53 protein-coding genes (2 of these 53 cut by a window edge) are annotated in these 56,574 nt (G+C 64.7%); 34 read left to right on the top strand and 19 right to left on the bottom strand.

Features of this window, described 5'->3' with window-relative positions:
- The 4 genes from AC1DKY_RS14710 to rph all read right to left on the bottom strand — a co-directional run.
- Positions 1 to 738: the 5' portion of a DUF1631 family protein gene (locus tag AC1DKY_RS14710; RefSeq protein WP_441604512.1), read on the bottom strand. It extends 1,548 nt beyond the left edge of the window; the window shows 738 of its 2,286 coding nt (coding positions 1-738); it begins with the start codon at positions 736 to 738; its stop codon lies beyond the left edge, outside the window.
- Between the two features lie 81 nt (positions 739 to 819).
- Positions 820 to 1,986 (bottom strand): radical SAM family heme chaperone HemW, encoded by a 1,167-nt coding sequence (gene hemW / locus AC1DKY_RS14705; RefSeq protein WP_441604511.1) that lies wholly within the window; start codon positions 1,984 to 1,986, stop codon positions 820 to 822.
- 3 nt (positions 1,987 to 1,989) lie between these two features.
- Positions 1,990 to 2,589, bottom strand: coding sequence for an RdgB/HAM1 family non-canonical purine NTP pyrophosphatase (rdgB, locus tag AC1DKY_RS14700; RefSeq protein WP_441604510.1), 600 nt, complete (start codon positions 2,587 to 2,589; stop codon positions 1,990 to 1,992).
- Positions 2,590 to 2,600: 11 nt separating this feature from the next.
- On the bottom strand, positions 2,601 to 3,332 hold the full coding sequence (gene rph / locus AC1DKY_RS14695; protein WP_121883282.1) for a ribonuclease PH: 732 nt from the start codon (positions 3,330 to 3,332) through the stop codon (positions 2,601 to 2,603).
- Positions 3,333 to 3,409: 77 nt separating this feature from the next.
- Here rph and AC1DKY_RS14690 point away from each other — a divergent pair, with 77 nt between their 5' ends.
- From AC1DKY_RS14690 to AC1DKY_RS14660, 7 genes are all read left to right on the top strand, one after another.
- Positions 3,410 to 4,270: a YicC/YloC family endoribonuclease gene (locus AC1DKY_RS14690; protein WP_441604509.1), complete on the top strand. Its 861-nt coding sequence runs from the start codon at positions 3,410 to 3,412 to the stop codon at positions 4,268 to 4,270.
- Complete coding sequence (gmk, locus tag AC1DKY_RS14685) at positions 4,267 to 4,908, top strand: guanylate kinase (RefSeq protein ID WP_441604508.1); 642 nt, start codon at positions 4,267 to 4,269, stop codon at positions 4,906 to 4,908. Before AC1DKY_RS14690 ends, gmk begins: the two co-directional genes overlap by 4 nt.
- Positions 4,909 to 5,164: 256 nt before the next feature.
- Positions 5,165 to 6,001: an ABC transporter ATP-binding protein gene (locus AC1DKY_RS14680; RefSeq protein ID WP_441604507.1), complete on the top strand. Its 837-nt coding sequence runs from the start codon at positions 5,165 to 5,167 to the stop codon at positions 5,999 to 6,001.
- Complete coding sequence (gene mlaE / locus AC1DKY_RS14675) at positions 5,998 to 6,768, top strand: lipid asymmetry maintenance ABC transporter permease subunit MlaE (protein ID WP_441604506.1); 771 nt, start codon at positions 5,998 to 6,000, stop codon at positions 6,766 to 6,768. Before AC1DKY_RS14680 ends, mlaE begins: the two co-directional genes overlap by 4 nt.
- A gap of 58 nt (positions 6,769 to 6,826) precedes the next feature.
- Positions 6,827 to 7,687 carry an outer membrane lipid asymmetry maintenance protein MlaD gene (gene mlaD / locus AC1DKY_RS14670; protein ID WP_441604505.1) on the top strand — a complete coding sequence of 287 codons (861 nt, stop codon included), beginning with the start codon at positions 6,827 to 6,829 and terminating at the stop codon, positions 7,685 to 7,687.
- 53 nt (positions 7,688 to 7,740) lie between these two features.
- Entirely contained in the window at positions 7,741 to 8,427 is a 687-nt protein-coding gene (locus AC1DKY_RS14665) for an MlaC/ttg2D family ABC transporter substrate-binding protein (protein ID WP_441604504.1), read from the top strand.
- 53 nt (positions 8,428 to 8,480) lie between these two features.
- On the top strand, positions 8,481 to 8,729 hold the full coding sequence (locus AC1DKY_RS14660) for an STAS domain-containing protein (RefSeq protein ID WP_441604503.1): 249 nt from the start codon (positions 8,481 to 8,483) through the stop codon (positions 8,727 to 8,729).
- A gap of 74 nt (positions 8,730 to 8,803) precedes the next feature.
- Here the strand turns inward: AC1DKY_RS14660 and AC1DKY_RS14655 are convergent, their stop codons facing one another.
- On the bottom strand, positions 8,804 to 9,652 hold the full coding sequence (locus AC1DKY_RS14655) for an MlaA family lipoprotein (protein WP_441604502.1): 849 nt from the start codon (positions 9,650 to 9,652) through the stop codon (positions 8,804 to 8,806).
- A gap of 202 nt (positions 9,653 to 9,854) precedes the next feature.
- Here AC1DKY_RS14655 and rpoZ point away from each other — a divergent pair, with 202 nt between their 5' ends.
- The 7 genes from rpoZ (at position 9,855) to AC1DKY_RS14620 (ending at position 18,172) form a co-directional block, all read left to right on the top strand.
- Positions 9,855 to 10,145 carry a DNA-directed RNA polymerase subunit omega gene (rpoZ, locus tag AC1DKY_RS14650; RefSeq protein WP_046972139.1) on the top strand — a complete coding sequence of 97 codons (291 nt, stop codon included), beginning with the start codon at positions 9,855 to 9,857 and terminating at the stop codon, positions 10,143 to 10,145.
- A 130-nt stretch (positions 10,146 to 10,275) separates the two neighbouring features.
- Positions 10,276 to 12,438: a RelA/SpoT family protein gene (locus AC1DKY_RS14645; protein WP_441604501.1), complete on the top strand. Its 2,163-nt coding sequence runs from the start codon at positions 10,276 to 10,278 to the stop codon at positions 12,436 to 12,438.
- 145 nt (positions 12,439 to 12,583) lie between these two features.
- Positions 12,584 to 12,967, top strand: a complete 384-nt coding sequence (locus AC1DKY_RS14640; RefSeq protein WP_441604500.1) for a RidA family protein — start codon at positions 12,584 to 12,586, stop codon at positions 12,965 to 12,967.
- Positions 12,968 to 13,047: 80 nt separating this feature from the next.
- Positions 13,048 to 15,165, top strand: coding sequence for an ATP-dependent DNA helicase RecG (recG, locus tag AC1DKY_RS14635; RefSeq protein WP_441604499.1), 2,118 nt, complete (start codon positions 13,048 to 13,050; stop codon positions 15,163 to 15,165).
- A 176-nt stretch (positions 15,166 to 15,341) separates the two neighbouring features.
- Positions 15,342 to 16,268, top strand: coding sequence for a nucleoside hydrolase (locus AC1DKY_RS14630; RefSeq protein WP_441604498.1), 927 nt, complete (start codon positions 15,342 to 15,344; stop codon positions 16,266 to 16,268).
- Positions 16,269 to 16,374: 106 nt separating this feature from the next.
- Positions 16,375 to 16,620 (top strand): type B 50S ribosomal protein L31, encoded by a 246-nt coding sequence (locus AC1DKY_RS14625; protein WP_046972144.1) that lies wholly within the window; start codon positions 16,375 to 16,377, stop codon positions 16,618 to 16,620.
- A 256-nt stretch (positions 16,621 to 16,876) separates the two neighbouring features.
- Entirely contained in the window at positions 16,877 to 18,172 is a 1,296-nt protein-coding gene (locus tag AC1DKY_RS14620) for a citrate synthase (RefSeq protein ID WP_441604497.1), read from the top strand.
- A gap of 140 nt (positions 18,173 to 18,312) precedes the next feature.
- Here the strand turns inward: AC1DKY_RS14620 and AC1DKY_RS14615 are convergent, their stop codons facing one another.
- Both AC1DKY_RS14615 and AC1DKY_RS14610 read right to left on the bottom strand, forming a co-directional pair.
- On the bottom strand, positions 18,313 to 18,987 hold the full coding sequence (locus AC1DKY_RS14615; RefSeq protein WP_441604496.1) for a hypothetical protein: 675 nt from the start codon (positions 18,985 to 18,987) through the stop codon (positions 18,313 to 18,315).
- 85 nt (positions 18,988 to 19,072) lie between these two features.
- A complete protein-coding gene (locus AC1DKY_RS14610; RefSeq protein ID WP_441604495.1) occupies positions 19,073 to 21,601 on the bottom strand; it encodes a penicillin-binding protein 1A in 2,529 nt (842 codons plus the stop codon).
- Between the two features lie 249 nt (positions 21,602 to 21,850).
- Between AC1DKY_RS14610 and AC1DKY_RS14605 the strand changes: the two genes are divergently transcribed.
- The 11 genes from AC1DKY_RS14605 to AC1DKY_RS14555 all read left to right on the top strand — a co-directional run bounded on the left by AC1DKY_RS14605 (position 21,851) and on the right by AC1DKY_RS14555 (position 34,219).
- The gene (locus tag AC1DKY_RS14605) at positions 21,851 to 22,909 is read left to right on the top strand and encodes a pilus assembly protein PilM (RefSeq protein ID WP_046972148.1); all 1,059 of its coding nucleotides are present in this window, start codon (positions 21,851 to 21,853) and stop codon (positions 22,907 to 22,909) included.
- Positions 22,909 to 23,631 carry a PilN domain-containing protein gene (locus AC1DKY_RS14600; RefSeq protein ID WP_441604494.1) on the top strand — a complete coding sequence of 241 codons (723 nt, stop codon included), beginning with the start codon at positions 22,909 to 22,911 and terminating at the stop codon, positions 23,629 to 23,631. The genes AC1DKY_RS14605 and AC1DKY_RS14600 overlap by 1 nt, the downstream gene beginning before the upstream one ends.
- Complete coding sequence (locus tag AC1DKY_RS14595) at positions 23,631 to 24,314, top strand: type IV pilus inner membrane component PilO (protein ID WP_441604493.1); 684 nt, start codon at positions 23,631 to 23,633, stop codon at positions 24,312 to 24,314. The genes AC1DKY_RS14600 and AC1DKY_RS14595 overlap by 1 nt, the downstream gene beginning before the upstream one ends.
- Positions 24,311 to 24,847: a pilus assembly protein PilP gene (locus AC1DKY_RS14590; RefSeq protein WP_441604492.1), complete on the top strand. Its 537-nt coding sequence runs from the start codon at positions 24,311 to 24,313 to the stop codon at positions 24,845 to 24,847. Before AC1DKY_RS14595 ends, AC1DKY_RS14590 begins: the two co-directional genes overlap by 4 nt.
- A gap of 54 nt (positions 24,848 to 24,901) precedes the next feature.
- Positions 24,902 to 27,025, top strand: a complete 2,124-nt coding sequence (locus tag AC1DKY_RS14585) for a type IV pilus secretin PilQ (RefSeq protein WP_441604491.1) — start codon at positions 24,902 to 24,904, stop codon at positions 27,023 to 27,025.
- Positions 27,026 to 27,180: 155 nt separating this feature from the next.
- Entirely contained in the window at positions 27,181 to 28,176 is a 996-nt protein-coding gene (locus AC1DKY_RS14580; RefSeq protein ID WP_441604490.1) for an AAA family ATPase, read from the top strand.
- The gene (locus AC1DKY_RS14575; RefSeq protein ID WP_441604489.1) at positions 28,173 to 29,105 is read left to right on the top strand and encodes a DUF58 domain-containing protein; all 933 of its coding nucleotides are present in this window, start codon (positions 28,173 to 28,175) and stop codon (positions 29,103 to 29,105) included. The genes AC1DKY_RS14580 and AC1DKY_RS14575 overlap by 4 nt, the downstream gene beginning before the upstream one ends.
- A complete protein-coding gene (locus AC1DKY_RS14570) occupies positions 29,102 to 29,635 on the top strand; it encodes a DUF4381 family protein (protein WP_441604488.1) in 534 nt (177 codons plus the stop codon). Before AC1DKY_RS14575 ends, AC1DKY_RS14570 begins: the two co-directional genes overlap by 4 nt.
- Positions 29,632 to 30,612, top strand: coding sequence for a VWA domain-containing protein (locus AC1DKY_RS14565; protein ID WP_441604487.1), 981 nt, complete (start codon positions 29,632 to 29,634; stop codon positions 30,610 to 30,612). Before AC1DKY_RS14570 ends, AC1DKY_RS14565 begins: the two co-directional genes overlap by 4 nt.
- Entirely contained in the window at positions 30,609 to 32,525 is a 1,917-nt protein-coding gene (locus AC1DKY_RS14560; RefSeq protein WP_441604486.1) for a VWA domain-containing protein, read from the top strand. The genes AC1DKY_RS14565 and AC1DKY_RS14560 overlap by 4 nt, the downstream gene beginning before the upstream one ends.
- Positions 32,522 to 34,219, top strand: a complete 1,698-nt coding sequence (locus tag AC1DKY_RS14555; RefSeq protein ID WP_441604485.1) for a BatD family protein — start codon at positions 32,522 to 32,524, stop codon at positions 34,217 to 34,219. The genes AC1DKY_RS14560 and AC1DKY_RS14555 overlap by 4 nt, the downstream gene beginning before the upstream one ends.
- Here AC1DKY_RS14555 and AC1DKY_RS14550 read toward each other — a convergent pair.
- Positions 34,203 to 34,724, bottom strand: a complete 522-nt coding sequence (locus AC1DKY_RS14550) for an O-acetyl-ADP-ribose deacetylase (RefSeq protein WP_441604484.1) — start codon at positions 34,722 to 34,724, stop codon at positions 34,203 to 34,205. The genes AC1DKY_RS14555 and AC1DKY_RS14550 overlap by 17 nt on opposite strands.
- Positions 34,725 to 34,798: 74 nt before the next feature.
- On the opposite strand from AC1DKY_RS14550, the gene AC1DKY_RS14545 reads away from it, so the two are divergent.
- The 3 genes from AC1DKY_RS14545 (at position 34,799) to AC1DKY_RS14535 (ending at position 39,813) form a co-directional block, all read left to right on the top strand.
- Entirely contained in the window at positions 34,799 to 35,263 is a 465-nt protein-coding gene (locus AC1DKY_RS14545) for a MarR family winged helix-turn-helix transcriptional regulator (protein WP_441604483.1), read from the top strand.
- Between the two features lie 309 nt (positions 35,264 to 35,572).
- Positions 35,573 to 36,703 (top strand): efflux RND transporter periplasmic adaptor subunit, encoded by a 1,131-nt coding sequence (locus AC1DKY_RS14540; protein WP_441604482.1) that lies wholly within the window; start codon positions 35,573 to 35,575, stop codon positions 36,701 to 36,703.
- An 8-nt stretch (positions 36,704 to 36,711) separates the two neighbouring features.
- On the top strand, positions 36,712 to 39,813 hold the full coding sequence (locus tag AC1DKY_RS14535; RefSeq protein WP_441604481.1) for an efflux RND transporter permease subunit: 3,102 nt from the start codon (positions 36,712 to 36,714) through the stop codon (positions 39,811 to 39,813).
- A gap of 167 nt (positions 39,814 to 39,980) precedes the next feature.
- Here AC1DKY_RS14535 and AC1DKY_RS14530 read toward each other — a convergent pair whose 3' ends face one another.
- The 3 genes from AC1DKY_RS14530 to AC1DKY_RS14520 form a co-directional block, all read right to left on the bottom strand.
- Entirely contained in the window at positions 39,981 to 41,420 is a 1,440-nt protein-coding gene (locus AC1DKY_RS14530) for a M20/M25/M40 family metallo-hydrolase (protein WP_441604480.1), read from the bottom strand.
- Positions 41,421 to 41,561: 141 nt separating this feature from the next.
- Positions 41,562 to 41,978 (bottom strand): large-conductance mechanosensitive channel protein MscL, encoded by a 417-nt coding sequence (gene mscL / locus AC1DKY_RS14525; protein ID WP_441604479.1) that lies wholly within the window; start codon positions 41,976 to 41,978, stop codon positions 41,562 to 41,564.
- 79 nt (positions 41,979 to 42,057) lie between these two features.
- Positions 42,058 to 42,744 carry a fumarylacetoacetate hydrolase family protein gene (locus AC1DKY_RS14520; protein WP_441604478.1) on the bottom strand — a complete coding sequence of 229 codons (687 nt, stop codon included), beginning with the start codon at positions 42,742 to 42,744 and terminating at the stop codon, positions 42,058 to 42,060.
- Between the two features lie 226 nt (positions 42,745 to 42,970).
- On the opposite strand from AC1DKY_RS14520, the gene AC1DKY_RS14515 reads away from it, so the two are divergent.
- From AC1DKY_RS14515 to AC1DKY_RS14495, 5 genes are all read left to right on the top strand, one after another.
- A complete protein-coding gene (locus AC1DKY_RS14515; protein WP_441604477.1) occupies positions 42,971 to 44,218 on the top strand; it encodes an efflux RND transporter periplasmic adaptor subunit in 1,248 nt (415 codons plus the stop codon).
- 72 nt (positions 44,219 to 44,290) lie between these two features.
- Positions 44,291 to 44,977 (top strand): ABC transporter ATP-binding protein, encoded by a 687-nt coding sequence (locus AC1DKY_RS14510; RefSeq protein WP_441604476.1) that lies wholly within the window; start codon positions 44,291 to 44,293, stop codon positions 44,975 to 44,977.
- Positions 44,978 to 44,987: 10 nt separating this feature from the next.
- Complete coding sequence (locus AC1DKY_RS14505; protein WP_441604475.1) at positions 44,988 to 46,154, top strand: ABC transporter permease; 1,167 nt, start codon at positions 44,988 to 44,990, stop codon at positions 46,152 to 46,154.
- A 10-nt stretch (positions 46,155 to 46,164) separates the two neighbouring features.
- On the top strand, positions 46,165 to 47,484 hold the full coding sequence (locus tag AC1DKY_RS14500; RefSeq protein ID WP_441604474.1) for an ABC transporter permease: 1,320 nt from the start codon (positions 46,165 to 46,167) through the stop codon (positions 47,482 to 47,484).
- 94 nt (positions 47,485 to 47,578) lie between these two features.
- Positions 47,579 to 48,664, top strand: coding sequence for an alpha/beta hydrolase (locus AC1DKY_RS14495; RefSeq protein WP_441604473.1), 1,086 nt, complete (start codon positions 47,579 to 47,581; stop codon positions 48,662 to 48,664).
- Here AC1DKY_RS14495 and yedA read toward each other — a convergent pair.
- The 3 genes from yedA to AC1DKY_RS14480 form a co-directional block, all read right to left on the bottom strand.
- Complete coding sequence (gene yedA, locus AC1DKY_RS14490) at positions 48,639 to 49,553, bottom strand: drug/metabolite exporter YedA (protein WP_441604472.1); 915 nt, start codon at positions 49,551 to 49,553, stop codon at positions 48,639 to 48,641. The genes AC1DKY_RS14495 and yedA overlap by 26 nt on opposite strands.
- Positions 49,554 to 49,679: 126 nt before the next feature.
- Positions 49,680 to 50,558, bottom strand: coding sequence for a methylated-DNA--[protein]-cysteine S-methyltransferase (locus AC1DKY_RS14485; protein WP_441604471.1), 879 nt, complete (start codon positions 50,556 to 50,558; stop codon positions 49,680 to 49,682).
- A 164-nt stretch (positions 50,559 to 50,722) separates the two neighbouring features.
- Complete coding sequence (locus AC1DKY_RS14480; RefSeq protein WP_441604470.1) at positions 50,723 to 50,995, bottom strand: DUF1129 domain-containing protein; 273 nt, start codon at positions 50,993 to 50,995, stop codon at positions 50,723 to 50,725.
- 78 nt (positions 50,996 to 51,073) lie between these two features.
- Between AC1DKY_RS14480 and AC1DKY_RS14475 the strand changes: the two genes are divergently transcribed.
- Complete coding sequence (locus AC1DKY_RS14475; protein ID WP_441604469.1) at positions 51,074 to 51,418, top strand: Rieske (2Fe-2S) protein; 345 nt, start codon at positions 51,074 to 51,076, stop codon at positions 51,416 to 51,418.
- 55 nt (positions 51,419 to 51,473) lie between these two features.
- Here the strand turns inward: AC1DKY_RS14475 and AC1DKY_RS14470 are convergent, their stop codons facing one another.
- From AC1DKY_RS14470 to AC1DKY_RS14450, 5 genes are all read right to left on the bottom strand, one after another.
- Entirely contained in the window at positions 51,474 to 53,633 is a 2,160-nt protein-coding gene (locus AC1DKY_RS14470; protein ID WP_441604468.1) for a YjbH domain-containing protein, read from the bottom strand.
- Entirely contained in the window at positions 53,633 to 54,400 is a 768-nt protein-coding gene (locus tag AC1DKY_RS14465; RefSeq protein ID WP_441604467.1) for a capsule biosynthesis GfcC family protein, read from the bottom strand. Before AC1DKY_RS14465 ends, AC1DKY_RS14470 begins: the two co-directional genes overlap by 1 nt.
- The gene (locus AC1DKY_RS14460) at positions 54,400 to 55,041 is read right to left on the bottom strand and encodes a YjbF family lipoprotein (RefSeq protein WP_441604466.1); all 642 of its coding nucleotides are present in this window, start codon (positions 55,039 to 55,041) and stop codon (positions 54,400 to 54,402) included. Before AC1DKY_RS14460 ends, AC1DKY_RS14465 begins: the two co-directional genes overlap by 1 nt.
- Positions 55,042 to 55,151: 110 nt before the next feature.
- On the bottom strand, positions 55,152 to 56,252 hold the full coding sequence (locus AC1DKY_RS14455; protein WP_441604465.1) for a polysaccharide biosynthesis/export family protein: 1,101 nt from the start codon (positions 56,250 to 56,252) through the stop codon (positions 55,152 to 55,154).
- Between the two features lie 82 nt (positions 56,253 to 56,334).
- Positions 56,335 to 56,574, bottom strand: partial view of a hypothetical protein gene (locus AC1DKY_RS14450; RefSeq protein ID WP_441604464.1) — the 3' portion only. Its footprint extends 90 nt past the window's final position; only the last 240 of its 330 coding nucleotides appear in the window; its start codon lies beyond the right edge, outside the window; it ends in the stop codon at positions 56,335 to 56,337.

Raw genomic sequence — 56,574 nt, 5'->3', positions numbered from 1 at the left:
CGGCTGGCGCTCGATCGGCGCACGCGTCGTCGGGAAGGCGCGCAGCTGCGGCAGGATGCCGTCGGCGCGCAGGTGTTCGTTGACCGTGTCGTACAGCGTCGACAGTCCCTGCACCACGGCCATGTCGAAACACTGCAACAGCAGCAGGCGATGTTCGACCGGCAACTCCAGCGCGGTCATGCCATCGCGGAACGCATGGGCCAGCGCCTGTGGGCCCAGCGGCAGGCTTTCGCCTTCCAGCGGCGGCAGGCTGGCCAGCACGGCGAACCGATAGCCCAGTTCAAACAGCGCGGTGCCATGGCGCGCTTCGCCGCGCGCAATCAGCTTGTCGAGCGCCACGGTTTGTTCGTGTTCGGTGGGGTCAAGCAGCTCCAGCGGTCGGCGTGGCGCATCGGGGTGCACCACTTCGGGTTCGTGCACCGTGCCGACGCTGCCGAAATGCTGGCGTACGCCCTCCATGAAGCGGCGCTCCACGGGTCCGCGCTGCTGTTGAATCAGCTGGCGGGAATACAGGCACTGTTGCTGTTCGGCGGGATTGCGCGAACGCTCGGCCTGCGCGTACAGGCGCTGTTCGGCCTCAAGGAAGCACTGGCGCAGCGGTGCTTCCAGCCAGCTGGTGCAGAGGGAGTGCGTTTCTTCGATCAGGCGACGGGCACGCGGCGACCACGCGGCATTGTCAGGACGCGAGTCCCGATCAGATGCATGCGGCGGCCGTCGACCCTGCTGTTCGACTTCCATGACAGACCTTGGTTGATTCCCCCCGGATGGCACAGAGTCTAAAGCGGGTATCGGGTGCACGCCATCGGCCGGACGGTGGATTCAGTCAAGGAATCCGGAAATGACGTCATTGAGGAAGCGCTGGCCGAGCGCCGTGGTATGCAAACGACCTGGGTCGTCCGCCAGCCAGCCCCGTTGGCGGGCATGGGCGAGGGCGCCTGCGATGCGCTCGAGCGGCAGGCCGGTGCGTTCGACAAAGTCGGCCATGGGCACGCCATCGATCAGGCGCAAGGCGTTGAGCATGTATTCGAAGGGCAGTTCGTCCGGGGCTACCGGCGCGCTGCCGCCGATGCGTCCGGCGCCGGCGGGCGTCGCCAGATACGCTTTGGGAAGGCGCGTCTTCCAGCGGCGGATGATCTGCCCGCTGGCCACGTCGGTGAGCTTGCCGTGGGCGCCGGCGCCGATACCGAGGTAATCGCCGAAGCGCCAATAGTTGAGGTTGTGAGCGCAGCGGCGGTCGCTCTGGGCGTAGGCGGATATCTCGTATTGCCTATAGCCGGCGGCGGCGAGCTGTTGTTCGCAGGCCTCTTGCATCGCCCAGGCGTGATCGTCATCAGGCAGCGGCGGTGGGTTGGCGGCGAAGGCCGTGTTCGGCTCAAGGGTGAGCTGGTAGTGCGAAATATGCGTGGGCTGCAGCGCGACGGCGCGCGCCACGTCGGCCAGCGCGCCCTCCTGGGTTTGCTCGGGCAGCGCATACATCAGGTCGAGATTGAGGTTGATGTAGCCCGCGTCCTGGGCGGACTTTACCGCCGCTTCGGCCTCGCTGGCCGAGTGGATGCGACCGAGCCGGCGCAGCTTGGCATCGTCAAAGCTCTGGATGCCGAACGACAGGCGATTCACCCCAGCGGCCAGATAGCCGTCGAAACGTCCATGCTCGACCGTGCCGGGGTTGGTTTCCAGCGTGATCTCGGCGTCAGTGGCCAGCTGCAGGCGGGCGCGCACGCCGTCGAGAAAACGGTCGATCAGATCCGGGGCGAACAGGCTGGGCGTGCCGCCACCGAAAAAGATGGTCTGCACCGTGCGCCCGTGCACCGCGCCACCAAAATCAATCAGGTCGGCATCGAGGTCGGCGAGCAATGCGTCCACATAGCTTTCATACGGCGGCGTGTCGCCGCGTACGCCGTGGGAGTTGAAGTCGCAATACGGGCACTTCTTCACGCACCACGGCATGTGGACGTACAGCGACAGCGGTGGCGCGATCAGCGACATGGCTTAACCATGCGTCTCGCCGAGCTGGCTGCGCAGCAGCGCCAACGCACGGCCGCGATGGCTGATGCGATTCTTCAGGCCGGGCGGAAGCTCAGCGGCGCTGACGGTTTCGTCTTCCGGCAGGAACAACGGGTCGTAGCCGAAGCCGTGCGTGCCGCGCTGTTCGGTGAGCACATGGCCATGCCAGCGGCCTTCGGCGATCAGCGGCGCCGGATCGTCGGCGTGTTGCAGCAGCACCAGCACGCAGATGAAGAACGCGCCACGCTGCTCGGTCGGCACGCCCTCCAGTTCACGCAGCAGGCGCGCGTTGTTGGCGGCGTTGTCGCCGTGTTGGCCGCTGTAACGCGCCGAGTAGAGTCCGGGCGCGCCGCGCAGATGCCGCACGCACAGGCCCGAATCGTCGGCCAGCGCCGGCAGCCCGCTGATGCGCGAGGCATGACGCGCCTTGAGCAGCGCGTTCTCGACGAAGGTGAGGCCGGTTTCCTCGGCGTCGGGCACGTTGAACGCCGACTGCGGCTCGACGTGCAGGCCGCTGTCGGCCAGCAGGTCGTTGAACTCCGCCAGTTTGCCGGGATTGCTGCTGGCCAGGACGATGCGTGTCATCAGCGCAACCGTTACGACAGTTCGAGCGCGGCGCGCTGCGCGGCCACCAGCTCGGCGATGCCTTTCTCGGCAAGGCCCAGCAGGGCGTCCATCTCATCGCGACGGAACGCATGGCCCTCGGCCGTGCCCTGCACCTCGATGAAGCCGCCGCCGTCGTTCATGACTACGTTCATGTCGGTGTCGCAGTTGGAGTCTTCGGCGTAGTCCAGATCGAGCACGGGGACGCCCTGATAAATGCCCACCGAGACGGCGGCGATCGCACCCACCACCGGGTTGCGGCGCAGGTTCTCGCGCTTCATCAGCAGGTTCACCGCGTCAACCAGTGCCACATAGGCACCCGTGATGGCGGCGGTGCGGGTGCCGCCATCGGCCTGGATCACGTCGCAGTCGAGCGTGATCACGCGCTCGCCCAATGCCTGGCGATCCACGCAGGCACGCAGGCTGCGGCCGATCAGGCGCTGGATTTCCATGGTGCGGCCGCCCTGGCCGCCGCGCGCGGCTTCGCGCTGCATGCGGGTGTTGGTGGCGCGCGGCAGCATGCCGTATTCGGCGGTGATCCAGCCCTCGCCCTTGCCGCGCAGCCACGGTGGCACGCGGTCTTCGATGCTGGCGGTGCACAGCACGCGGGTGTCGCCGAAGCTCACCAGCACCGAACCTTCGGCGTGGCGGGTGTAGTGGCGTTCGATGGTTACGGTGCGCAGCTGGTCGCTGGCGCGGCCACTGGGGCGGCTGGGAGAGCTCATGGGAATGGAGGCCATTGGGCAAGGCAGGGCGGGAAAGTTTACCATTGCGGCCTTTACTGATATCCGCAGGCGCTCAAATGACCCGCAGCATGACGGCATATGCCTCCGCTGAGACGACCGGCCCCGCTGGCACACTCAGCTGTGAGTTGCGCACGGTCAACCACCGCTATCTGGAGCTGAGCCCGCGCCTTCCCGACGAATTGCGCGTGTTCGAGTCGGCCTTGCGCGAGCGCATCGCCGCCAAGCTGTCGCGCGGCAAGGTGGACGTCACCGTGCGCCTGCGCGGCGAGGCCCGTGCCGAATCCATGCAGGTCAACGCCACCGCGCTGGCGCGGCTGTCCGAGCTGGCGATGGACCTGGAAGCGCGCTTTCCGCGCATGAATATCGAATTCACCGAGCTGCTGCGCTTCCCGGGCGTGCTGCAACAGTCCGAGGTGGACCCTGAGGTGCTGCAGGCCTCGCTGCTGGACGTGCTGGACCGGGCGCTCGAAGCGCTCACCGCCACCCGCGAGCGCGAAGGCGCCAAGCTGGCCGAGCTGCTGACCGAGCGCCTGGATGCGATCGAGCGCATCGTGGCCGACGTGCGCAGCTTCATGCCGCAAATCCGCGAAGGCCTGCGTGCCCGCCTGGAATCGCGCCTGGCCGATCTCAAGCAGCCGGCCGATCCGGGTCGCCTGGAGCAGGAACTGGTGCTGCAGATCACCCGCAGCGACGTCGATGAAGAACTCGATCGCCTGACCACCCACATCGTCGAAACCCGCCGCGTGCTGGGCACCAGGGAGCCGGTCGGTCGCCGCCTGGATTTCCTCATGCAGGAATTCAACCGCGAAGCGAACACGCTGGGCTCCAAGGCGGTGGACGTGCGCAGCACCAATGCCGCAGTGGACCTGAAGGTGCTGATCGAGCAGATGCGCGAACAGGTGCAGAACATCGAATGAACGCGACCACGCCTCACGCGCAAGACACCCAGTGCACCCTGTTCGTGGTGGCTGCGCCCTCGGGCGCGGGCAAGTCCACCCTGGTCAACGCGCTGCTGGAGCGTGAGCCGTCGATTTCGCTGTCCATATCGCACACCACGCGTCCGCCGCGTCCGGGTGAGCAGTACGGCCGCCACTATTATTTCGTGGAACGCGAGGTGTTCGAGCAGGAGGTGGCCGACGGCATCTTCCTCGAGCACGCCGAAGTGCATGGCAATCTCTACGGCACCTCGCGCACCACGGTGGACACGCTGCTGGCAACGGGCTGCGACGTCTTGCTGGAAATCGACTGGCAGGGCGCGCGGCAGATCCGCCAGAGCAAGCCCGATTGCGTGAGCGTGTTCATCCTGCCGCCGTCGCGCCCGGAGCTGGAGCGTCGCCTGCGCGGCCGTGGTTCGGACAGCGCCGAAGTGATCGCGCGCCGCCTGCACAATTCGCGCGAGGAGATCGCCCACGCGCATGAATTCGATTACATCATCGTCAACGACAATTTCGATGCGGCGCTGGACGATTTGCAGGGCATCGTGCGGGCTACGCGCCTGCGCTCGGCGTTGCAGTTGAAGCGGCATGAGACGTTGATCCAGGAGCTGCTGGCCTGAGGTCAGCCCCCACCCCACTGTGGGAGCGCACCCTGTGCGCGACTGCGGGGCCATGGTGTTCCTCGCTGGTCGGTGGCGCCTGTCGCGCACAGGGTGCGCTCCCACAAAGGTTTGCTCCCGCAGGGTGGAGTGGAACTCTAGATCCGTGCCAAGGTCTTGTTCCGTTAGCCATTACTGACCGCTACGACGATTCGTACATGGCCTTCACGGTCCTATTCAGCTAACTTGTCGCCTTTACCCAGGCCCCTCATTGCCCATGACCGACTCCATTAGCGCCAAGCCCGAGGACAGCACCCTGGTGCGCGTCCGTGGCCTGACCACGGTGCTCAATGGCAAGAAGGTGTTCGATGCGCTGGATATCGATATACCGCGCGGCAAGATCACCGCCATCATGGGGCCCAGCGGTACCGGCAAGACCACCTTGCTCAAGCACATCACCGGGCAGATGCGCGGCGATGCGGGACAGGTGCTGGTCGATGGCAACAACGTGGCGACGATGTCGCGCGAAAAGCTATTCGAGCTGCGCGAGCGCATTGGTTACCTGTTCCAGAATTCCGCCCTGCTCACCGATTTTGACGTGTTCGAGAACGTGGCGTTCCCGCTGCGCCAGCACACTGAATTGCCGGAAGTGCTGATCCGCAACATCGTGCTCACCAAGCTGCAGGCGGTGGGTCTGCGTGGTGCTGCAGGGCTGATGCCGACGGAGCTGTCCGGCGGCATGGCGCGGCGCGTGGCGCTGGCGCGCGCGATCGTGTTCGATCCGATGCTGATCCTCTACGACGAACCGTTTGTGGGTCTCGATCCGATCGCCTTGAACCAGGTGCTCAAGCTGATCCGCACGCTCAACCAGACCTTGGGCATCACCAGCGTGCTGGTGGCGCATGAGCTCGAAGCGATCAAGCAGGTGGCCGATCACATTTACCTGATCGCCAACGGCAAGGTGGTGGCGCAGGGCGATCCCAGGACGATTGCCAACGACGGGTCGCCGTGGACGCGCCAGTTCTTCGGCGGCGACGCGGACGGCCCGGTGCCATTCCAGTATCCGGCCGGCGACCTGGGCGTATCGCTCGGTTTTCCAGGGAAGAACGCATGATCGCAACGGGTTCCGAAAACATCGTAGTGCGTTCGCTGTCGCAGATCGGCGATTGCGGACTGTTCCTGCTGCGCATGATCGCCGCGATACCGCGCAGCATGCGCCACTACCGCGAGACGATCCGCCAGCTGTGGTTCGTCGGCGCGATGAGCCTGATCATCATCATGGTCTGCGGCCTGTTCGTGGGCATGGTGCTGGGCTTGCAGCTGTACGACGTGCTGTCGATCTTCGGCGGCACCTCGGCCACCGGTACGGTGGTGGCGATCGCCATTTATCGCGAGCTCGGTCCCGTGGTGACGGCGCTGCTGTTCGCCGGTCGCGCAGGCACGTCGGTGACCGCCGAGATCGGCCTGATGCGCGCCACCGACCAGATCGCCGCGATGGAAATGATGGCGGTCGATCCGATTGCCTATGTGGCCGTGCCGCGCTTCCTCGCCGGCGTGATCGCCATGCCGCTGCTGGCCTGCGTGTTCTGCGCGCTGGGCATCTTCGGCGGACATCTGGTGGGCGTGAGCTGGCTGGGCATCGACAACGGCACCTTCTGGTCGAACATGACCGCCACCGTCGAGGTGGTGAAAGACGTCGTCAACGGCGTGATCTGGAAAAGCGTCGTATTCGGCATCGTGGTGTCGCTGATCGCCGTGTTCCAGGGCTATACCACGCCGCCGACCAGCGAAGGCGTGGCCTATGCCACCACCCGTACCGTGGTCGCTTCGTCCATCGCCATCCTGGCGCTCGATTTCGTGCTCACCGCGTTCCTGATGTGAGTGAGCCGATGAGCGCCGACCTGACCGTATCCAACCCCTATTCCATGAGGATCGTGCCGTGAGCCAGAGACAATCGTATGCCGTCGGCACCGGCCTGTTTATCGTGCTCGGCTTTGCCGCGCTCGGCTATCTCGCCACGCAGACCACCTCGGTGGCCAACTCCAGCCGCGGCCCCAGTTACACCGTCGAGGCGCACTTCGCCAACATCGGCCAGCTCAAGGAGCGTGCGCCGGTGAAGGTGGCGGGCGTGCGCGTCGGCCAGGTGCAATCGATCGTGCTCGATCCGGGCAAGGAAACGGCCGATGTGAAGCTGGCGATCGACCAGCGCTACAACCAGATTCCGGACGATTCGGTCGCCACCATCTTCACCAGCGGCCTGCTGGGCGACCAGTACGTCGGCCTGCGCTATGGCAGCTCCAAGAAGACCCTGGCCGACGGCGGCGAGCTGGCGCTCACCCGTCCGGCGCAGCAGCTGGAGGAGATGCTGGGCAAGTTCTTCGGCGCCGGCGGCGTGGCGGACAACCTGGGCGGCAGCTACGTGGTCAAGGCCCGCTTCACCAACGTGGGCGCGCTCTCGGTGGGTGCGCCGGTGAAGATGGCCGGTGTGGCCATCGGCAGCGTCCAGTCGATCAACGCCGACCCGGTCAAGCTCGACGCCCTGGTCACCCTGGCGATCGACAAGCGCTACAACCAGATCCCGGACGATTCGGCCGCCGCGGTGTTCACCAGTGGTTTGATCGGCACCCAGTACGTTGCGATCCAGCCCGGCGGCTCGCCGGACGCGCTCAAGAACGGCGATGAGATGGTGCTCACCCAGTCGGCCATGCAGATCGAAGACCTGATCGGGAAGTTCCTGGTCAGTGGCTCGTCCTCCGGCAAGCCTGCCGACGGCGGCAAGTCTGACGGCGACAAGCATTGAATCGGCCCATCGCGCACCGATATTCCAACGAGACATCTTTCAGGAGTTTCCCCATGTTGCGCAGTCTGGCCATTGCCACCGCCATCGCCTTTGGCACCGTGATCGCCGCGCCTGTCTTTGCCCAGGATGCGACGCAGGGCGCCGCCGACCAGCAGACGCCGGTGCAGGTGGTGCAGGCGGTCTCCGACGATCTGGCCAAGGCGATCGACGGCCACCAGAAGGAACTCAAGACCAATCGCGAAAAGCTGATCAGCGTGATCGACGATGCGTTCCTGCCGCATTTCGACATCGACTACGCCTCGATCCTGGTGCTCGGCCAGCATGCCCGCGAGGCCACGCCGGACCAGCGCTCGCGCTTCGCCAAGGCGTTCTACAACTCCATCACCCATCGTTATGCCGAAGGCCTGCTCGATTACACCCGCGGCCGCGTCAAGGTGCTGCCGTTCACCGGCGACATGAGCGACAAGCGCACCATCGTGCGCAGCCAGGTGGTGCTGGATGACGGCAAGACCGTCGCCGTGGACTACGCCTTCCGCAAGGACAAGAACGGCAACTGGAAGGCCTACGACGTGATCATCGAAGGCATTTCGTACATCACCAACTATCGCAACCAGGTCGACGCCGAAATCCGCAAGGTCGGCATCGACAAGCTGATCAGCAACCTGGAAACCCAGGGTGACCAGGCGCTCAAGGAAATGGAGCAGGCCGACAAGGCGCAGCAGCCGGGCTCCAAGTCTTGAGCGTGGCTGGCGCACCCGTGCGCATCGATGAAGGCTCACCGGGGAGCGTACGCGTGTCCGGTGAGCTGACTTTCAGTACGGCGGCGGCGGCGCTCAGGGCGATTGATACGGCGGTGGCGCGCGACGGCCGCTCGGAGCTGGATCTGTCCGGCGTCACACGCAGCGACAGCGCCGGCCTGGCCTGCGTGCTGGCGGTGCTGGCGCAGTCGGCCGAGCGCGGGCGCAAGCTCAAGGTGAGCCATATGCCCGAGGGCATGCACCTGCTGGCCAGCGTGTGTGAGGTCGAAGGTCTCATGGCCTGAGCGTCACTCGACGCTGGGCCGGGGACAAAAAAAGGGGCCTCGCGGCCCCTTCTTTTTGGCTGGAGAAGGACGCTTCAGTCCTTCTTCGCTGCCGGCTGCTGACTCTGTGAGGCCTGCGGCTGCTTCTTTTCCCACTTCTGCTGCTCGTCGAGCAGCTCGTCCGGGTCGAAACTCTTGTCGTGCAGGCCCTGCAGCTGCTCGATCACCTCTTCAGGCGGGTTGCCGTAGTAGATCTTGTAGATGCGCTGCTGGCGATAGGCGTCGCGGATAAAGGCATACGGATCGTAGGCGGAGTTGAGGAAACTCTCCGCATCGATGGCGCTGGAGCGGATGGTCACCAGGTACATCAGCTCAGGCAGGTACTGCTGGCCGAACTCGTAGTGGTTGTTGCGCGAGAAATAGCTGATGGGGTCGAAGAAGTAGCCGTCGACCGGCACCTGCCAGAGGTCGCGCGCCGTGGTCGGCCCGAAGAAGGGCAGCATCAGATACGGGCCATCGGGCACGCCCCAGCGGGCGAGCGTCACGCCAAAGTCGGTATCGTCCAGCGGAATGCCAAGCTGGCTGGCCGGATCGAAGAAGCCGCCGATGCCCAGGGTCAGGTTCACCAGGAAGCGGCCGCTGCCCTGCAGCGCCTGCTTCGGACGTGCCTGCAGCAGGTCGTTGGCCACAGTGATCGGCATGCGGATATTGGTGAAGAAATCGGCCATGCAGCGACGGATGGTCGGGTTGGTCACCTTGCGGTAACCCACGGCGACCGGGCGGATGATCGCCTTGTCCAGGTCGTTGTTGAAGGCGTAAACCTTGCGGTTCATGTGCTCGTACGGATCATCGGTACGAGGCTTGGCGATGCTGCAACCAGCAAGCAGGGCCACGGCGACCAGGGGCAGGCTGCGCATGGCGAGAGAACGGAAGGCGGACGGCATGGAGGCGACAGTCCTGGAGGGCCGGAGGGAGTACAATATTGTACTGTTGGGTTTTTTATTATGTACAGGCCCCCTTTAGTGTCAGGGCGCCAGGCTGCAGGCGGTGTGAACCCCGCATCATAGAGCCTTGCTGCATTGCCAGCAAAGCCGCCGCTGGCTACACTGACAGGTGATAAGTCGTTTTATTTTCTGAGGATTTCAGATGGCCCGCATTACCGTCGAAGACTGCCTGCAGGTAGTCGACAACCGCTTCGAACTGGTGCTGATGGCGACCAAGCGCGCCCGCCAGCTCTCCAAGGGTGCCGAACCGGCAGTGCATCCCGACCACGATAAGCCGACGGTGCTCGCCCTGCGCGAAATTGCCGACCGTCGCATTGACCAGGCCACGATCGACGAGATCGACAAGTCCGAGCGCGAGCGCGCCGAGCGTGAAGCGCTCGAGTGGGCTGCGGCCGAAGTGGACGACGATCTCTCCAAGGGTGGAGATGACTGATGGAGGGCGGCTGTAGCCAGCAACGCCCCGGCGCCGGCTCGTCCGGCGCTTTGCGCTGCGGGCTTCATGTCGCCACCCTCGCTTCCCTTAAACGAAGCGAGGCGGTCGCCTGAGCGGGGACCGAACAACCATGCCGGCCGTCACGGACTCCACCTTGGATACGTCGACGCTGCCGCCGTACGTGTTGGCTCTGAAAGAGCGCGTGGCCTACCTGCCCGAATCGCAGGTGGCCCGTGTGGTGCGCGCCTACGAAGTGGGCGCCGTGGCGCACGAAGGGCAGGCCCGCAAGAGCGGTGAGCCCTATATCACCCATCCCGTGGCGGTGGCCGGCATCCTGGCCGAGCTGGGCATGGACGCCGAGACCATCATCGCGGCGATCCTGCACGACACGCTGGAAGACACCTCGCTGAGCCGCACCGAGCTCGCCGGCGAATTTGGCGAGACCGTCGCCGAACTGGTCGATGGCGTCACCAAGCTGGACAAGATGAGCTTTTCCAGCCGCCAGGAAGCGGATGCGGAAAGCTTCCGCAAGATGCTGCTGGCGATGGCGCGCGACCTGCGCGTGATCCTGATCAAGCTGTCCGACCGCCTGCACAATATGCGCACGCTGGGCGCGAAAGACGCCCCATCGCGCCGCCGCATCGCTCGCGAAACGCTGGAAATCTATGCGCCCATCGCGCAGCGACTGGGCATGAACAAGTTCAAGGCGGAGCTACAGGACCTGGGCTTCCGCGCGCTCTACCCCGATCGCTACCGCGTGATCAGCGAGCGCATCCGTGCCGCGCTGGGCAATCGCCGCGAAGCGATGGGCAAGATCGAAGCGGCACTGTCCACGCGCCTTGGCGCCGACCACATCACCGCCAAGGTGGTGGGTCGCATCAAGTCGCCGTGGAGCATCTATTCGAAGATGCGCAACGAGCACAAGAGTTTCGCGCAGCTGATGGACGTCTACGGCTTCCGCGTCGTGGTGGATTCGGCCATGAGTTGCTACATGGCCCTGGGCGCCGTGCACGGGCTGTACAAGCCGGTGGACCGACGCTTCAAGGACTTCATCGCCATTCCCAAGGCCAACGGCTACCAGTCGCTGCACACCGTGCTGCTGGGGCCGTTCGGCGCGCCGATCGAAGTGCAGGTCCGCACGGCGGAAATGGATTCGGTGGCCGAGCGCGGCGTGGCAGCGCACTGGGCGTACAAGACCGATTCGGGTCCGGCCAACAGCGCCCAGGCGCGCGCCCGCGAATGGCTGTCGTCGCTGGCGGACAGCCAGGCCAACACCGTTTCCTCGTCTGAGTTCATCGAGAACGTCAAGATCGACCTGTTCCCGGACGAGGTCTATCTGTTCACGCCGCGCGGCGACATCCTCGCGCTGCCGCGCAATGCCACTGCGCTCGATTTTGCCTATGCCGTGCACACCGACGTGGGCGACCACGCGGTGGCTGCGCGCGTCGACAAAAAGCTGGTGCCACTGCGCACGCGCCTGGAATCGGGCCAGCTGGTGGAAATCATCACGGCGCCGTCCGCGCTGCCCAATCCGGCCTGGCTGGAATCGGTGGTGACGGGCAAGGCGCGCACGGCGATCCGCCAGTACCTCAAACACCTGCAGCATGAGGATGCCGTCGACTTCGGCCATCGCATGCTCGATCGCGCACTCGATGCGCTGGGCACCAGCCTTGATGCGATTCCGCCAGCCGTGCTGGATCGTTTCCTCGAAACCTCCAAGCTCAAGCGTCTGGAAGAACTGCTGTCGGACATCGCGCTGGGCAATCGCATCCCGCATCTGGTGGCCAGCCAGCTGGTGGCCGCGCGTGGCAAGAAATCCTCCGATGTGCAGCAGTCGCCGCATGTGATGGAGAAGATCCGCATCACCGGCGCCGAACGCGGCGTGCTGAGCTTCAGCAATTGCTGTCACCCGCTGCCGGGCGACGAGATCATCGGCTATCTCTCGTCGGGCAAGGGCATCGTGGTCCACCGGGTGGAATGCCCGAATGTGGTGGAACTGCGCAAGTCGCCCGAGCGCTGCGTGGCGATCGAATGGGATCGCGATGTGCAGGGCGATTACCGCGCCGAACTGCGTATCGAAGTCATCAACCGCCCGGGCGTGCTCGCCACCGTGGCGGCGGCCATCGCGGCCGCAAACTCGAACATCGAGAACGTGGAATACGTGGAGCGCGATGCGGCCGCGGCCACGCTGTTGTTCGCCCTCGAAGTGAAGAACCGCAAGCATCTGGCCGAAGTGATCCGCCGCGTGCGTCGTACCGGCGTGGTGAGCGGCGCCTACCGTTATCCGCTTTGAGAGCGGTGAATCGCAAATAGTCAGTGGTGAACAGGGCGGCGCTCGGGCGTGTCCGCTTCTTTTAGCCTGCTCGATGTCTGGCTATGATCCCCAGTCCGTGAGGCGCACAGCTTCCATCCCCGATTCCCTGTTCGGAGAACCAACCATGTCCCGCAGCATCATCACCACCGACAAGGCGCCTGCCGCCATTGGTCCGTACTCGCAGGCTGTGCGCACCGGCAACACGGTGTATTTCTCGGGCCAGATTCCGCTGGATCCGGCCACCGGTCAGATGGTGGAGGGCGACATCGCCCTGCAGGCGCGCCAGGTGTTCGTCAACCTCAAGGCGGTCGCAGAGGCTGCTGGTGGCTCGCTGGAAAAGATCGTGCGCGTTGGCATCTACGTGACCAACCTGGGTCACTTCGCCACCGTCAACGAGATCATGTCCGAGTATTTCCAGGCACCGTTCCCGGCGCGCTCGACCATCGAAGTGTCTGCGCTGCCGAAGCTGGCGGACATCGAAGTAGACGCCATCATGGTGCTCGACTGATCGAACCGCACGCCCCGCGCTGACAGGTGGCCGCGTGCGGCCGGCTGCAGCGCGAGGGTGGGCTCGGTTAGGCTTCGTCGATGCCGCCCAGTCGCGCCAATGCCGCCACGATACTTTCCGACCCCGGCGCCACGCCGGTATCGGCGTTGCCTGGTGTCGGCCCGGCGTTGGCGGAAACGCTGGCGCGTCTTGGTCTGGAGCGCGTGCAGGACCTGTGGTTCCACTTGCCCCTGCGTTACGAGGACCGTACCCACCTCACTCCCATCGCTGATCTGCGTCCCGGCGAGCGCGCACAGGTCGAGGGCGTGGTCGAGGCAGTCGAACGCGGGTTTCGCTATCGGCCACAGTTGAAGGTAGCCATTACCGACGGCTCGCAGCAGACCCTGGTGTTGCGCTTCTTCCATTTCAATCGCAGCCAGTCCGAACAGCTCAAACCCGGCACGCGCCTGTTGTGCTACGGCGAAGTGCGGCAGGCGGCGCTCGGGCTGGAGATGGTGCATCCGCAGTACCAGCGACTGAGCGGCGACGAGCCTGCGGTCGTCGATGAATTGCTGACGCCGGTGTATCCGACGACCGAAGGGTTGGGGCAGAAGCGGCTCGCCGGCGTGATCGCCAAGGCGCTGGCGCTGCTGCCGCAGGATGCGCAGCTGGAGCTGATACCCACCGAGCTCTGCGTCGCCCACGGCTTGACCTCGCTGCGCGAAGCGCTGCTCTATGTGCATCGTCCGCCGCCGGATGCCCATCTCGGCCAGCTGACTACCGGTCGTCATCCCGCGCAGCAAAGATTGGCGTTCGAAGAATTGCTCACCCAGCACCTCAGCCTCAAGCGCATGCGCGCGGCGGTGCGTCGGCGCCATGCGCCGCGCCTGCCCGGTACGGGTGAGCTGCGCGAACGGTTGCTGGCCAGTCTGCCGTTCGGACTCACTGGCGCGCAGCAACGTGTGAGCCAGGAGATTGCCAAGGACATCGCCCAGGGCAGCCCGATGTTGCGGCTGGTGCAGGGCGATGTGGGCAGCGGCAAGACCATCGTGGCCGCGCTGGCGGCCTTGGCTGCCGTCGAGTCCGGCCAGCAGGTGGCCTTGATGGCGCCGACCGAACTGCTTGCCGAGCAGCATCTGCAGCACTTCCGCCATTGGCTGACGCCGCTGGGCATCGAAGTGGCATGGCTCGCCGGCAAGGTGACGGGCAAGGCGCGCCAGCAGGCTTTGCAGCGGGTGGCATCGGGTGCTCATGTCGTGATCGGCACGCACGCCCTGATGCAAGAGGGTGTGTCCTTCTCGCAGCTTGGGTTGGTGATCGTGGACGAACAGCATCGCTTTGGCGTGCAGCAGCGCTTGTCCTTGCGCGACAAGGGCGCGGACCATGAGAGCGGCCTGGTGCCTCATCAATTGGTGCTGACCGCCACGCCGATTCCACGCACGCTGGCCATGAGCGCGTACGCGGATCTCGATGTATCGGCGATCGACGAGCTGCCGCCGGGCCGCACGCCCGTCCAGACCATCGCGATTTCCAACGCGCGCCGCTTCGATGTGATCGAACGCATTCACGCGGCCTGTCTCGAAGGGCGCCAGGCGTACTGGGTGTGTACCCTGATCGAAGAATCCGAACAGCTGCGCGCGCAGGCTGCCGAAGTGGCGCACGCGGAGTTGTCATCGGCGTTGTCCGATTGCCGCATTGGCCTTATCCACGGGCGCATGAAGCCCAAGGAAAAGCAGGCTGTGATGGATGCCTTCAAGGCAGGCGAACTTTCGGTGTTGGTCTCCACTACCGTGATCGAAGTGGGTGTGGATGTGCCCAACGCCAGTCTGATGGTGATCGAAAACAGTGAACGACTCGGGCTGTCCCAGTTGCACCAGTTGCGCGGGCGAGTGGGGCGAGGGGCGATCGCTTCGAACTGCGTGCTGCTGTATCAGCCACCGCTTGGCCAGCTGGCGCGCGAACGCCTGCAGGTCATGCGTGACACGAATGACGGTTTTCGCATCGCGGAGAAAGACCTGGAATTGCGCGGCCCCGGCGAAGTGCTGGGCACGCGGCAGACGGGCCAGCTGAGTTTCCGCATCGCCGATCTCTCGCGCGATGCGCATCTGCTGCCGGCCGTGCAGGAGGTGGGTGCGGTGCTGTTGGCGCATCATCCGCAGCAGGCCGAAGGGTTGATTGCGCGCTGGATCGGCGCTGCCGCCCGTTACGCACATGCCTAGCGAGGAGCACTCTCCCTGTGGGAGCGCACCCTGTGCGCGACAGCCTTTCGCCGGCACCTCGCAGGACGAGTCGCGCACAGGGTGCGCTCCCACAATAAATTGCGCTGCCGATTGACGCTTGCGCGCGTCCGTAGAACGCCTAAGCTAATCGGTTCGCTCCCTAACGCGAGTTCCCCATGACCCAGCTGCAACTGTTGATCGACACCGACCCGGGCGTAGACGATGCGCTCGCCATCCTGATGGCGCATGCGCATGCCGACGTACTCGGACTGACCATTGCAGCGGGCAATGTCGGCCTCGCGCATACGGTGCGCAATGCGCGCACGCTGGTGGATCTGGTGGCCAAGCCGACGCCGGTGTTCCCGGGTTGTCCGACGCCGCTGGTGCGCATGCCGGAAGAAGACGCCGTGCACGTGCATGGCACCGACGGCCTGGGCGATGTCGGCTTTCCGGAGCCGCGCAGCGTGGCTGCCGATGAGCACGCCGCGCATGCACTGATTCGTCTTACCCGCGAACATCCCGAGCTGACCCTGGTGGCTCTCGGACCGCTGACCAATCTCGCGCTGGCCGTGCGTCTCGACCCCGCCTTGCCGCAGCGGGTGAAGCGCCTGGTGATCATGGGTGGCGCGGTCACCGGGCTGGGCAACACCGGCAAAATTCCCGCCGAATTCAATATCGGTTTCGATCCCGAGGCAGCGCACGTGGTGTTCGAGGCCTTCCCGATGTTCGACCTGGTCGACTGGGAAGTGGTGCTGCGCCACGCCTTCGACGACGAGGAATTCAATGGCTGGATCGCTGCAGGCGACCAGCGCGCGACCTTCTTCGAGCAGGTGTTCGGCACGGCGCGTGCGTTCAATGCCAAGCGCGGCCGTCGCGGCGTGATCGCGGCGGACGCGCTGGCGATGGCGGTGGCGATCGATCCGGCCATGGTGACGCGAGCCGAAGAGCGCCACGTCGCCGTCGAAATGGATGGCCGCCTGACCCGTGGCGCCACCGTGGTGGACTGGACCGCCAGGCTGGGCCGCCCGGCCAATGCCCGCATCGTGATGGAGGTGGATCAGGCCCGTTTCGGCGCCATGGTGAGGCGGGCGCTGGGCGCCTGAACGGCTACAATGGGCGATCCGCCGGTCCAAGTCCCTGAGCGACTTGCCAATGGGGGCGGCTCATGGTTAAAATGCCGCTCTTTTCACCCACCGCTTTGAGTCAGTCATGAAGCCCGATATCCATCCCAATTATCGCCAGGTGGTGTTTCAGGACCTGTCGTCCGATTTCGCGTTCCTGACGCGTTCGACGATTTCCTCGAAGGACACCGTCAAGTGGGAAGACGGCAACGAGTACCCGCTGGTCAAGGTGGATATCTCGAGCCATTCCCATCCGTTCTACACCGGCAAGCAGAAGTCGCTGGACACCGGCGGCCGCGTCGACAAGTTCCGTCGTCGCTACGCGCAGAAGTAATCGCGCGAAGTCTCTGCTGTCACGCTGCGGCCACGCAGCGTACGCAAGCTGAAACGCACGGGGCGAGCTGATGCTCGCCCCGTGCGTTTTTGCGTCCGCCCATCCGACCATCCGCTAGGGCATGTTGGCGGGACGATATGCGATAATCGGCGGCGAGGTGTCGCAGCCATCCCCCCACGCGACATCAACCCTACCTCGTCGGCCATCGCCTTCGCGCGACACGTCGGCGACGACATAAGCGTGAAGGAGGTTTTCCGTGTCCGATTCCAAGATCGTCAAGTTGGTGGATGAGTCGACCAACCGCAGCAGTGAACTGCCCCTGCTCAGCGGCACGTTAGGTCCCGCATGCATCGACATCGGAACGCTGTACAAGGACACGGGACATTTCACTTACGACCCGGGTTACGGCAGCACCGCCAGCACCAAGAGCGCCATCACCTATATCGACGGCGACGAAGGCGTGCTGTTGTATCGCGGCTACCCCATCGAGCAGCTGGCCGAGAAGTCGAATTTCCTCGAGACCTCCTACCTGCTGCTCAATGGCGAGCTGCCGAACAAGGATCAGTTCTCCAAGTTCGAGCACGACATCACGCATCACACGATGATGCACGAGTCGCTGAAGGACTTCTTCAAGGGTTTCCATCACGACGCGCATCCGATGGCCATGCTGGCCGCCTCGGTGGCGTCGCTGTCGGCCTTCTACCACGACGATATCGACGTGGATAACCCCGATGACCGCAAGCTCGCTGCGATCCGTCTGATCGCCAAGATGCCGACGATTGCGGCTGCCTGCTACCGTTACTCGATCGGCTGGCCGTTCCGCTATCCGCGCAACAACCTCGAGTACGTCGACCGCTTCCTGCACATGATGTTCGAAGTGCCGAGCGAGCCGCTGGAGATGAGCCCGGTCGCCGCCAAGGCGCTGGATCTGTTGTTCATCCTGCACGCCGACCACGAGCAGAACGCCTCCACCTCGACCGTGCGTCTGGTCGGTTCCACCGGTGCCAACCCGTACGCCTCCATCGCTGCCGGCATCACCGCGCTGTGGGGTCCGGCCCATGGCGGCGCGAACGAAGCTGTGCTCAAGATGCTCGAAGAGATCGGCACCGCCGACAAGGTCGAGACCGCCGTCAAGCGCGCCAAGGACAAGAACGACAACTTCCGCCTGATGGGCTTCGGCCATCGCGTCTACAAGAACTTCGATCCGCGCGCGAAGATCATCCGCGAGATGTGCCACAAGGTGCTCAACGAGCTGGGCGTCAACGACCCGCTGCTCGACGTGGCCATGAAGCTGGAAGAAGCGGCGCTGAAGGACGACTACTTCGTCGAGCGCAAGCTCTACCCGAACGTCGACTTCTACTCGGGCATCATCTACAAGGCCCTGGGTATCCCGACCGAGATGTTCACGGTGATGTTTGCCATCGCCCGCACCTCGGGCTGGATCTCGCACTGGATCGAGCAGCATGAAACGCCGGGATCGCGTATTGGTCGTCCGCGCCAGATCTATACGGGTGCTGACGTGCGTAACTACGTGGCTAGCGACAAGCGTTGATTCGCTCGATCATTGAATGAAAAAGCCCCGGTTTTCCGGGGCTTTTTTTGTGGGTATCGGCAAGATTGTGTCGCGCACAGGGTGCGCTCCCACAACAGCCCTCATCCCTGTGGGAGCGCACCCTGTGCGCGACAGGCCTGTCAACGAAGCGCTGACGACAACATCCTCTCAAACTCATCGTCGTTGTCGGCTGTAGCCAGCAACTCCTCGACGGCAGCCAGCGACGCCCTTCGCATCGGCTTCTCATCGATGCGATCCAGCGGCGCCTGCTTCAGCGCATCGCGCGGCAACACGGTGATGTCAAAGGGCAGGCCGTCGGCGGCAAACAGCAGTACGGGATATTCCTCCTGCTCGTCACGCGTGGTGCGCAGGCGGCGCGTCTGCTGGGTGATTGGTACGCCGCGTTCCTGCAGGAACAACACGACGTTTTCCGCGGTGTCGCTGAAGACATGCAGGCAGACCGCCGAGTGGGCATCCGCCGTGCCTTCAAGTACGGCGCCGACCAGTCGCGGATCGAAGCGGTCAAGGAAGCGCATGGCTTCCACGGCGGCCTCGCGTCGTTCCTGCAGCAACTGGGGCTGGGATTCGGCGTGGAAGATGCGCTGGTGTTCCCTCAGTGCGTCTTCGATTTCGTTGTTGCGCGGCAAGGCCTGCGCGTCCAGGATGCCCAGCCGCTCGGCGGCCTTGACCTTGGCGTGATGGAAATCGCGGATGCCGTGCTCGCTCATCAAGCGCGCCGCTTCCTGGGCGACGCGAAGACGATTGCGCTGCAGGCGATCCTGCGCGTGGATGCGATGGTGCTGACCTCGTGCCATGCCTCATTCCCCCGGCAATCTGGCGCCCGTCGTTGCGGACGCCAGCGGCAGCACGGTCTGGTGACGGAACCGGCGCTGCCGACGATTAGAAGATGTCGTAGGCGTGCTGCTGATCCTGGTCCTCCTGCTGCTGGTTGGCCTGGTTACGCAGTCGATCCACGTCTTCGACCTTGAAGATCTCCGACATGATGTTCGGGTCGTCCGCGCCGGCGGGCAGGCCGCTTTGGCGGTCTATCTGTACCGTAGTGATACCGGGCGGCAACGGCAAGATGGAGGCCGGCTGGTCCTTCAGCACCGCGCCGGTATAGCTCATCCAGATCGGCAGGGCCGCCTTGGCGCCGAACTCGCCCTTGCCGAGCGAGCCGAAGTCGTCGAAGCCCACCCAGACCGAGGTCACCAGGTCGCCGTTGAAGCCGACAAACCAGGCATCGCGGTGATCATTGGTCGAACCGGTCTTGCCGGCCAGGTCGGTGCGGCCCAGGGCGGCGGCGGCCGCACCGGTACCGCGCTTGACCACGTCCTGCATCAGCGAAGTGACCAGGTAGTCGTTGCGCACCTCAATGACCTGGGGCGCCAGCACTGGCGGGTGGGCGCCGTCGCCATGGGCGTCGGCCGGGAGTACGGCATCGCCGACGCCGGCTACGCTGCCGGAAGTTGTCGGCGCACTGGCGGCAGCGGCGACTGAATTTCCTGGTGCGGCCCCCGTATTGGCCGGCGGCGGGCCGGGCGGGCGGGTATCGAGCAGGCGTTCGGCGCAGGTGCGGCAGGCGCGGGCCGGATTGGCCTGATAGACCGGCTTGCCGTCGCGGTCATCGATCTCACTGACGAAGTACGGGGTGACCAGATAGCCGCCATTGGCAAACACGGCGTAGCCACGGGCCATGCTCATCGGCGACACCGAGGCCGTGCCCAGCGCCATCGACAGGTTGCTGGGCAGCGAATCGAGCGCAAAGCCGAAGCGGGTGGCGTAATCGCGGGCGAAACGCACGCCGATGGCGTCGAGCAGTCGCACCGAGACCAGGTTCTTGGATTGCACCAGGGCCTCGCGCAGGCGGATCGGGCCATCGAACTTGTCGTCGTCGTTGGACGGCGTCCACAGGCCGCCAGGGCGCGAGGGGTCGGGCAGGGCGAGCGGTGCATCGTTGACGATGGAGGCCGGCGTGAAGCCGCGCTCGAAGGCCGCCGAGTAGATAAAGGGCTTGAAGCTCGAACCCGGCTGGCGTGCGGCCATCACGGCGCGGTTGAACTTGCTGCGCAGGAAGTTGAAGCCACCGACCAGGGCCTGCAGCGAGCCGTCCTCGGGATTGAGCGAGACCAGCGCGCCCTGTGCCGCCGGGATCTGGGTAAGCAGCCACTGGCCCTTGTCGTCGCGCGCCACGCGGATGATGTCGCCGCGCTTGAGCACGGTGGAGACGCTCTTGGGCGTGGCCCCCACGCGGGTGTCATCGATGCGCGGACGGGCCCAGCTCATCGCATCCAGGTTCAGCTGCACCTCGTCGCGGCTGGCCAGATAGACGCTGGCCGCGGTGGCCGACACCTGGGTCACGATGCCTGGCTGCATGCCGGAAATGTCGGTGTAGCCGGCCAGGGCGCGCTCCAGTTCATCCGTGCCGGCATCGGCAGCCAGCTCCTGGTGGGCCTCCGGGCCGCGCCAGCCGTGGCGGTGGTCATACTCGACCAGGCCCGAGCGCATGGCATCCACTGCGGCCTGCTGGCGCTTGCTGTCGACCGTGGTCTTGACCACATAGCCTTCGGTGAGGGCGTCGTTGCCCAGGCGGTCGAGCACCTGCAGGCGCACCATTTCGGCCAGATACGGCGCATCCACCTCGATGGCCGGCTCATGCGGCGAAGCGTTGATCGGCTCGGCGATGGACTGGTCGTACTCGGCCTTGGAGATGAAGCGGTTCTCCAGCATCTGGCCGAGCACCCAGTTGCGGCGCGCCAGCATGCGCTTGGGGCTGTTGAGCGGGTTCACCAGCGAAGGCAGCTGGAAAGTCGAGGCCAGGGTGGCGCATTCGGCCACGGTGAGCTGGTCCAGCGTCTTGCCGTAGTAATAGGAGGCCGCCGCGGCCACGCCGTAGGAGCGGTGGCCCAGGAACATCTTGTTGAGATAGAGCTCCAGGATCTGGTCCTTGGTCAGCTCGCTCTCCATGCGCAGGGCGATGAAGATCTCGGTCAGTTTGCGCGAATAGAGCTTTTCCGGGCTCAGGAAGAAGTTGCGCGCCACCTGCTGGGTGATGGTGGAGCCGCCCGAGCCCTTGTCGCCACCCGAGGCCACCACATGCCAGCTGGCGCGGGCGATGCCGTGCCAGTCCACGCCGGGGTGCTGGTAGAAGCTGGCGTCCTCGGCGGCGAGCACCGCGTGCTTGAGCCGGTCGGGCACCTGGCCCATCGCCACGGGGATGCGGCGGGTCTCGCCGAAGCTCGCAATCAGCTTGCCATCTGCCGAAAGCACCCTAAGCGGCACCTGCATGTGGTAGTCCTTAAGGACCGCCACGGAGGGGAGCCGGGGGGAAATAAGCCAGTAGGCCACGCCAACCGCCGCGACACCCAGCAGCAAACCTGTAAAAGCCAGGACGAGGATCCAGCGCAGCAACCGCTTAAGAATTTGCATGATTTGGGTGTTTGCGAGACGTGAGTCAAAACAAGTCAGAGTATAGATGTAGCAGTATCCACGGCATGAACCGAGCCCGTCACAGCAAGAAGCAGGCCAGTGGCCCAGTCGCCCAACCTGTGGATGCCGTCACGCGAATGAGTCGAGAAAAAGCTCGTAGGCCGTTGCCAATACGTTAATTTTTGGATTAAATGCCGATGCGCATCAGACCAATCTGAGTCTGGACGCACAGGGGCAAGGGGGAACATCGTGGGGCTCTTTACACCCAAGAAGCCGCCACTTGTTGGCGTCGACATCAGTTCGACGGCCGTCAAGTTGCTGCAACTCAGCCAGGCCGGCGGTCGCTATCGCGTGGAGCATTACGCGGTCGAGCCACTGCCCCCCAACGCTGTAGTTGAAAAGAATATTGTCGAGGTCGAGGCCGTGGGCGAGGCGATTCGGCGTGCGCTGGCGCGTTCGGGTTCCAAGCTCAAGCACGCGTCCGCGGCGGTGGCCGGGTCCGCCGTCATCACGCGCGTGATCCCGATGCCGAGCGAATTGTCCGAGGATGATCTGGAAGGCCAGATCCAGGTCGAGGCCAACCAGTACATCCCGTATCCGATCGAGGAAGTCAGCCTGGACTACGAGATCCTCGGTCCGGTCCGCGACAACCCCGAAATGAACAACATCCTGCTGGCCGCCTCGCGTACCGAGAATGTGGACATGCGCGTGGCCGCGCTCGATCTGGGTGGCTTGTCCGCCAAGGTGATCGACGTCGAAGCGTTCGCCATGGAAAACGCGTTTGCGATGGTGGCCGACCAGTTGAACGTCGGTCGCGACGCGCTCGTCGCCGTGGTCGACATCGGCGCCACCATGACCACGCTGTCGGTGCTGCGCAACCAGCGCACCATCTACTCGCGTGAGCAGGTGTTCGGCGGCAAGCAGCTCACCGACGAAATCATGCGCCGCTACGGCCTCTCCTACGAGGAAGCCGGTCGCGCCAAGCGCAAGGGTGGCCTGCCCGACTCTTACGAGAGCGAGGCGCTGGAGCCGTTCAAGGAATCGCTGGTGCAGCAGATCAGCCGCCTGCTCCAGTTCTTCTTCGCCGGCAGCGAATACAGCAAGGTCGACCAGGTCGTGCTTGCTGGCGGTTGCGCATCCATCGAAGGCATCGGTCCGATGCTCGAAGACCAGCTTGGCGTGCCGTGCGTGGTGGCCAACCCGCTGGCGCGCATGTCGCTGTCGCCTCGCGTGCAGGCCCAGTCGCTGGCACAGGACGCCCCCGCATTGATGATCGCGGTCGGCCTCGCGCTGAGGAGCTTTGACTGATGGCACACATCAACCTACTTCCGTGGCGCACCGAGCGCCGCAAGCAGCGCGAGCGCGAGTTCTTCATGCAGTTGGGCGCGGCTGCCGTGGCAGCGGTGCTCGCCGTGCTGGTGTGGTACGGCTGGATGGATGGCCGCATCAGCAGCCAGAACGACCGCAACGCCTATCTGCAGGGCGAGATCAAGCAGCTCGACGAGCGCATCACCAAGATCAAGGACCTTGAAAAAGTCCGCGAAAGCCTGCTCGCGCGCAAGCAGATCATCGAGCAGCTGCAGGCCAACCGTTCGCAGATGGTCCATCTGTTCGACGAGCTGGTGAAGACGATCCCGGCCAGCGCCCGCCTCAACGGTCTCAAGCAGACCGGTGATTCGATGACGCTGGATGGCGTGGCGCAATCCAACGCCAGCGTGGCCGAGTACATGCGCAACATCGAGACCTCGCAGTGGATGGGGCATGCCGATCTGCGCAAGACCGAGAACACGCATGGCGACAGCCGTCTGCCGTACGCGTTCGGGTTGGATGTGGCGTTGAGCCGGCCCAAGGGTGACGACAACGGCGATGGTTCCAGCGAAGGTCATGCACCGGCCTCCGCCAGCTCCACGGCTCAGCCGGCCGCGGCCCATGACGCGCAGCCTGCCAAGGCCGCGACCGTGGCAGCCCCGGCTACGCCGGCCGCCGCCCCTGCCGCCGCGACCCCTGCAGCCAACGGAGGAGCCAAGTAATGAAGTTCCTCAATGATCTGCAGAGCCTGGACCGCAACAACATCGGCGGCTGGCCCAAGTCGGTCAAGATGTTCTTTACCGGTTTGCTGCTCGCCCTCATCGTGCTGGGCGGCTGGTACTTCTTCGTCAGCGACCAGCAGGACCAGTTGCAGTTGGCCGTTGCCAAGGAAGACCAGCTCAAGAAAGAGTTCTCCGACAAGCAGGCCAAGGCGGTCAATCTCGAGGCTCTCCAGCAGCAGCTTGACGAGATGCAGGACATGCTGCGCCAGTTGCTGCGCCAGCTGCCCAGCAAGACCGAGATGCCCGAGTTGCTGATCGACGTTTCGCAGACGGCGCTGTCGGCCGGCCTGGAAACCGAGCTGTTCCAGCCCGGTCCGGAGTCGCCGAAAGACTTCTACGCGGAAAAGCCGATCCAGTTGCGCATGGTGGGCACCTACCACCAGTTCGGCACCTTCATCAGCGGCGTGGCTTCGCTGCCGCGCGTGGTGATCCTGACCATGCACGACGTGTCGCTCACGCCCAAGAATCCAGGCGCCAAGGGTGCCGCCAACGGGTTGCTGGTACTGCAGGGCACCGTGAAGACCTATCGCTATCTGGACGAAGACGAAAGCGCGTCCGCCAAGGCAGCCAACGCCAAGTCGACGCACGGCAAGCCGGCCGCGAACACGGGAGGGCAGAAATGAGCAAGTTCGCTGCCATCAAGCCTGCCTCCATGGGCAAAGCCGTGCTGGTATTGGGTGTCGTCCTCACGCTCGCCGGTTGTAGCGGGCAGGACGATCTCCACCAGTGGGTCGCCCAGGAAAAGCAGAAGAAGGGCGCGCCGATCCCGCCGCTGCCCGTCATCAAGACGTTCGAGACCTTCCAGTACAACGACCAGGACAAGCGTGATCCGTTCAGCCCGAGCACGGCCGAACTCCAGGGCAGCGCCAACACGGGGCCACGGCCGGATGAAAACCGCGCCAAGGAGCCGCTGGAAATGTTTGCGCTGGACAGCTTGAAGATGGTCGGCACCGTGGGGACAGGTGCCGCAACGGAAGTGCTCGTGAAGGACCCCGGTGGCGTGATCCACCGTGTCCATCGCAACGAATACATGGGCCAGAACTATGGTCGGGTCACCGCGGTAGCCGATGACCATATCGACCTGGTGGAACTGGTATCCAATGGCAACGGTGGCTGGATGGAACGTTCCGCCAGCATCGCGCTCAGCGAGAAATAAGAAACAGGGGCTGATGCAATGACCAACCAAATCAAAACCGTTCGGGGCAGTGTCATGCGCCAGGCTAGCCGTTATGTGGTTGTGGGCCTGCTGACGCTGGGCGCCGCCTGGTCGAACGCGGCGGCTGCGGCCACCAGCACCCTGAAGGACATCAGCTACGACACGCTGCCAGGTGGCCGTGTCGAGCTGCATCTGAACTTCGCCCAGGGTCCGGTGCCGGAACCGAAGATCTTCACCACCGGCAATCCACCGCGCATCGCGGTCGATTTCCCCGATACCGATAACGCGGCGGCTCGCCATCTCGATATCGGCAAGGGTGCAACGACCGGCGTCTCGGCGGTTTCCGCCGGCGGCCGCACCCGCGTCGTGGTCGAGCTGGTGCGCGACTCCACCTACCGTTCCCGCGTCGAGGGCAACAGCCTCGTGCTCACGGTGAACAACGGTACCGATGCGCAGACCACCACCACGGCATCGAACATCGATCCGTCCAAGGCGCTGCCGTCGATGGCCAGCGGCCCGGCGGTGTCCAACATCGACTTCCGCCGCGGTCCCAATGGCGAAGGCCGCATCCTGATCGACTTCAGTGCTGCCGGCGCCAGCGCCGACATGAAGCATCAGGGTGACAAGGTGATCGTGGATATCAGCCACGCCAACCTGCCGCCCAATCTGGCCCAGCGTCTGGACGTGCTTGATTTCGCCACGCCGGTGCAGTCGATCGTCACCAAGTCCAATGGTGGCGGTGCGCATATGGAAATCAGCACCAAGGGTGTGGTCGATACGTCGGCCTACCAGAGTGGCAACCAGTACGTGGTGGAAGTGGCGCCGAGGAAAAAGGACCCGAAGGCCGACGCCATCGCGGCCAAGGGCCAGGAGCCGGTCTACACGGGCAACCGCGTGACCTTCAACTTCCAGGACATCCCGGTGCGCTCGGCCTTGCAGCTGCTGGCTGATATCTCCGGTCTCAACCTGGTGGCTTCCGATACGGTGGGTGGCAGCGTTACGCTGCGCCTGGTCAATGTGCCGTGGGATCAGGCCCTCGACGTGGTGCTGCGCGCCAAGAGCCTGGACAAGCGCCGCAACGGCAACGTGATCTGGATTGCGCCGCAGGAAGAGCTGGCCAAGTACGAGCAGAGCATTGCCGATGCCCGCATGAAGGCTGAGGACAACGCCGAGCTGGTCACCGACTATGTGCCGATCAGCTATGGCAAGGCCAAGGACATTGCCAAGCTGCTGACCACGGGCAGCCAGCAGAGCACGGGCGGTGGCGGCACCAGCAGCAACGCCTCGCGCGGCTTTCTGTCCTCGCGCGGTAGCGTCTCGTTCGACGATCGTACGAACACCCTGCTGATCAACGACAACCCGCAGAAGATCCGCGAGCTGCGTGCACTCATCGCCGTGCTGGACAAGCCGGTGCAGCAGGTGCTGATCGAGTCGCGCATCGTCATCGCAACGGACAACTTCACCCGCGAGCTCGGCGCCAAGTTCGGTGTGCAGGCCAAGAAGGTGAACCCGAGCGGCCAGACGCTTTCGACGGGTGGCACATCCAATGGTGACGGCACGGCCGGTGGCATCAACGTCAATCTACCGACCACCACCCAGGCCGGCAGCTTCGCCCTGGGCATCCTCGGCAAGAACTACGCCCTGGACCTCGAACTCTCGGCCGCACAGACCGAAGGTCGTGGCGAAGTGATCTCCAGCCCACGCGTCATCACTGCCAACCAGCAGGAAGCAGTGATCCGCCAGGGTCAGGAAATCGGCTACGTGACCTACCAGAACAGCGCGACCGGCGCGTCGGGCAGCGGTACAGCGACCGTGCAGTTCAAGGACGCCGTCCTCGAGCTGAAGGTCACCCCGACCATCACCTCCGACAACCGCGTCTACCTGATGATCAACGTGAAGAAGGACGCTCTGGCGGACTTCATCACCGTGCCGGGCAGTGGCCAAGTGCCGCAGATCGACACGCGTGAGATCAACACCTCGGTGCTGGTCGACAACGGTCAGACGGTGGTACTGGGCGGCATCTACGAGATCACCAAGCAGAACAACGCCACCAAGGTGCCTGGTCTGGGCGATATCCCGGGTCTGGGCGTGCTGTTCCGCAATACAACGCGCGAAAGCGACAAGGCGGAGCTGCTGATCTTCGTGACCCCGCGCATCCTGAGCGAAAGCCTGCAATAAGCGCGGTTTCACTGAAATAAGGCAAAGGGGCGGCTTCGGCCGCCCCTTTGTTTTGGGCACGCGAGCCGCGCTCGATGGGGGCCGGAAGTCATGGGTAGTAAACTTCCGGAGCCAGTTAAGGTCTGTCGTTACGTTCAACCTTGATGGATTCCCCGATGGACATGCCCGAGGCCCCCACCTCATCCAGCCTGCAAGAGGCTTTCCTGCGTGTGCGCGATGAGCTGCAACGCAGCGTCATTGGCCAGCCGCACCTGATCGATTGCCTGCTGGTGGCCCTGTTGGCCGATGGTCACCTCCTGGTCGAAGGCGCCCCGGGCCTGGCCAAGACCACTGTCGTCAAGGCGCTGGCAGCCTGCATCGAGGCCGATTTCCACCGCGTGCAGTTCACGCCCGACCTGCTGCCGGCTGATCTCACCGGCACCGACGTGTTTCGTCCGCAAGCAGGCAGTTTCGAGTTCGAGCGAGGCCCGCTGTTTCACAACATCGTGCTGGCCGACGAAATCAATCGCGCACCGGCCAAGGTGCAATCGGCACTGCTCGAAGCGATGGCCGAGCGCCAGATCACCGTGGGGCGCAGCACCTGGCGCCTGCCGGAGCTGTTCATGGTGATGGCGACGCAGAACCCGATCGAGCAGGAAGGCACGTTTGCGTTGCCCGAGGCGCAGCTCGATCGCTTCGTGATGCACGTGACCATCGGCTACCCCGACGCGGCTGCCGAGCTGGCCATCCTGCAGCTGGCCCGCGAGCAGGCGCGCAGGAGCCTGCATCCGGTGCCGGTGGCGCGGCCGAGCCTGAGCCAGGCCGATGTATTCAGTGCGCGCGACGCGGTGCTGGATGTACACATGGCCCCGGCGCTGGAGGAATACATCACGCAACTGGTGCTGGCCACGCGCGAACCGGGCGTCTATGGCGCCGAGCTCAAGCGCTGGATCGCCTGGGGCGCCAGCCCGCGCGGGACCATCGCACTGGATCGCTGCGCTCGCGCCCACGCCTGGCTGGCGGGGCGCGATTACGTGCTGCCTGAGGACGTGCACGCCATTGTCCACGAAGTGCTGCGCCATCGCGTCCTGCTCAGCTACGAGGCGGAGGCCGAAGGCGTTCGCAGCGATCAGGTGATACGCCGCGTGCTGGATCTTGTGCCCCTGCCGTGAGTGCCGTTGCTCCCATCACACCGGACGGCGATGGCCGTACGAGCGTCCGCCTCGCCGAATTGGTGGCCTTGCGCGCACGGGTCGCCAAAGCGGCGCTGCCGAGGCTGGAAAGCCGGGCGATGCGCTCGGCCCAGCAATCCAGCCGTCTATACGGCCGCGGCATGGATTACGCCGAATCGCGTGTCTACCAGCCGGGCGACGATGTGAGACGCATGGATTGGCGGCTGACCGCGCGTAGCGGCCGCCTGCACACCAAGTTGTTCCAGGAGGAACGCGAGGGTCGCTTGCTGATCCTGCTCGACGCCCATGAGAGCATGCGCTTTGGTACCCGTGTACGCCTGAAATCCGTGCAGGCTGCGCGTGCTGCGGCGCTGGCTGCGTGGTACGCCGTGCGCGCGGGTGAGCGGGTAGGCTTGATGTCCTTTGGTAACGGTCACCGCATGCTGCGGCCTCAGTCGGGCACGCGCGGTGCGCTCGCCGTCTGCGGTGCGCTGGCGGATTGGGATGCCAGCTATGCGCCCATTCCGGGCGAGCCGCTGTCCGATGTGCTGTTGCGCGCGGGGCGGCTGATGCATGGCGCCAATCGCGTGTTGTTGATCAGCGACGGGCTCAGCTGCGACGACGGTGCGCAGGGTCACCTGCTCAAGCTGTCGCACAAGGCGGGCATCCGCGTGCTGGTGGTGGCAGATGCCCTGGAGCTGGGGCTGCCGCCCGCAGGGCGTTATCCGATGGAACACGATGGCATCCGCCGCGAAGTGGCCCTGTTTGGCGGGCGTCAGCGCCGCGAGTTCCAGCAGGCGCTCGGCGCAGGGCAGAGCCGACTCAACGCCATGGCGCAAGCGCTCGGCCTGCCGCACAGCACCATCGATACCGCCGCCGATCCGCTGGATGCCGTGATGTCGCTGCTGGCGCCCGGAGTACGTCGATGAGCGCGCCAGCCGCCGCACCGGCCAACGGCCCTTTGCTGCGCGACATCCATCTGCCGCCGCCGCCCTCATGGTGGCCGTTGGCGCCCGGATGGTGGGGCCTGATGGTGTTGGGACTGCTCGCCGTCGGCGTGTCCATCTGGTGGTGGCGTCGACAGCGCCGCCGTGCTGGCGACGAACGGCGCGTGTTGGCCGAGGTGGACCAGGTGCTGTCGTCGTGTCGCGAGCAACCGCAGGCGCTCGCCAGTGGTTTGCACCAGCTGCTGCGGCGCGGCGCGCTGCGCATCGATCCGGCTGCCGCTCAGCAGCGTGGTGATGCCTGGCGCCAGACGCTGGCGCGGATGCCCGTCGACGCCATCGCACTTGAGCAACTGCACGGCTTGGAAGCAGCCATGTATCGCCCGACGACGTCGTTGGACCCCGATGCCGCGGCAGGCGCCACGCGCCGCTGGTTGCAGCTGGCGTGGCGCCACCGCGTCCGATCGTCGGGTCAGGCGTTAGGCGGCCGCAAGGCGAGCGGGATGCTGCCATGACCGAGTTCGTCTGGCCGTGGGTCATCGTGCTGGCGCCGCTGCCGTGGCTGTTGCGTTGGTGGCTGCGTCCCGCCTCGCCGGGGCAGGCCCTGCATATTCCTCATCCGGGCGTGCATCTGGACACGCCCGAGCGACAGGGGCGCGGCGGCTGGCGCATGTGGTTGCTCGTGCTCGCATGGCTGGCCCTGCTGGGCGCGGCCGCGCGCCCTCAATGGGTGGGTCCCCCCCAGGCCCAGCAGCGCAGCGGACGTGCCCTGATGCTGGCGGTCGATCTATCCGGAAGCATGCGTACCGATGACATGCAGTTGAGCGGACAGCCGGTAAGCCGTTTTGGCGCAGTGGAAGCGATTGCCGGCGATTTCATTGGGCGTCGTAGCGGCGATGAGATGGGTTTGATCCTGTTCGGCAGCCGAGCCTTCCTGGTAACGCCGCTCACCTATGACTTGCAGGCCGTGCGCGCTCAGCTGCAGGGCGCGGCCGTGGGCCTGGCAGGTACCGAAACGGCGATTGGCGATGCCATCGGCGTGGCGGTGAAGCGGCTGGCGGGTTTGCCGGAGCAGGCGCGCGTAGTCGTGCTGCTGACTGACGGCGTCAACAACGCCGGCAATATCGCGCCGCTCGATGCCGCGCATGCGGCGAAAGCCGCGGGCGTGCGCATCTACACCATCGGCATCGGCGCCACGGAGATGAGCATTCCCGATTTGTTTGGCACGCATACGGTGAATCCGTCGGCGGACCTGGACGAAAACATGCTGCGCACCATGGCGACGCAGACCGGTGGTCGCTATTTCCGCGCTACGGATGCCAGTCAATTGGCCGATGCCTATCGCGCCATCGATGCTCTGGAGCCGATGCCGCAACAAGGCCCTTCGCTGCGGCCGCGCCATGAGTTGTTCCGCTGGCCGCTGGGCTTCGCCGTGCTGGCATGGCTGCTCGCCTTCGCACCGCATGTGCGCCGCCGGGAGGCGTTTGCATGAGCGAGGCATGGCAGCAGTTTCATTTCCTGCGGCCGTGGTGGCTGCTCGCTCTTTGCGCGCTGCCGCTGTTGATTGCGCTTGCCGCAGGGCGACACGGTGCGCGCGAACAACTGTCGCGCCTGGTCGATGCGGAGTTGTTGCCGTTCCTGTTGACAGGAAATCCCGTGCGCAGGCGCGCCACGCCATGGTTGCTGGCCTGTGGCTGGGCGCTCGTCACGCTGGCGATGGCAGGACCCACCTGGAGCCGCGTGGCGCAACCCTTGTATGCGAAACGCGCCGCCCAGGTGGTGGCCGTGTCGCTGTCGCAGCGCATGTTGGCGCGCGATGTGACACCAAGCCGGCTGGATCGCGCGCGCTACAAGGTGCGAGATCTCCTGGCCAGCAATCATGATGGGCTGAACGCGTTGATTGCGTACGCTGGCGAAGCCTTCGTGGTGGCGCCGTTGACCTCCGATGGCGCGGCGCTCAACGATCTGCTGGCGGCACTCTCGCCCGATACCATGCCTGTCGATGGCGACGATCCGGCCCAGGCCATCGAACGCGGCGTCAGCCTGATACACGACGCCAAGGTCGGCGGCGGCTCGCTGGTGCTGGTCACCGATGATGCCGATGCTGCGGCGCAGGCTGCCGCGCGCAAGGCGCTGGCCGATGGCGTGCGCGTTTCGGTGCTGGGCATCGGTACTGCGCAAGGTGGCCCGGTACCGCTGTCGGACAACAGCTTCCAGCGCGACGCGCAAGGCGGCGTGACGCTCGCGCGGCGCAACGACGATGCCTTGCGCGCACTCGCCGCCAGCGGCGGCGGGCAATACGTGCCGATGACCGATGATGATCGCGACATACGCGCGCTCGATGGCGAACTGCGCGCAGGCGGACCGGCAACACTTGCGGCCGATCTGCACGGCGACGAATGGCAGGATCGCGGGCCATGGTTGCTGCTGTTGTTGCTGCCGCTGGCGGCCACGTCGTTCCGCCGTGGTTGGCTGATGCTGTTCGCGCTGGCGTTGCTGCCCGCGATGCCCGGTGTTGCACAGGCGAGCACGTGGAGCGATTTGTGGCGTCGCCCCGATCAACAAGCCGCCATGGCGTTGCAACAGGGCGATGCCAGGCGTGCCGAGCAGTTGGCGCGCGATCCCGCCTTGCGTGGAGCGGCCGCCTATCGCGCCGGAGACTACGCCGCGGCAGGCCATCAGCTGCGCCCGCTGGCGGGCACTGACGCGCAATACAACCTTGGCAATGCGCTGGCCAGGCAGCGCGATTACCAAGGCGCCCTGGATGCCTACGATCGAGCGCTCAAGGCCGATCCCAAGAACGCCGATGCGCTGGCCAATCGCAAGGCGGTGGAAGACTGGATGCGTCATCAGCCTAAGAATCCGCAGAACGACAACGGTGCGAAGGACAACAAGGGCAAGGCAGGCTCGGGTCCCTCGACTACACCGCCCGACCATGCACAAGGCCAGGCGGGCCAGCAGCGCGACGAGAGCAAACAGGACCAGGGCCAAGGCAAGTCCTCGCAGGATGCGCACGGCGGTTCGGAAGGCCAGAGCCACGATCAGAGCGAGCAGGGGCGCAACCAGACGATGGACAAGTCGCCCGGCCAGGAAGGCGTCAATCAGCCGCAGACGCCCGAGCAACAGGCGCAGGAGCGCGCACGCCAGGCCCAGGCGCAACAGGCGCTTCAAAAGCAGATGGACGAGGCGCTGGGCAAGCAGCAAGCCAACGAGAAAGCGCGCGACGGCACCCACGAACTTGGCGCCATCGAGAAAGACGACGCCCAATCGAAACTGCCTGCCGATGTGCGACAGGCGCTGCAGCGCGTGCCTGACGATCCGGGCGCGCTGTTACGGCGCAAGTTCGAACTTGAATACCGGCAGCGCCATGGTGGCGCATCGCCGTCTGAAGGTGACTCGCAGTGAAGGCCCGCTATCTTCGTATCTTGCTGTTTTGCCTCGCGTGCCTGTGGCCGCTGGCGTCGTTCGCCGCGGACGTGCAGGCAACGCTGGATCGCAACCGCGTGGAGCTTGGTGAGACAGTCACGCTGAATCTGCGCGCCAGTGGCGGAGCCATGGCGGCCACACCGGACCTGAGCGCGTTGTCGCAGGACTTCGCCGTGCTTGGCTCTTCAAGCAACACCAGCATCAGCATCATCAACGGCCAGCGCGCCGCGCAGGTTACGGTGGGCGTGGCATTGCGTCCGCTGCGTGTGGGCACCTTGCGCATTCCAGCGCTGTCCTTTGCCGGCGGGACCACCGCACCAGTGGCGTTGGAGGTGGTGCAGCCCGATGCCAGCGCAGCAGCGGCGGGTCGCAAGGACGTCTTCGTCGAGGCGACGGTCGATCCCGCCAGCGCGTATGTCGGCCAGCAGATCGTCTATACGGTGCGCTTGTTCTACGCCACCGATCTGACCAGCGGTGCCCTGGAAGACCCGCAAGTAACCGGCATCGACTTCCGTCGCCTCGGCGATGAAATCACCTATCAGGCGGAGCGGGGCGGTCGTCGCTACAACGTGATCGAGCGCCGCTACGCGGCCACGCCACAGCGCGAAGGCCATCTGCAGATTCCAGCCGTGGCCTTCCAGGGCGAGTCGGTCAACATGGCCAACCCCGACGCCTTCTTCGGCAACGGCACGCCGATCACGGCGGCGTCGCCGTTGGTGGACATCGATGTACGGCCGGCTCCCACGCAGGCGGCGCAGGCGGCATGGTTGCCTGCGCGTTCGCTCAATCTCACGCTGGATGGCGGCCCGTCGCATGGCGATCTGCATGTGGGCGAACCATTGAACCTGGTGATGAACGTGCAGGCCGTCGGCCTGCCGTACGAGGCCTTGCCTGCGCTCAGCCTGCCCGCGCTCGACGGCGCCACTGTGTATCCGGACAAGCCGGTGAATGGCACGCGCGTGGAAGGCCCGTGGCTGGTGGGGCGTCGTCAGCAGAGCTTCGCCGTGGTGCCCAATCGCGCCGGCAAGCTGAGCATTCCGGAAACCACGCTCACCTGGTGGAACGTGGTGGAGAACCACGCCGAAACAGCGCGCATTCCGGCGCAGACGTTCAACGTGCTGGCGGCGGCAGGCGCGCCAGCGGCGTCGGCAGCGCCCACGCCGCAAAGCAACGCCATACCTGTCGAAGTCGCGCCGGCGCAGGCCACCGTCGTCGTCCAACACACCTGGTGGCGCAGTATCGCCTTCGCCAGCCTCGGCTTGTGGGTACTGACGGTGCTGGCCTGGCTGATCTGGCGTCGTCGACGCGGCGGGCTGGCGGCGAATGCGCCGCCACGGGAAACCCAGGCCACGGCATCGCATCTGCGCGCGGCCTTTCTTGCTGCTGCCCGTGGCAAGGATGCGGCAGGACAGGCGGCCTCCTTGCTCGCCTGGGCCCAGGCGGAAAGGCCTGCGCTACGCAATCTCGGTGAACTCGCCCTGGCTTTGTCTGCAGGAGCTCAACGCGAAGCCATCGATGCCTTGCAGCGCAAACGCTATGCCGGCGCGGACGATGCCGGGCTGGACGAGCGCCTCGCTGCTGCGTTCAAAAATGGATTTGCGTGGCAGCCCCTGGCGCAAGCGTCGAACGCCTCGCCGCTGCCGCCGCTCTATCCGTTCAATGTGCGTCGCTGAGCGCCTCGCGCCAGATGGCGGCCATGTCCTCGCTGAAACAGCAGACCCGCACCTCTGATGGACCGCCCTGCGGCGCATCCAGCAGGCTGCGCACGGCCACCCGCGCGGCCCGATGCGGCGGATAGCCGTAGACCCCACAGCTGATCGCGGGGAAGGCGATCGAATTGAGGTCATATTCTGTCGCCAGCACCAGGCTTTGCCGATAGCAGTTGGCCAACTGTTCAGGCTCGCCGCTCTGGCCGCCCAGCCAGATCGGGCCGACGGTATGGATGATGTAGCGTGCCTTGAGGTCGAATCCGGCGGTGATGCGCGCTTCGCCGGTAGGACAGCGCACGCCGGGGCTGAGCTCGGGTATGGCCTGGCAGGCCTCCATCAGCCTCGGGCCCGCCGCCCGGTGGATGGCGCCATCCACGCCGCCGCCGCCCAGCAGCGCGCTGTTGGCGGCGTTGACGATGGCATCCACGTCCAGTGCGGTAATGTCGCCGACAATGATGTCTATGTTCATAGGCCTTGGCTTCGTAAATAGTTGCGACGTATGCTTGGGCTACGACACCATCCCGCAGGGAATGACCCATCGCCATGACTAAGGCAGAAGACATTTCGTTTGGCTATTTGCTCAACGATGTCACCTTGCTGTTCCGCAAGCACTTCGACAGGCGAGCCGTGAAATTCGGGTTGACCCGCGCCCAGTGGCGGGCCACCAAGATGCTCTACCACCGCGAAGGTCTGCGCCAGACCGAGCTGGCCGAATCGCTGGAAATGGAGCCCATCGCGGTGGGCCGGGTGATCGATCGCCTGCAGGCTGCCGGTTTCGTGGAGCGTCGCCCCGATCCCAAGGACCGCCGCGCATGGCGGCTCTACGTCACCGACCAGGCGCGCGGCGTCATCGCCGATATGGAGCTGATCGCCAAGGGTGTACGCAAGGATGCCACCCAGGGTATCAGCGTGCCTGAGCTGGAGCAGGCGCTGGGCGTGCTCAACCGCATCAAGGAAAACCTGCAGGCGCTGGACAACGGGGCAAGCCCCGACGACGGCGAGGTCTGATCCAACGCCCCAGCTAGCCCCGGCCCAGGCCTTATGGCAGGTGTGCGTCATGCTGCCGCCATACTATTTTGCGATGAACATGTCGTCTGCCTGACGGCGGACGATTTGCCAAGTGCTGTCGGTCGTGCGGGTCACGGACGCTGGCTGCATCACAATGCCTGGTGCGACGCACCGGGAAGGTGAGGGATGCCCATGTACGAGGGCATGCTTGGTGCGGCAATCCCCTTTTTGGACAGGCAGCGCAGCCTTTTGTGGCGGCGCCCCGGCGCATGACGGGCGCGCCGGTAGCGGTGGGTGGTCGGAGACATCATGCAAGGTTCGTCCCGCAAGAAACTCGTAGTGCTGGCAGCGATCATCGTCGCCGCGATCGTGGCCGCGCAGATGTTCCGCGGCGGCGAGCGTGCCGCCGCCAAGACGCCTGCCACACCCTCATCGGTGCCGGTGAAGGTGGCCAGCGCGCATCGCGGCGATCTCGATCTCACCTTGAAGGTGATTGGTCGCGCCGAAGCCTTTTCGACGGTGAACGTGCAGGCGCGCGTCAGCGGCCAGTTGCAGGCCTTGCTGTTCAGGCCCGGCGGACAGGTGAAGCAGGGCGACACCATCATCCGCATCGATCCGAGCCTGCTGCAGGCGCAGCTCGATCAGGCGCTGGGCAATGTCGCCAAGGACCAGGCGCAGCTCGACAACGCCAACACCATCATCAAGCGTTACCAGCCCTTGCTCGGCAAGGGCTACGTCTCGCAGATGGACTACGACACGTACAAGGCCAACCAGAGCATCTATACCGCTGCGGTGAAGGCCGACCAGGCGGCCGTGGAACTGGCGCGCACGCAGCTGAGCTATACGCAGATCCAGGCGCCGTTCGACAGCATCGCCGGTGCACCGCTGGTCTATCCCGGCGCGCAGCTCACTGCCAATGACACCTCGATCGTCGTGCTCAATCAGATACGCCCGATCCACGTGACTTTCTCCGTGCCCGAGACGGGCCTGGATGGCATCAAGGCCAGCATGACGCGCGGCAAGGTGCCTGTGGCCGTGAATATCCCCGGCACCAAGTCAGCGCCGATGGCTGCCGAGTTGGACTTCATCAACAACTCGGTGGATGCCACTACCAGCACCATCCAGCTCAAGGCGCGCTACGCCAACGACGACGACCGGCTTACGCCGGGACAGTTCGTGGAAGTGGCGTTGCCTACCACGCGCCTGAGCAATGTGGTGACGGTGCCCGTGGTGGCTCTGCAGAACTCGCCGCTGGGCAGTTTCGTGTTTGTGGCCAATGCAGACGGCACGGTGCAGCAGCGCATGGTCACGGCGGGCCCCACGACGGGCGCGCAGATCGTCATCGAGAAAGGCCTGGACGGCAACGAGACCGTGGTGACGGACGGCCAGCTGCTGCTGGTCGACGGCGCCCATGTGCACGTCGTGACTGACAAGGGCTGAGGCAGCACATGAACCTGCCTGCCCTGTGCATACGACGCCCGGTGATGACCACGCTGCTGATGGTGGCGTTGCTGGTGTTTGGCGTTGTCGCGTATCCGAAGCTGCCGGTCAACGAACTGCCCAATGTCGACTTCCCCACCATCACGGTGAGCGCCAGCCTCCCGGGCGCGGCGCCGGAAACGATGGCGACGGCGGTGGCGACGCCGCTGGAAAATCAGTTGTCGACGATTGCCGGCATCCAGTCGATGACCTCGACCAGTGCCTTGGGCGCCACCTCGATCACGCTTACCTTCGAGCTCGATCGCAATATCGATGGCGCGGCGCAGGACGTGCAGGCGGCCATTTCCGCCGCACAGCGCCAGCTACCCACCAACATGCCCACGCCGCCGACCTTCCGCAAGGTGAATCCGGCGGACGCACCAATTCTCTATCTCACGTTGCGCTCACGCACGCAGCCGCTTTCCGTGGTCGATGACTACGCCGAGACCCAGTTGGCCCAGCGCCTGTCGATGATCGACGGCGTGGCGCAGGTGAGTGTGTACGGTGCCCAGAAATACGCGGTGCGCGTCAGCGTCGACCCGCAGAAGCTGGCAGCGAGCGGCATCGGCATCGATACGGTGCAGAACGCCATCGCCGCCGCCAACGTGAATCTGGCAACGGGCTCCTTGAACGGCAATCGCCAGCTGCTGCAAATCCGTTCGGACGGCCAGTTGCAGCGGGCCAATGCGTATAACAGCATCATCGTGGCCTACCGCAATGGCGCACCCGTACGGCTGTCGGACCTGGGCAAGGCCGAAGACAGTGTGCAGAACGACCAGGTCGCCAGCTGGTACAACGGCGAACGCGCCATCGTGCTCGCGATCCAGCGCCAGCCGGGCTCGAACACGGTGGCGACCATCGATCGCATTCGCGCGGTGCTACCCACGTTCGAAGCCACTTTGCCGCCATCGATCAAACTGGCGGTCTTGTACGACCGCTCGGTGTCCATCCGCGAATCGGTCAACGACGTGCAGTTCACGCTGCTGCTCGCCGGTGCGCTGGTGGTGCTGGTGATCTATCTGTTCCTTGGCAATGCATCCGCCACCTTGATTCCTGCGTTGGCGCTGCCGGTCTCCATCGTCGGTACGTTCGGCGCGATGTTTGCGCTGGGCTACAGCCTGGACAATCTTTCGCTGCTCGCCCTGACACTGGTGGTCGGATTCGTGGTGGACGATGCCATCGTGATGCTCGAGAACATCGTGCGTCACGTGGAAGAGGGCATGGACCCGTACGAGGCGTCGCTGAAAGGCGCCAGCGAAATCGGCTTCACCATCTTCTCGATGACTTTGTCGCTGGTGGCGGTGTTCCTGCCGGTGATGTTCATGGGCGGCATCGTCGGCCGCCTGTTCCATGAGTTCGCGGTGACGCTGAGCGTGGCGATCCTGATCTCCGGTTTCGTCTCGATCACGTTGACGCCGATGCTGTGCAGTCGCTTCCTGAAGCATGCCGAGCACGAGAAAAAGGCCAAAGTCGTGCTGTGGTTCGACGCGGGTTTCGAGCGCGTGCGCCGCGGCTACGTGAGTTCGCTGACCTGGGCCGTGCATCATCCGCGCAGCATCATGGGGCTGTTCGTGGCCAGTCTGGTCGCCACGGCGGTGCTTTTCGTGGTGGTCGACAAGGATTTCATCCCGGCCGGCGATTCGGGGCAGCTCAACGTCAACGTCGAAGGTCCGGACGACACCTCCGTGGCCAGCATGGCGCAACGCCAGCAGCAGCTGGCCAAGATCGTGGGCGACGATCCGAACATCCAGAGCTATATGTCGTCGGTCGGCAGCGGCGGTGCGCGCACGACCACCAACAACGGTTCCCTGTCGCTCACGCTCAAGCCCGCCGGCGAGCGTGAGCAGGGCATCAACGAAATCATCCAGGAGTTGCGCGCCAAGTTCGCCAAAGTGCCCGGCATCCGCGCCTATATCCAGAACCCGCCGCCGATCCAGGTGGGCGGACGTCAATCGAAGGCGCAATACCAGTACACCTTGCAGTCGATCGACACGCCGGCGCTGTACGACTGGTCGGGCAAGGTGATCACCGCCTTCAGCAAGCTGCCCGGTTTCCAGGACGTCACCAGCGATCTGGACCTCAATGGTCCATCCATCGTGGTGAACGTGAATCGCGACAAGCTCGCGACGCTGGGCCTGAGCATGGATCAGGTGCAGACGGCGCTGGGATCGGCGTTTGGCGCCAATCAGATTTCCACCATCTACGGCGCGTCATCGCAGTACTGGGTGATCCTGCAGGTCTATTACGCCTTGCAGAACGATCCGGATGTGCTGTCGCAGATCTACGTCACCTCGAGCAGTGGCGGATTGGTGCCGCTCAATGCGGTGGCGAGCTTCGAGCGCAAGCCGCAGGCGCTCACCGTCAATCACCAGGGCCAGATTCCCGCGGTGACGGTCTCGTTCAACCTCGCGCCGGGCGTAAGCCTCAGCGAAGCCGTCGCGAGCATCGATGGCGCGATGAAGCAGATGAACCTGCCGCCGACCATCACCGGCAGCGTGCAGGGCACGGCGCAGGCGTTCCAGGACTCGATGCAGGGCATGGGCCTGCTGTTGGTGATGGCGCTGTTCGTGATCTATCTGGTGCTCGGCATTCTGTACGAAAGCTTCATCCATCCGTTGACGATCCTCTCCGGGCTGCCGTCGGCCGGTGTGGGTGCGTTGCTGACACTGATGATCTTCCATGCGCCGCTGGACCTGTTCTCCTTCGTGGGTATCGTGATGCTGATCGGCATCGTGAAGAAGAACGCGATCATGATGATCGACTTTGCGTTGGAGAAGCAGCGCAGCGAAGGCACTGCGCCGGCGTTGGCGATCGTCGAAGCGTGCCAAGTGCGTTTCCGCCCGATCATGATGACGACCATGGCCGCGTTCGCCGGCACCTTGCCGATTGCGCTGGGACTTGGCGCGGGTGCGGACACGCGTCGCCCGCTGGGCCTGGCCGTGGTGGGTGGCCTGCTGGTGTCGCAGGTGCTCACGCTGTATCTGACGCCGGTGATCTATCTGTATCTCGATCGCCTGAATGCGCGTTTGTCGCGCAAGCGGCGTGTGGGCGAAGCCGAAGCAGCCCACTGAGCGTCACCTCACCTCACCTCCTGTGGGAGCGCACCCTGTGCGCGACTGCGGCGAGGCGTCGTCTCCGCTTCGTAGGTTTGTCGCGCACAGGGTGCGCTCCCACAGTGAATGGCTGGACAAAAAAAGGGCGGCCGTGGGCCGCCCTCTTGATCACACGTGGTGAGCGATCACTCTTCCGTCCCGTCACCCGCAAACGCCCCAGGCGCCGAACCAAAATCGCCATCAGCCTGCGCAGCCATGTACGAGAACGCGGCATACACCGCCACGTTCTGCGCCAGTTCCTTCGGATCGATCTTGTCGAGCGTGTCGTTGGCGGTGTGGTGGTAGTCGAAATAATCGGTGCCGTCCTGCACCAGCGACAGCGCGGCCATGCCCTTGCCGTGCATCTGCGACAGGTCCGAACCACCGCCGCCCGGCTTCTTGGCGTCGTAGTCCACGCCGATCGGCGCCAGCACCTTGGCGATCTGCTCGATGGCGCCGCGCGCTTCGGGCTTCACGCTGGCGGTCATCAGCCACACTTTGCGCGCGCCGAAATCCGACTCGGTGCCGAGCTGAAACTTCGAGACTTCCTTGGCATGCTTGTCGGCATACGCGCGACCGCCCCACAGGCCCATCTCTTCGTTGGCGAAGGCGATGACGCGAATGGTGCGGTCCGGACGCTGCGGCATGTCGTGGATAAGCTTGCCGGCGGCCATGGCGATGGCCACGCCGGCGCCGTCGTCGATCGCGCCAGTGCCCGGATCCCAGGAATCGAGATGACCGCCGATGGCGATGACCTGATCCGGGTGCTTCTTGCCGGTGACTTCGCCGATCACGTTGGCGCCGGTATAGCTGCCGTTGAAGCCGACATCGAGATCGAGCTTGACGCTCACCGGCTTGCCATAGCCGAGGATGCGCGTGAGCTGGTCGGCATCGGGATTGGAGAGCGCCGCGGCGGGGATGGCCTCTTTCGGATCGGTGAAGCCGGTGACGCCCGTATGCGGCGTGCGGCTATTGGCATCGGTGCCGGCCGAGCGCAGCAGGAAGCCGGCGGCGCCCATCTTGGCGGCGATCACCGGACCACCGACGCGCACGCCCGAGCCGATGGCGTAATCCGCGCCATCCTTGTGGCGCTGCATGTGCGCATCGACGTAAACGATCTTGCCCTTCACGCTGGCGGGATCGGCCTTTTTCAGTGCATCGAGGCTATCGAAGCGCACCACTTCGGCAGTGAGGCCGCCCTTGGGCGTGCCGGCCGAGTAGCCCAGTGCGATCAGGTCCAGCGGCTGCGGGAACGGAGCCACGATGGCTGCATGTTCGCTGCGGCGTTCCCACAGCGGATAGGTGACCTGCTCGGTATAGACCTTGTCGAAACCCAGTGCCTTGAACTTGGCGATCGCCCACTCGCGGCCGCGCTGATCGGCCGGACCGCCGGCAATGCGCGGGCCCACTTCCGTGGTCAGCGACTCGACGATCTGGTAGGCCGTGTTGTCGTTCATCGCCTTGTCGCGCAGCTGTTCGGCCGTCTTTACGGCTGCGGCGGGAACCGTGGTCTGGGTGGCGGCATGGGCCGAGCCGATGGCAAACATCAGGCTGGCGGCGAGCAAGGTGAGCGGCAGTTGACGCATGGGGACGTTCCTTGGGCGGAAACTTCGATTATGGCCCGCATGCCTCTGGCTGCTTAGGCCAGAAGTCACGGTGCGGGGATAAAAACATCAAAAACAAAAAAGGCGCCCTGGGCGCCTTTTCCGCGCAACGTTCCTCGTCGCTTACTTCGGGTTCTGCGCCTTCAGCAGGTCGCGGATCTCGGTGAGCAACACCACGTCGGCCGCTGGAGGCGCTGGCGCGGCTTCCTCGCGGCGGGTGAGTTTATTGATCGCCTTGACCACCAGGAAGATCGCGAAAGCAATGATGAGGAACTGGATCAGGGTATTGATGAAGTTGCCGTAGCCAATAGCCACTTCGGCAATCTTGTGCGCCGGATCGGTATTGTCGGCCGGCTTGAGCACCCACTTCATCTGCGAGAAATCGACGCCGCCGGTGAGCAGGCCGATCGGCGGCATGATGATCTGGTCCACCAGCGAGGTGACGATCTTGCCGAATGCGCCGCCGATCACAACACCGACCGCGAGGTCGATCACGTTGCCGCGCATGGCGAATTCTTTGAACTCTTTGAGCATGCTCATGCTTCTCTCCCTGGGCTTGATGGCAGCGACACTCTAGCTCAGCGCCGTGTGGACGCGGCATGTAGCCGCGCCCGCAAGTTCAGACGACCTTGCCCTCGAGCGTGGCCACACCGGCCAATTCGGCATGAAACCGGTCGCCGCGTTGCATCGCTGAAACACCGGCAGGCGTCCCGGTGAAGATCAGGTCGCCGGCCTTCAACTCGAACAGCGTCGAGAGCAGGGCAATGATCTCGTTCACGCTGTGCACCATGTCGCCGAGGCGGCCGTGCTGGCGCTGCTGGCCGTTCACGGTCAAGGTGAGTGCGGTATCGGCATCCAGCGTCACCTGGCTGGCCGGGCGCAGCGCGGAGACGGGCGCGGAATGATCGAAGCCCTTGGCCACGTCCCAGGGATGGCTCTTGGCCTTGGCCACGGCCTGCAGGTCGCGGCGGGTCAGGTCCAGACCCACGCCGTAGCCCCAGATCAGCGCGCCGGCTTGCTGTTCGGTCAGGTCACGTCCGCCCGCGCCCAGTGCCACCACCATTTCCACTTCGTGGTGCAGGTCGTGGGTGGCTTGCGGGTAGACGACGTCGGCACCGTCGGTGACCACGGCGTCGGCCGGCTTGGTGAAGAACAGCGGGGTGTCCTTGTCCACCGTCGCGCCCATTTCGCGGGCGTGCTCGGCGTAGTTGCGGCCGATGCAGAAGATGCGGCGCAGCGGGAAACGTTGGTCGCTGCCGATGATCGGCAGGCTCGGTACAGGCGGGGGAGAAATGGCGTATGACATGGGCGGAAAGGGTATCACCGCTGACCCGTCCTGCCAGTCCCCTGTCACGTCAGCTTTTTTCGATCCGGGCTTGCGAGTACAACCGGGCCGTTCTCTGCCCTCGATCAAGTCAGCCCGGGTGACAGCTGTCACCGCCTTTGGCTGATGAGGGCCTCTGGAGGCGGAAGCGTCGCTCCAGCATTGTGTATCGCATCATGGAACCGGCTCGGACCGGCAGGGAGAGCGTGTGGCGAATGCGGATCTATTGAAGGAACTGCGCATCGAGAAACACCTGCGCGAGGAGCATGGCCAGGGACCCGGTCGCTGGCCGTGGATCGTTGGCGGCGTGCTGCTCGTCCTGTTGGTCGCAGCTGGGGTGGCGTGGTTGGTGCTGGGCCGGCAGGCCATCGAAGTGCAGACGGCCCAGGCGCAGTCGCCGGTCGCCAATGCGGCGGCCGGTGCGGTGCTGCAGGCCACCGGATATGTCACCGCGCGGCGGCAGGCGACCGTGTCGGCACAGATCACCGGCACGCTGACCGACGTGCTGATTGAAGAGGGCGATCACGTGAAGCAGGGCCAGGTAGTGGCACGCCTCGATGACTCGCAGTACAAGGCCGCACTTGATGCGGCCCGTACGGCGGCCGCCGCATCGCACGCCCTGGTGTCGCAGTACCAGGTGCAGCTTGCACAGAACGAGCGCGACGCGGTGCGCAACGAAGGACTCGCCGTGAAAGGCCTGGTCGCCAAACAGGTCGCCGAGCAATCGCGCACGCTGGTGGACAGCACCCGCGCCCAGCTGCTCTCGCAGCAGCGCAGTGCGGCCTCGGCCGATGCGCAGGTCGTTGAGGCGCGGGTCAACTTCGACTATTGCGTGATCCGCGCGCCGTTCGATGGCGTGATCACCACCAAGGACGCACAGGTCGGCGAAATCGTCTCGCCGTTCTCCGCCGGCGGCGGTTTCACCCGCACGGGCGTCGGCACCGTGGTTGACATGGATTCGCTGGAAGTGGACGTCGACGTCAACGAGGCCTATATCGGCCGCGTGGAGCCGCATATGCCCGCCGAGGCCGTGCTGGACGCCTATCCGGACTGGAAGATTCCCGCCCACGTCATCGCCATCGTTCCCGCCGCCGATCGCGGCAAGGCCACGGTGAAAGTACGCGTGGCGCTGGAGAAGAAGGACGGACGCATCGTGCCGGACATGGGCGTGCGCGTGTCCTTCCTGGAAAAGAAGCAGGAAGCGCCGCAGGCACACGCACCGCAGGGCGCGCTGGTGCCGACCGCGGCCATCGCGCAGCGCGACGGTCATGGCGTGGTGTTCATCGTCAGCGGGGACACCGTGCAGCAACGCACGGTATCTGCGGCCGCCTCGAAAATCGGCGACCAGAGCCTGCTGCCGACAGGTGTGCAAGTGGGCGACATCGTGGTGGTGTCGCCGCCGGAGCCATTGAAGGACGGCGACCGGGTCAAGCTGGCGGCAAAAGCCGCCCAGTGATCCGCTTCGTCAACGCGTGATCGGATGCATCGCCTGGAACGGTGCCAAACAATTCGCATCAGGAGCTAACGCATGAGCACGTTGATCGAAACCCGCGACCTCTCCAAGGTGTACGAGCGCGGCAAGCAGAAAGTGGAAGTGCTGCACCACATCAACCTCGATATTGCCGAAGGCGATTTCCTGGCGTTGATGGGGCCGTCCGGTTCGGGCAAGACCACCTTGCTCAATCTCATCGGAGGCCTGGATACGCCCAGCGGCGGCAGCATCACGGTGGCGGGTCAGCGCCTCGACCAGCTCGGCGGTGGCCAGTTGGCGAAGTGGCGGGCGGCGCATGTGGGCTTCGTGTTCCAGTTCTACAACCTGATGCCGATGCTGTCCGCGCAACGCAACGTGGAGTTGCCGTTGCTGCTCACCAAGCTGTCAGCCGCGCAGCGACGCAAGAATGCGTCGATCGCGCTGCAGCTGGTGGGCCTGGATGAGCGCGCGACGCATAAGCCCAGCGAACTCTCCGGCGGTCAGCAACAGCGCGTGGCGATTGCCCGTGCCATCGTTTCCGATCCCACGCTGCTGGTTTGCGATGAGCCGACAGGCGACCTCGATCGCCAGTCCGCCGAGGAAGTGCTCGGGCTGCTGCGCGTGCTCAATCGCGAGCACGGCAAGACCATCGTGATGGTCACGCACGATCCGAAGGCGGCCGAATACGCGAACCACACGCTGCATTTGGACAAGGGTACGCTGGTCGAACAGGCACTGGCGTGAGGATGCGACGATGAAATATCTCCATCTCATCTGGGCGGCGCTGTTCCGGCGCAAGACCCGCACCTTGCTTACGCTCGTGTCGATCATTGCCGCGTTCCTGCTGTTCGGCATGCTCGACGCGGTGCGTACCTCGTTCAACCAGGCGGGCCAGAGCGCCAATGGCGCACAACGCCTGCAGACCGGTTCGAAACTCTCCTTCATCCAGACCTTGCCGCAATCGCTGGAAGCCCAGATTGCGCAGGTGCCCGGCGTGAAGATGGTGACCTACGCGAACTGGTTCGGCGGCGCCTATCAGGACCCGCACAACCAGGTCTTCAGTTTTGCGGTGGAACCGAACTACATCGACCTCTATCCGGAGATCGAGGTGAGTGCGGCCGAGCGCAAGGCCTTTGACGATACGCGAACGGGCATTCTCGTCGGCGAAAAACTGGCCAAGCGTTTCAACTGGAAAGTAGGCGACAAGATCCCGCTGCAGTCGACCATCTTCCCGGATCGCCAGGGCAGCAAGAACTGGACGTTCGACATCGTCGGCATCCTGCATTCGAAGGACAAGAAGAGCGGCGGCTTCTTCGACCAGATGCTGTTGCTGCACTGGAAGTATTTCGACGAGACCACGCCGTTCAATCGCGGCACCGTGGGCTGGTATGTCACGCGCGTCAGCGATGTGAACCAGGCCGACAAGGTGGCCAAGGCGATCGACGCGATCTCAGCCAACTCCGATCACGAGACGCGTACCCAGACCGAACAGGCGGCGACCGCCAACTGGATGAAGCAGCTGGCTGATATCGGCCTGATCGTGGGTTCGATCATGGGCGCGGTGTTCTTCACGCTGTTGCTGTTGTCCGGCAACACCATGATGCAGGCGGTTCGCGAACGCACCAGCGAGCTGGCGGTGCTCAAGACGATTGGCTTCTCCAATCAGGCCGTGCTCGCCATCGTGCTGGCCGAGTCCGTACTGCTGTTGTTGCTCGGCGGTGTGATCGGGCTTGGCCTGGCCTCGCTGATCATTCCCGTCGTGAGCGCCGGCAGCGGCGGCATGCTCAACCTGCCCAGCGTGGGTGCGGGTAGCTGGATCCTGGGCCTGGTGCTGATGATCGCCATCGGACTGCTGGTGGGCGTATTGCCGGCCATGCGGGCGATGCGGCTGAACATCGTCGATGCATTGGCTGGCCGCTAAGGAGAGCGACATGAAGAATTTCCTGTTCAATCTGGGCTTGCTGATCGTGATCGCCATCGTGCTGTGGGCCTGGGTCATCCTGCCCTGGCAGGGCGTCATCGGGCTGGCCGTGGTGTTTGCCTTGTGGATGGCGTTCACCCGCAGCGGTCGGCGTGCGGCATCGGTGGCGAGCGTCGGCATCAGCACACTAAGGCAGCGCATCGGATCGTCGGCGGTCATCGTGATCGGTATTGCCGGCGTGGTTGGCGTGCTGGTCGCCTTGTTGGCGATGGGCGAGGGCTATGCGGAGACGCTGCGCAAGACCGGCAGTGCCGACACCGCCATCGTGATGCGCGGTTCATCGGCGGCCGAAGTGATGTCGGTACTCGATCACGACAGCGTGACGCTGATTCCGCAGGCCGCGGGCATCGCCAAGGACAGCAAAGGCCAGCCCATCGCCTCGCCGGAGCTGGTGGTAGCCGCCAATCTTCCACTCAAGGGCGGCAACCCGGACGACGAAGGCAGCGTGCAGCTGCGCGGCGTCGGCGACCAGGCCTGGGCCGTGCGTCCCAACGTGAAAGTCATCGAGGGACGCAACTTTCAGCCCGGCATGCGCGAGTTGATCGTGGGCAAGGGCGCGGCAAAGCAGTTCGATGGCCTGGTGCCTGGCCATACCGTAAAACTGGGCAACCAGCAGTGGACGGTGGTCGGCGTGTTCTCGTCCGGCGATGCCATGGATTCGGAAATATGGGGCGATGCCAGCGTGGTGGCCGACACCTATCGTCGCGGCAGCAGTCGTGCGTCGGTGATGGTGCGGTTGGCTGATCCCAAGTCCTACGACAAGTTCAAGGCCGAGCTGGAAGGCAATCCGCAGTTGAAGGTGGATGTCAGCACCACCTTGGACTACTTCAGCAAGCAGTCCGAAGGCATGACCAAGGTGATCAAGGTAGTCGGCATTACGGTCGGCCTGATCATGGCCATCGGCGCCATGTTCGGCGCGCTCAATACCATGTTCGCAGCCGTCGCCGCCCGTGCACGCGAAATCGCCACCTTGCGTGCGATCGGATTTCGCGGCTTGCCCGTGGTGGTCGCGGTGATGTTGGAAACCATGTTGCTCGCGCTGATCGGCGGCTTGCTCGGTGGCTTGCTCGCCTGGGTGATCTTCAATGGCTATAGCGCCTCGACGCTCGCTGCGGGCACCGTGGGCAAATTGAGCTTCGAGTTGCGCGTGTCGCCAGCCCTGCTCTGGACAGGTCTCAAATGGGCGCTCGCCATCGGTTTCATCGGCGGCATCTTCCCGGCCATCCGCGCCGCGCGATTGCCGGTGACGACCGCGTTGCGCGAACTGTAAGAGCGGCGGTGGCGCGGCCTCACCGCGCGACCGCTTGCGAATCTGGCGGCGCCGCGCAACGCTCGCGCCGTCGGTGACGCCTGGGGAGATCGTCATGCGCAAGGGATATGCGATAGGGCTGGCCCTGCTGCCTTGGCTTGCCGGCTGTGCAAGCTATGTGACCCACAAGATCGAACATCCGGCGCGCAGCCATACGCCGTTGCAACTAGCCATCCACGACAACCTGCGGCAGCAGGGCTTTGTGCAGGCATCGATACGCACGTCCGATGGTGTGCGTATGGCTTATTGGCTGGGTCAGCCGCATGCATACGTCATGCAGGAAACCTTCAGGGCATCAGCCGATGGCTCGAGCCTCCGATGGCAGTGGCAAATGCCGCAGGCCCCGTTCGATGGTTCGCGGCTCGCAGTAAAGGGCAGCATCGTGTTGCTGCACCCGTGGGAAGGCGAGGGCGCCATGCTGGCAACCTGGGCGTATCGGTTTGCATCGTCAGGCTATGTGACGGTGATGCCGGATCTGCGCAGCCAGGGTGATTCTGACATCGCACCAGTCGGCTACGGGCCGCGTGAAGGCAAGGACGTGGCCGAGCTGGTGCGCAGCCTTCGTGCATCGGGGCGGTTGCCGTCGCCGCTGTATTTGATGGGCGTGTCCTATGGCGCCACCGCAGCGGTGTTCGCGGCCGCTGAGCTGGACGATGTCGATGGTGTGATCGCGCTGGAGCCATATGGCAATGCGGCCGACGTCATTCGTCGCGCGCCATCGACGGGCTTGTTCGGTCCGCGTTGGCTGGGTCATGCCATAGGTGGATCCAGCGTGGATGCGGCCATTGCGCGTGCATCCAGCGACCTGGGCGTCGATCTGGAGCACATCGACACCGCCAGCGCGTTGCGGCATGCACCCTGCACCTTGATGTTGCGTGGCGCCAGCGATCCGCTCGTGTCGGCGACAGCCTTGAAAGCACTGGCCGCCAGTTCACCGCAGGCGCGCTATGTCGAAGTCCCGAGCGAAAATCACCTCAGCCTGCCGTTGCGCACGGACCGCCTGATGCAACCCCTGCTCGACTGGATGCATGCCTTGGTATCACCTCACACGGCATGCCCAACCTTCACGCCGCTGCCGGCGTCGGAAAGTGCGGGCTCTGGAAAAGCGCTGGAGATCAGCGGCGCTGGCGCGCCAAGGTGATGGCGCCCACGCCCAGCAGGATGATGGCCATGCCGATCAAGTCATACGGCCCCACGCTTTCACCAGCGAGCAACACGCCGAACAGCACGGCCACTGGCGGGTTCACATAGGCGTAGCTGGTCGCCAGTGCGGGCCGCGCGTGCTTGAGCACATATAGGAAGGCACTGAACGCGATGATCGAGCCGAACACCGCAAGATAGACCAGCGCTGCGGTGGCGCGTGCGGTGGGATGGGCTGGCAGCTGTTCGCCGCTGGCGAAGCCTACGATCAACATGGCCACGCTTGCGCAGAGCATTTGCGCCGCCGTATTCATGGGGCCAGCCGGCATATCCTGACGACGGCTCCAGGTCGCGCCGAAGGCCCAGCTCATCGCGGCCACGAGCAGCGCGATCGCACCGATACGCGAACCGGAAAGTCCGGCGCCAAGGTTGAGCACGATCACGCCCACGAAACCGATCACCAGGCCAATGGCTTCGCGGCGCGTCGGCCACTCCCGATAGAGACCCGAAAACAGCGCCGCGAACAGCGGCATGCTGGCCACCGCCACGGCGGCAATCCCCGAACTCACCCGCTGCTCGGCGAAGCAGACCAGGCCATTGCCAACGCCGAGTAGCAAGAACCCGGTGATGGCCGCATTGCGCCACTGACGCGCCGTGGGCAGCGCCACGCCGCGCAGGCGAAGGAAGGCAAACAGCGCAACGCCGGCGCCCAGAAAACGAATGCCCGCAAGCAGGAAGGGCGGGTAGCTTTCCAGGGCATAGCGGATGCCCAGGTAGGTCGAACCCCAGATGATGTACAGCGCAAACAGCGCCAACGGCACCAGCACGCGGGTGTCGGCAAAGGGCGCGGTCGCCGCGGGGGCGACGGAGGTGGTCGTGGTATCTGTCATGGCAGGCTGCGCGGGGAGCATCGCGGGGTGGATGCCGCTCATAGTTTACAGGCACACCCAACATAGTCCGGGCGCAGCGGCGGCAGAAGCGAGGCTTCCGCAAGGCAGGGTTGAGCGCTGCTCAAGTCAGGCGGCTGAGCGCTTGCCTTCTCGATGGTCGCCACGCTGTTCGCTGGCAAGCAGCTCGCGCTTGCGTTCCACGCCCCAGCGCCAGCCGCCGAGCGAACCGTCTTCGCGGACGATGCGATGGCACGGCACGATCAAGGCGAGCCGGTTGTTGCCGCACGCATTGCCGATGGCGCGGGCAGCTCGAGGCATGCCCAGTTCCGCGGCCAATTCGCCATAGCTTTTGGTGGTGCCGGCGGGGATGCGCGTGAGTGCATTCCACACACGCCATTGAAAGGCCGTGGCGGCGACATCGAGCGGCGGAAGATCCGGTGCATCCGTGGTGCTCCAGCCCAGTTCGCCGGCGATGCGCGCGATCACCGCGTCCAGCCATTCTTCGCGGCCGGCATCCACGCGTTCGCGGGTTGCGTGCGGGAACTCGTCGGCGAGCCGCTGCTCCAGTTCCGCATCGGTATCGCCCAGCGTTACTGAGCAGATGCCGCGTGAAGTGGTGGCGACCAGCAGGCGGCCCAGGGAGGTCTCGGTGGTGGTGTAGCGGATCGCAGCGCCCGCGCCGCCGGCGCGATAACTGGCGGGCGTCATGCCGAGCAGTCGGTCGCTATGTTCGTAGACGCGGCTGCCCGAACCGAAGCCGGCGTCGTAGACCGCATCGGATACCGCCGCGCCTTTGCGCAGTGCCGTCTTGAGCTGGCCGAAACGGCGCGCGCGATGATATTCCGCCGGACTCATGCCGTAGCGACGCCGAAACGCCCGCTGCAGATGGCTGGGACTGAGCTTGGCAACCTCGGCAAGATCCTGCAGGGTCGGCGCTTCGTCGGCGCGTTCCAGCAGCAGGCGGACCTGTTCGAGGGTGGATTCGTTGGTGTGGCGGGTCGTCATGGTGGACATCCGAAGAACCGATGAGTCCAGCCTAGTGCCAGCCTGCCTGGCCAGCCATCCGGATCTTGCGCGGCTAGTCTCCTGGGTGCGTGACGCAACACCAGCGTCGGCGGCGCCGACGCTTCAGGACTTGCTGATTGCCGGACGGCCCGCAGGCCGGATCATCAATGCGCGACGTGATGCGTGCGCTGCAGCACCACAAATTCGCCTTCGATGACTTCGGGCTTGTGGCTGCGCGTGCCCACAGGCGACACGGCACTGCGCTTGCGCGACCATTGGCGTAGCGCGAATACCACAGCGCCTCCAACGAGCAGCACGCTCGCTACCACGAGACCAAACACCAGCAAGATGCCCACCACGGCGAGGCCCACGAGCAGCGACAAAGCGCGGACCAGGGGATGGCGGGAGCGACGCGGCATGGGCAGTGAAAAGCGCATGTGTTAAAAATCCGTGTGGTAAAATCAACGACTTACGTGCGTAACGATGGGGCCTTAGGGCGAAAGAGGCAAGTGCCGATGGATACAGCAACACCCGACCAGGCGCTTTGCCGACTGGACGATATTCCCGATGGCGGCGCCATCGCGGTTGATGCCGTGCTGCGCGACGGCGAGGAGAACGTGATCGTGCTGCGTCGCGATGACGCGGCGTATGCCTATCTCAATATTTGTCCGCATGCCGGACGCCGCCTGGACTGGGCGCCGGGCAAGTTCCTGATCAAAGACAACTTGCTGATCTGTGCGGCGCATGGCGCGTCGTTCCAGGATGTCGATGGGCTTTGCATCGGCGGCCCGTGTCGCGGCGAGCACTTGCGCAGCGTGGGCGTGCGCGTCACCGACGGCGAGGTGTGGCTCGACGGCTAAGAATGTCGATGCATTCGCGGGCGAGGTGGCCCGGTGACTATCCGGGCCCAAAGCCTTACTCGACGATCTTGTCGAGATTGCTGTTGAAGTTGTCCAGGTCGCGATCGCTGGTGAGCGAGTAGAGCGAGTAGCGCCGGCCCAGGCTCGCGCCGCCGTCACGGATCAGCGGATCCCAGACAAAGGCGGCGCGCGAAAGCGTGGAGCGGGGCAGCATCAGGTCGAACGGAATCGACACATAGATGCCCTTGTCGAAACTGCCTTCGCCAAACTGCGCCGCCGACACATTGGTCTTGGTCGCATACGCACCCATGCGCACGCCGTTGCGGAACTCGCGCGACACGTCGACCGTCGCACCCCAGTCTCCAGCCAGATAGCGACCGGCGCTGACTGCGACGAGCACATCCTTGTAGCCCAGGTCGAAATAGCCGGTGACGTGGCCGGTGACCACGTGATAGCCGCGGAACGAGAAGTCCTGGTCGTAGCCGCGCTGCTTGACCCAATTGATATCCGAACCGATCGCCCAGCGCTCGCCAAACGGGCGATAGAGCACTTCGCCGCCCACGCCGCCGAACATGCTCTCCAGCATGCCGGCATACGCCATGCCGTAAAGATCGTGGCCGAGCTGCTGCGTACCAGTCAGCTGGAAGACCGGCATGGTGACGGTCGAGCTGGTGATGTACTTGCGCACATCGGTACGCACGCGCGGCAGGTCGCTGGGCGCGTCGTATTTGAACTTGTCGTAGTTGTCGAGCAGATCCACCGACGCCACACCGCTCCACCAAAGGTTGGGCGTGAAGTGGAAATCGAGGTTGTAGACGGCGGCGATCTGATAGAGCAGGAAGGCGTCCGGGCCGCCGAGATTTTGCGCGTAAACCAGCGCAAAGGACTGGTCGAAACGTTTGATCGGGGCGCGGTAGAGCACGTCATCATTGCGCGGTGTCGGCGCGTTTTGCTCCACGCTTTGGCGGAATTCACCCAACGTGATGTCGTGATTCAACAGCTCATCGAAACGCTGGCGGTTGACGCTGGTTTCCGCCGTGGTGAGGCCTTCCTGCTGCGAGGCGATGGTGAACCAGTCGACGCCGGCGCCAAGCGCGTTGTCGAGCACGCGCGCCGCACGGCCCACGCTTTTGGCGCTGTAGAAATAGGTCTCCTGCTCGCCTTTCACCACCACTTCGCTGCCGCGGCGGGTGATGCTCGACACCTGGATGCCCGCGTTGTCGCGAAGTGTTCGCGCGACGTTCGCCCAGTCGACCTCTTCCGGCGTCTGCGTCACGGGTGCGGTGTTCTGCTTGGGCGGCGCCGGATCCAGCAACTTCGTCGGTCCGGTGCCTTCGGCCATATTGGCGTGCAGTGTCAGTCCGAACATCACCGTGTTGCCGCGCTCGATCGCCACGCTCAGATCGAGGTTGCGGCCGGGACGAAACACAGCGCCGACGTTGACCGGCGAGCTCTGCTTCTGATTGTTGTGCTGCGGTTCGTGCTGATAGTTGTTGCCGTCGTACTCGGCCTTGAGCACCAGCCAGTCCCACGGCGTCTGGTAGCTGATGCCGCCAAACAGCGCTGCCGGGCCGCGGAAATAACGATTGCTGGAGAACTTGCCGGTGCCGTCGCTATCGCTCGGCCGCACATCGAACTTGTCGCTGATGATGGACAACGGATTGTTGATGTCGCCGCGCGCACCGACATAGCCCCAGCCCATGCCCAGGCTGGCGTCGATCGGCCCGAAACGCTTGTTCATCACCACGTATTCGCCGGCGAACAGACCGGTGCCGCCGATATCGCGGGCACCCACGCTGAGGTCGGGCAGGTAATGGCTTTCGCTCCATAGACGTATCTTCACGTCGATGGATTTGTCCTTGTAACTCTGGCTACCGCTCAGTGATTCCGGGCCATACCGGCGATTGTTCACCGCGGTGTAACGGAAGATGCCTTCCAGCCACGGCAGCGGTTGCAACGAAACGTTGTAGCGGTCGTACGGCTGGACATGGCTGGCCGTCAGCGCCACTTCGCCATCGTCGGCCATGCGTGCGGTGGGCGTCTGCCACAGGCCGACGCCGCCAAAATCACTTTGCGTGGGAGCGTTGTCGGCATACGCCGTGCCCATCAGCAAGCCGCCAAGCAAGGGCAGCAGGCAACCGCAACGCCGCCGCAGCTGGGTGCGGCCGCGGGGCGAGGTGATGATCCCCGAGGGACGTCCTGTCCGCTTGCGCATTATCGATCGCCTTCCGCCGCAGCTAGCGGCTGGGTCGCCAGAAAGGCGGCCAATGCCTGGTTGAGCTCCGGCGACACGCCATGCAAGCCGGTTTCACGCAGTGGCACGTAGATCACCGCTCCTGGCGCCAATGGCATGGATGGGCCGCGATTCCACAGCCCCGCGCCCTGTTTCGTGATGCGGCCATCGGGCTGGATCACGAAGATCCAGTCACCATCGGCCACATTCGACGGTTTGCAGGCGCCGAGATAGTCCTGCGCGTTTTGCATCGGCACGAACGGCAGCACGCAACGCTGGTTCACTGCGCCGACCACCTGGATGGTGGTTGGGCGACGGGGATAAAAAAGCGTGTCGCCTTCGCCCACAGGCCGATTTTCGACGGCGTTCACTTCCACCGAGCGCGGGTCGAGCAAGGCCACTTCACGCCCCGTCACGGGCATCGGCTGCAACCAGTCGCGCAGCGAAGCGAGGGTGTCGGCCAGGGCGGTACGGTTATCGCGCAAGGCCTGCAGCCGCGCGCTATCCAGGTCAAACAGGACGCCTGCCTTCAGGCGCGACTGCTCCACCTGAAGCGACGGTCGCTGCCACGACGCGCCCAGCGGATACGCATCGGCACCCAAGGGGCTGGCCAGCGCGCCATCGCTCAGGCGCGCGTGACCGGAAAGTTGCTTCAAACCGGGAGCGGTTACGGCGCCCGTGATCTGGACGTCCACTGCATGCGCGGCGAGCGGGCAGATCATGGCCGCAAGCAGCATGTATCGGCGCATCACGATTTGCTCCCGCGATACGGGCGCAACTGCACCAGCTTGATCGTCATGCCAGGCATGACTTCCTGTTCGCTCATCCACACGAAGCCATCGCTGGGGTCGACCCAATAGCGATTGCTGACGCGAAGGCCGGCTACCTTGGCGGAAACTTCTTCGGTCACCAGCAAGACGCGATGCGCCGTGCCGAGGATGTCGATGCTGGTTTCACCTGCGGGCTTCAGCGTCGCGTGCACCGGAATGCCGTAGCGATAACCAGGCGACCAGTCGTCGATGCGGTCGTAGCTGGTGGCGGCGCCAAGCGTTTGCAGCCCATGGACGAAAGGATCGTTGGCACGATCGATACGGCTGCCATCGAGATTCTGTGCGAGACCGATGGTCTGCACCACGCGACCGTCTTCCAGCACCAGGGCAACACCGCTCGTGCCGTACCAATACTGTCGAGCACCGACGACGTTGCCCAGGATCAGAATCGCGTCGCCGTGCGCAGTGATGGCGCGCATCTGGAAATAAGGCTTGGCTTGCACCTGTTCGGCGGTGGGCGAAAGCCTGGGCGTGCCCTGCCAGACAAGCCGCATGGTATCCGCGGTGGAGCGCGAGACGCTGGTGCATCCGGCGAGCAGCATGCCGGCCGCCGCAAACACGGCAATCCGCTCCCCGCATCGGCGCGCGAACGAACGATGCCCTCGCGCAAGACGCAAGGGCATCGCAAAGACCGGCTTGCGCCGGCCGTTGTTCGGGCGCCGCGACAACATCAGTGGTCGAGGTTGTACGAGGCGTTGGCCGCGTTGCTGATGATGCCGGTCAGCGGCAACAACTGGGACAGGAAGCGGTTCCAGCGCGTCACGTCGGCAGGCCCGACGAACACCACATCACCCGGCCTCACCTTGAACTGGTCCGCCAGGATGAAGGCATCCGGCGAGCGCGCATCCAGCTGATAGACCGTGCCCCTGGCCGTGTCCAGACCCTCGATGCCGCGGATCACGTACACCGCCTTGCCCTTGGAGGTTGACGGATTGAGTCCGCCGGCACGGCCCAGCGCCTGGGTCAGGGTGAGGTTGGAGGTCTTGAAGGTGAGCGCCATCGGGCGATTCACTTCGCCAATGACGTAAACCTCGTGGTCGTCGTTGTACGGCAGAAACAGTCGGTCGCCAGGCTTGAGGTAGACATCCTGAGCCATCGACTTGTTGGTGTTCAGCGCATCGAGGTCGATACGGTAGTCGTGACCGTCACGCGATAGCACCAGGCCAGAGAGATCGGCCTGCTCGGTGTTGATCGTTGCCGCGCCCAGTGCTTGCGCCAGCGTGGTGGGAATAGCGGTGATCGGCTGCGGATCGGTCTTGACGAAGGCGCCCTGGAAGGTGACGCGCTGGCTGCCATAACCGATGACATTGACGTCGACCTGCGGCTTTTCCACGTACTTGGCCAGCTTGTCGCTGATGGCCTTGCGCAGTTCCTCGATGGTCAGGCCAGACACCTTCAGTTCGCCCACATACGGGTAGAACAACGTGCCATCCGAACGCACGAGACGACCGTTGGCGAGGGTCTGTTGCTGCGGGCCGGCGGGCGAAGTCAGCTCCGGGTGATCCCACACCGTGATGTACAGCGTGTCGCCCGCGCCGATGCGATACGACTCGGGCTTGTAAGCAAGCAGCTCCGACGGCAGCGCCGCTGCAGCGAGCCCGGCCTTGTCCATCGCCAGCTGCTTGGGCGTGATGGGCACGATGTCGACGCGACTGTTTTCGTCCTCACTGCGCGTCATGCTGTGAGTGGACATGTGCTGGCCGGGAGCCCAAATGCACCCGTGCAGCAGGAGGGTCGCGGCGGCAAGCGCCACGGCAGTGCGTACGTTCATGACTTCGGTTTCTTTGAGTTACAGACAGCACACATCCATGCCGGACGAATCCAGCATGGATGTGTCGTGTACTGCGGAGTGGTTAGTGGGTGCCGGTGGTGCCGGTCGTACCACCCGTGCCACCGGTGCCGCCCGTGCCACCGCCGGTGCTCGGCGGGGTGTTCTGGTTACCGTGGCTATCGCTGCCACCGCCGGCAACGGCCGTGGCGACTGCGGCTGCGCCAAGTACGGCAGCGCCAACATAGGCAGCCGTCAGGGTGCCGGCGGCGGCGCCCGAAGCACCGGCTGCGCCCGCTGCTGCGCCAGCCTGCGGGGCTGCTTC

The sequence above is a fragment of the Dyella sp. 01N448 genome, from assembly GCF_056399225.1.
The sequence above is the reverse complement of the archived record's forward strand: the minus strand, read 5'-3'. Positions and strand labels throughout refer to the sequence as shown.

Coding starts and splice junctions, on each gene's coding strand:
- AC1DKY_RS14570 (WP_441604488.1), top strand. CDS start 29,102: ATGAGCGCGCCAGCCGCCGCACCGGCCAACGGCCCTTTGCTGCGCGAC.
- AC1DKY_RS14595 (WP_441604493.1), top strand. CDS start 23,631: ATGAAGTTCCTCAATGATCTGCAGAGCCTGGACCGCAACAACATCGGC.
- mlaE (WP_441604506.1), top strand. CDS start 5,998: ATGATCGCAACGGGTTCCGAAAACATCGTAGTGCGTTCGCTGTCGCAG.
- AC1DKY_RS14610 (WP_441604495.1), bottom strand. CDS start 21,601: ATGCAAATTCTTAAGCGGTTGCTGCGCTGGATCCTCGTCCTGGCTTTT.
- AC1DKY_RS14465 (WP_441604467.1), bottom strand. CDS start 54,400: ATGCGCCGATACATGCTGCTTGCGGCCATGATCTGCCCGCTCGCCGCG.
- AC1DKY_RS14480 (WP_441604470.1), bottom strand. CDS start 50,995: ATGCGCTTTTCACTGCCCATGCCGCGTCGCTCCCGCCATCCCCTGGTC.
- hemW (WP_441604511.1), bottom strand. CDS start 1,986: ATGTCGCTGATCGCGCCACCGCTGTCGCTGTACGTCCACATGCCGTGG.
- AC1DKY_RS14640 (WP_441604500.1), top strand. CDS start 12,584: ATGTCCCGCAGCATCATCACCACCGACAAGGCGCCTGCCGCCATTGGT.
- rph (WP_121883282.1), bottom strand. CDS start 3,332: ATGAGCTCTCCCAGCCGCCCCAGTGGCCGCGCCAGCGACCAGCTGCGC.
- AC1DKY_RS14520 (WP_441604478.1), bottom strand. CDS start 42,744: ATGTCATACGCCATTTCTCCCCCGCCTGTACCGAGCCTGCCGATCATC.
- AC1DKY_RS14655 (WP_441604502.1), bottom strand. CDS start 9,652: ATGCCGTCCGCCTTCCGTTCTCTCGCCATGCGCAGCCTGCCCCTGGTC.
- AC1DKY_RS14535 (WP_441604481.1), top strand. CDS start 36,712: ATGAACCTGCCTGCCCTGTGCATACGACGCCCGGTGATGACCACGCTG.
- AC1DKY_RS14690 (WP_441604509.1), top strand. CDS start 3,410: ATGACCCGCAGCATGACGGCATATGCCTCCGCTGAGACGACCGGCCCC.
- AC1DKY_RS14500 (WP_441604474.1), top strand. CDS start 46,165: ATGAAGAATTTCCTGTTCAATCTGGGCTTGCTGATCGTGATCGCCATC.
- AC1DKY_RS14615 (WP_441604496.1), bottom strand. CDS start 18,987: ATGGCACGAGGTCAGCACCATCGCATCCACGCGCAGGATCGCCTGCAG.
- AC1DKY_RS14475 (WP_441604469.1), top strand. CDS start 51,074: ATGGATACAGCAACACCCGACCAGGCGCTTTGCCGACTGGACGATATT.
- AC1DKY_RS14470 (WP_441604468.1), bottom strand. CDS start 53,633: ATGCGCAAGCGGACAGGACGTCCCTCGGGGATCATCACCTCGCCCCGC.
- AC1DKY_RS14630 (WP_441604498.1), top strand. CDS start 15,342: ATGACCCAGCTGCAACTGTTGATCGACACCGACCCGGGCGTAGACGAT.
- AC1DKY_RS14550 (WP_441604484.1), bottom strand. CDS start 34,724: ATGAACATAGACATCATTGTCGGCGACATTACCGCACTGGACGTGGAT.
- mscL (WP_441604479.1), bottom strand. CDS start 41,978: ATGAGCATGCTCAAAGAGTTCAAAGAATTCGCCATGCGCGGCAACGTG.
- AC1DKY_RS14590 (WP_441604492.1), top strand. CDS start 24,311: ATGAGCAAGTTCGCTGCCATCAAGCCTGCCTCCATGGGCAAAGCCGTG.
- AC1DKY_RS14625 (WP_046972144.1), top strand. CDS start 16,375: ATGAAGCCCGATATCCATCCCAATTATCGCCAGGTGGTGTTTCAGGAC.
- AC1DKY_RS14665 (WP_441604504.1), top strand. CDS start 7,741: ATGTTGCGCAGTCTGGCCATTGCCACCGCCATCGCCTTTGGCACCGTG.
- rpoZ (WP_046972139.1), top strand. CDS start 9,855: ATGGCCCGCATTACCGTCGAAGACTGCCTGCAGGTAGTCGACAACCGC.
- AC1DKY_RS14680 (WP_441604507.1), top strand. CDS start 5,165: ATGACCGACTCCATTAGCGCCAAGCCCGAGGACAGCACCCTGGTGCGC.
- AC1DKY_RS14580 (WP_441604490.1), top strand. CDS start 27,181: ATGGACATGCCCGAGGCCCCCACCTCATCCAGCCTGCAAGAGGCTTTC.
- recG (WP_441604499.1), top strand. CDS start 13,048: ATGCCGCCCAGTCGCGCCAATGCCGCCACGATACTTTCCGACCCCGGC.
- AC1DKY_RS14495 (WP_441604473.1), top strand. CDS start 47,579: ATGCGCAAGGGATATGCGATAGGGCTGGCCCTGCTGCCTTGGCTTGCC.
- AC1DKY_RS14505 (WP_441604475.1), top strand. CDS start 44,988: ATGAAATATCTCCATCTCATCTGGGCGGCGCTGTTCCGGCGCAAGACC.
- AC1DKY_RS14530 (WP_441604480.1), bottom strand. CDS start 41,420: ATGCGTCAACTGCCGCTCACCTTGCTCGCCGCCAGCCTGATGTTTGCC.
- AC1DKY_RS14510 (WP_441604476.1), top strand. CDS start 44,291: ATGAGCACGTTGATCGAAACCCGCGACCTCTCCAAGGTGTACGAGCGC.
- gmk (WP_441604508.1), top strand. CDS start 4,267: ATGAACGCGACCACGCCTCACGCGCAAGACACCCAGTGCACCCTGTTC.
- AC1DKY_RS14560 (WP_441604486.1), top strand. CDS start 30,609: ATGAGCGAGGCATGGCAGCAGTTTCATTTCCTGCGGCCGTGGTGGCTG.
- AC1DKY_RS14585 (WP_441604491.1), top strand. CDS start 24,902: ATGCGCCAGGCTAGCCGTTATGTGGTTGTGGGCCTGCTGACGCTGGGC.
- yedA (WP_441604472.1), bottom strand. CDS start 49,553: ATGACAGATACCACGACCACCTCCGTCGCCCCCGCGGCGACCGCGCCC.
- rdgB (WP_441604510.1), bottom strand. CDS start 2,589: ATGACACGCATCGTCCTGGCCAGCAGCAATCCCGGCAAACTGGCGGAG.
- AC1DKY_RS14455 (WP_441604465.1), bottom strand. CDS start 56,252: ATGAACGTACGCACTGCCGTGGCGCTTGCCGCCGCGACCCTCCTGCTG.
- AC1DKY_RS14545 (WP_441604483.1), top strand. CDS start 34,799: ATGACTAAGGCAGAAGACATTTCGTTTGGCTATTTGCTCAACGATGTC.
- AC1DKY_RS14600 (WP_441604494.1), top strand. CDS start 22,909: ATGGCACACATCAACCTACTTCCGTGGCGCACCGAGCGCCGCAAGCAG.
- AC1DKY_RS14540 (WP_441604482.1), top strand. CDS start 35,573: ATGCAAGGTTCGTCCCGCAAGAAACTCGTAGTGCTGGCAGCGATCATC.
- AC1DKY_RS14645 (WP_441604501.1), top strand. CDS start 10,276: ATGCCGGCCGTCACGGACTCCACCTTGGATACGTCGACGCTGCCGCCG.
- AC1DKY_RS14565 (WP_441604487.1), top strand. CDS start 29,632: ATGACCGAGTTCGTCTGGCCGTGGGTCATCGTGCTGGCGCCGCTGCCG.
- AC1DKY_RS14485 (WP_441604471.1), bottom strand. CDS start 50,558: ATGACGACCCGCCACACCAACGAATCCACCCTCGAACAGGTCCGCCTG.